This window comes from Fructilactobacillus sanfranciscensis DSM 20451 (genome assembly GCF_001436035.1).
Classification (GTDB): domain Bacteria; phylum Bacillota; class Bacilli; order Lactobacillales; family Lactobacillaceae; genus Fructilactobacillus; species Fructilactobacillus sanfranciscensis.
Map to the genome: position 1 here is coordinate 1 of NZ_AYYM01000007.1, position 52620 is coordinate 52620.

General features: G+C 36.9%; 61 protein-coding genes, 4 tRNA genes, 1 pseudogene and 1 riboswitch. Of the genes and pseudogenes, 63 read left to right on the top strand and 3 right to left on the bottom strand.

Annotated elements, in window-relative coordinates:
* Positions 1-5 precede the first annotated feature (5 nt).
* The 9 genes and pseudogenes from FD36_RS02995 (at position 6) to FD36_RS07040 (ending at position 11399) form a co-directional block, all read left to right on the top strand.
* Positions 6-79: transfer RNA gene (locus tag FD36_RS02995), tRNA-Pro, on the top strand.
* Between the two features lie 31 nt (positions 80-110).
* A tRNA-Met gene (locus tag FD36_RS03000) sits at positions 111-184 on the top strand.
* A 10-nt stretch (positions 185-194) separates the two neighbouring features.
* Positions 195-269: transfer RNA gene (locus tag FD36_RS03005), tRNA-Ile, on the top strand.
* A gap of 77 nt (positions 270-346) precedes the next feature.
* A tRNA-Ser gene (locus FD36_RS03010) sits at positions 347-427 on the top strand.
* Positions 428-550: 123 nt separating this feature from the next.
* Positions 551-1021, top strand: a complete 471-nt coding sequence (locus FD36_RS03015) for a CtsR family transcriptional regulator (protein ID WP_014082389.1) — start codon at positions 551-553, stop codon at positions 1019-1021.
* A gap of 18 nt (positions 1022-1039) precedes the next feature.
* Positions 1040-3499: pseudogene (locus FD36_RS03020) on the top strand (ATP-dependent Clp protease ATP-binding subunit).
* Between the two features lie 283 nt (positions 3500-3782).
* Positions 3783-7403, top strand: a complete 3621-nt coding sequence (gene rpoB / locus FD36_RS03025; RefSeq protein WP_056957951.1) for a DNA-directed RNA polymerase subunit beta — start codon at positions 3783-3785, stop codon at positions 7401-7403.
* 17 nt (positions 7404-7420) lie between these two features.
* The gene (gene rpoC / locus FD36_RS03030; RefSeq protein WP_056957897.1) at positions 7421-11068 is read left to right on the top strand and encodes a DNA-directed RNA polymerase subunit beta'; all 3648 of its coding nucleotides are present in this window, start codon (positions 7421-7423) and stop codon (positions 11066-11068) included.
* A 211-nt stretch (positions 11069-11279) separates the two neighbouring features.
* A complete protein-coding gene (locus tag FD36_RS07040; protein ID WP_163615053.1) occupies positions 11280-11399 on the top strand; it encodes a DUF3923 family protein in 120 nt (39 codons plus the stop codon).
* A 38-nt stretch (positions 11400-11437) separates the two neighbouring features.
* Here FD36_RS07040 and FD36_RS03040 read toward each other — a convergent pair whose 3' ends face one another.
* Both FD36_RS03040 and FD36_RS07045 read right to left on the bottom strand, forming a co-directional pair.
* Positions 11438-12010: a xanthine phosphoribosyltransferase gene (locus FD36_RS03040; RefSeq protein ID WP_056957899.1), complete on the bottom strand. Its 573-nt coding sequence runs from the start codon at positions 12008-12010 to the stop codon at positions 11438-11440.
* Positions 12011-12042: 32 nt separating this feature from the next.
* Positions 12043-12138, bottom strand: a riboswitch (purine riboswitch).
* Positions 12132-12800, bottom strand: coding sequence for a prepilin peptidase (locus FD36_RS07045; RefSeq protein WP_056957902.1), 669 nt, complete (start codon positions 12798-12800; stop codon positions 12132-12134). (Overlaps the previous riboswitch by 7 nt.)
* Positions 12801-12965: 165 nt before the next feature.
* On the opposite strand from FD36_RS07045, the gene rpsL reads away from it, so the two are divergent.
* From rpsL to FD36_RS03255, 42 genes are all read left to right on the top strand, one after another.
* A complete protein-coding gene (gene rpsL, locus FD36_RS03050; protein ID WP_056957904.1) occupies positions 12966-13385 on the top strand; it encodes a 30S ribosomal protein S12 in 420 nt (139 codons plus the stop codon).
* A 30-nt stretch (positions 13386-13415) separates the two neighbouring features.
* Positions 13416-13886, top strand: coding sequence for a 30S ribosomal protein S7 (rpsG, locus tag FD36_RS03055; protein WP_014082381.1), 471 nt, complete (start codon positions 13416-13418; stop codon positions 13884-13886).
* Between the two features lie 85 nt (positions 13887-13971).
* A complete protein-coding gene (gene fusA / locus FD36_RS03060) occupies positions 13972-16062 on the top strand; it encodes an elongation factor G (RefSeq protein WP_014082380.1) in 2091 nt (696 codons plus the stop codon).
* 271 nt (positions 16063-16333) lie between these two features.
* Positions 16334-16642, top strand: a complete 309-nt coding sequence (gene rpsJ / locus FD36_RS03065) for a 30S ribosomal protein S10 (RefSeq protein ID WP_041817923.1) — start codon at positions 16334-16336, stop codon at positions 16640-16642.
* Positions 16643-16671: 29 nt separating this feature from the next.
* Positions 16672-17304, top strand: a complete 633-nt coding sequence (gene rplC, locus FD36_RS03070) for a 50S ribosomal protein L3 (RefSeq protein ID WP_014082378.1) — start codon at positions 16672-16674, stop codon at positions 17302-17304.
* 18 nt (positions 17305-17322) lie between these two features.
* Positions 17323-17946 (top strand): 50S ribosomal protein L4, encoded by a 624-nt coding sequence (gene rplD, locus FD36_RS03075; protein ID WP_014082377.1) that lies wholly within the window; start codon positions 17323-17325, stop codon positions 17944-17946.
* Positions 17946-18233 carry a 50S ribosomal protein L23 gene (gene rplW / locus FD36_RS03080; protein ID WP_014082376.1) on the top strand — a complete coding sequence of 96 codons (288 nt, stop codon included), beginning with the start codon at positions 17946-17948 and terminating at the stop codon, positions 18231-18233. The genes rplD and rplW overlap by 1 nt, the downstream gene beginning before the upstream one ends.
* 25 nt (positions 18234-18258) lie before the next feature.
* Entirely contained in the window at positions 18259-19104 is an 846-nt protein-coding gene (rplB, locus tag FD36_RS03085) for a 50S ribosomal protein L2 (RefSeq protein ID WP_014082375.1), read from the top strand.
* A gap of 44 nt (positions 19105-19148) precedes the next feature.
* A complete protein-coding gene (rpsS, locus tag FD36_RS03090; protein WP_014082374.1) occupies positions 19149-19433 on the top strand; it encodes a 30S ribosomal protein S19 in 285 nt (94 codons plus the stop codon).
* Positions 19434-19448: 15 nt separating this feature from the next.
* Positions 19449-19805: a 50S ribosomal protein L22 gene (gene rplV, locus FD36_RS03095; RefSeq protein ID WP_014082373.1), complete on the top strand. Its 357-nt coding sequence runs from the start codon at positions 19449-19451 to the stop codon at positions 19803-19805.
* A gap of 3 nt (positions 19806-19808) precedes the next feature.
* A complete protein-coding gene (gene rpsC / locus FD36_RS03100; RefSeq protein ID WP_014082372.1) occupies positions 19809-20471 on the top strand; it encodes a 30S ribosomal protein S3 in 663 nt (220 codons plus the stop codon).
* A gap of 2 nt (positions 20472-20473) precedes the next feature.
* Positions 20474-20908, top strand: coding sequence for a 50S ribosomal protein L16 (gene rplP / locus FD36_RS03105; RefSeq protein ID WP_014082371.1), 435 nt, complete (start codon positions 20474-20476; stop codon positions 20906-20908).
* Positions 20898-21092 carry a 50S ribosomal protein L29 gene (gene rpmC / locus FD36_RS03110; protein WP_014082370.1) on the top strand — a complete coding sequence of 65 codons (195 nt, stop codon included), beginning with the start codon at positions 20898-20900 and terminating at the stop codon, positions 21090-21092. Before rplP ends, rpmC begins: the two co-directional genes overlap by 11 nt.
* A gap of 28 nt (positions 21093-21120) precedes the next feature.
* A complete protein-coding gene (rpsQ, locus tag FD36_RS03115) occupies positions 21121-21387 on the top strand; it encodes a 30S ribosomal protein S17 (RefSeq protein WP_014082369.1) in 267 nt (88 codons plus the stop codon).
* A 54-nt stretch (positions 21388-21441) separates the two neighbouring features.
* Positions 21442-21810: a 50S ribosomal protein L14 gene (gene rplN / locus FD36_RS03120; protein WP_014082368.1), complete on the top strand. Its 369-nt coding sequence runs from the start codon at positions 21442-21444 to the stop codon at positions 21808-21810.
* A gap of 34 nt (positions 21811-21844) precedes the next feature.
* Positions 21845-22153 carry a 50S ribosomal protein L24 gene (gene rplX, locus FD36_RS03125; protein ID WP_014082367.1) on the top strand — a complete coding sequence of 103 codons (309 nt, stop codon included), beginning with the start codon at positions 21845-21847 and terminating at the stop codon, positions 22151-22153.
* A 30-nt stretch (positions 22154-22183) separates the two neighbouring features.
* Positions 22184-22726 (top strand): 50S ribosomal protein L5, encoded by a 543-nt coding sequence (rplE, locus tag FD36_RS03130; protein WP_014082366.1) that lies wholly within the window; start codon positions 22184-22186, stop codon positions 22724-22726.
* Between the two features lie 11 nt (positions 22727-22737).
* Complete coding sequence (locus FD36_RS03135) at positions 22738-22923, top strand: type Z 30S ribosomal protein S14 (protein ID WP_014082365.1); 186 nt, start codon at positions 22738-22740, stop codon at positions 22921-22923.
* Positions 22924-22955: 32 nt separating this feature from the next.
* Positions 22956-23354: a 30S ribosomal protein S8 gene (rpsH, locus tag FD36_RS03140; RefSeq protein ID WP_014082364.1), complete on the top strand. Its 399-nt coding sequence runs from the start codon at positions 22956-22958 to the stop codon at positions 23352-23354.
* 31 nt (positions 23355-23385) lie between these two features.
* Positions 23386-23925, top strand: coding sequence for a 50S ribosomal protein L6 (gene rplF, locus FD36_RS03145; protein WP_056957912.1), 540 nt, complete (start codon positions 23386-23388; stop codon positions 23923-23925).
* Between the two features lie 37 nt (positions 23926-23962).
* Entirely contained in the window at positions 23963-24319 is a 357-nt protein-coding gene (gene rplR, locus FD36_RS03150; RefSeq protein WP_041817919.1) for a 50S ribosomal protein L18, read from the top strand.
* Positions 24320-24340: 21 nt separating this feature from the next.
* Positions 24341-24844: a 30S ribosomal protein S5 gene (gene rpsE, locus FD36_RS03155; RefSeq protein ID WP_014082361.1), complete on the top strand. Its 504-nt coding sequence runs from the start codon at positions 24341-24343 to the stop codon at positions 24842-24844.
* Between the two features lie 12 nt (positions 24845-24856).
* Entirely contained in the window at positions 24857-25042 is a 186-nt protein-coding gene (gene rpmD, locus FD36_RS03160) for a 50S ribosomal protein L30 (protein WP_014082360.1), read from the top strand.
* A gap of 30 nt (positions 25043-25072) precedes the next feature.
* The gene (gene rplO / locus FD36_RS03165; protein ID WP_041817918.1) at positions 25073-25504 is read left to right on the top strand and encodes a 50S ribosomal protein L15; all 432 of its coding nucleotides are present in this window, start codon (positions 25073-25075) and stop codon (positions 25502-25504) included.
* Positions 25504-26829, top strand: coding sequence for a preprotein translocase subunit SecY (gene secY / locus FD36_RS03170; RefSeq protein WP_056957914.1), 1326 nt, complete (start codon positions 25504-25506; stop codon positions 26827-26829). The genes rplO and secY overlap by 1 nt, the downstream gene beginning before the upstream one ends.
* 7 nt (positions 26830-26836) lie before the next feature.
* On the top strand, positions 26837-27490 hold the full coding sequence (locus FD36_RS03175; RefSeq protein ID WP_318530519.1) for an adenylate kinase: 654 nt from the start codon (positions 26837-26839) through the stop codon (positions 27488-27490).
* Positions 27491-27588: 98 nt separating this feature from the next.
* Entirely contained in the window at positions 27589-27807 is a 219-nt protein-coding gene (infA, locus tag FD36_RS03180) for a translation initiation factor IF-1 (RefSeq protein ID WP_014082356.1), read from the top strand.
* Between the two features lie 27 nt (positions 27808-27834).
* Positions 27835-27954 (top strand): 50S ribosomal protein L36, encoded by a 120-nt coding sequence (gene rpmJ / locus FD36_RS03185; protein WP_014082355.1) that lies wholly within the window; start codon positions 27835-27837, stop codon positions 27952-27954.
* 20 nt (positions 27955-27974) lie between these two features.
* Positions 27975-28325 (top strand): 30S ribosomal protein S13, encoded by a 351-nt coding sequence (gene rpsM / locus FD36_RS03190; protein ID WP_014082354.1) that lies wholly within the window; start codon positions 27975-27977, stop codon positions 28323-28325.
* A gap of 27 nt (positions 28326-28352) precedes the next feature.
* Positions 28353-28739: a 30S ribosomal protein S11 gene (rpsK, locus tag FD36_RS03195; RefSeq protein WP_041817915.1), complete on the top strand. Its 387-nt coding sequence runs from the start codon at positions 28353-28355 to the stop codon at positions 28737-28739.
* A gap of 62 nt (positions 28740-28801) precedes the next feature.
* Positions 28802-29752, top strand: a complete 951-nt coding sequence (locus FD36_RS03200) for a DNA-directed RNA polymerase subunit alpha (RefSeq protein WP_056957917.1) — start codon at positions 28802-28804, stop codon at positions 29750-29752.
* Between the two features lie 21 nt (positions 29753-29773).
* Positions 29774-30154: a 50S ribosomal protein L17 gene (gene rplQ / locus FD36_RS03205; protein WP_014082351.1), complete on the top strand. Its 381-nt coding sequence runs from the start codon at positions 29774-29776 to the stop codon at positions 30152-30154.
* Between the two features lie 162 nt (positions 30155-30316).
* Positions 30317-31141 (top strand): energy-coupling factor transporter ATPase, encoded by an 825-nt coding sequence (locus tag FD36_RS03210; RefSeq protein ID WP_041817914.1) that lies wholly within the window; start codon positions 30317-30319, stop codon positions 31139-31141.
* Positions 31120-31968, top strand: coding sequence for an energy-coupling factor transporter ATPase (locus FD36_RS03215; protein ID WP_014082349.1), 849 nt, complete (start codon positions 31120-31122; stop codon positions 31966-31968). The genes FD36_RS03210 and FD36_RS03215 overlap by 22 nt, the downstream gene beginning before the upstream one ends.
* A gap of 12 nt (positions 31969-31980) precedes the next feature.
* Positions 31981-32781, top strand: a complete 801-nt coding sequence (locus tag FD36_RS03220; protein WP_056957919.1) for an energy-coupling factor transporter transmembrane component T family protein — start codon at positions 31981-31983, stop codon at positions 32779-32781.
* Entirely contained in the window at positions 32781-33572 is a 792-nt protein-coding gene (gene truA / locus FD36_RS03225; protein ID WP_056957921.1) for a tRNA pseudouridine(38-40) synthase TruA, read from the top strand. The genes FD36_RS03220 and truA overlap by 1 nt, the downstream gene beginning before the upstream one ends.
* 133 nt (positions 33573-33705) lie before the next feature.
* Positions 33706-34149 (top strand): 50S ribosomal protein L13, encoded by a 444-nt coding sequence (rplM, locus tag FD36_RS03230; protein WP_041817913.1) that lies wholly within the window; start codon positions 33706-33708, stop codon positions 34147-34149.
* Positions 34150-34162: 13 nt separating this feature from the next.
* On the top strand, positions 34163-34555 hold the full coding sequence (gene rpsI / locus FD36_RS03235; RefSeq protein ID WP_014082345.1) for a 30S ribosomal protein S9: 393 nt from the start codon (positions 34163-34165) through the stop codon (positions 34553-34555).
* Positions 34556-34613: 58 nt separating this feature from the next.
* Positions 34614-36266, top strand: a complete 1653-nt coding sequence (gene dld / locus FD36_RS03240; RefSeq protein WP_225361996.1) for a D-lactate dehydrogenase — start codon at positions 34614-34616, stop codon at positions 36264-36266.
* A gap of 266 nt (positions 36267-36532) precedes the next feature.
* A complete protein-coding gene (locus FD36_RS03245; RefSeq protein WP_225361995.1) occupies positions 36533-36865 on the top strand; it encodes a hypothetical protein in 333 nt (110 codons plus the stop codon).
* A complete protein-coding gene (locus tag FD36_RS03250) occupies positions 36852-37700 on the top strand; it encodes an SPFH domain-containing protein (protein WP_056957925.1) in 849 nt (282 codons plus the stop codon). The genes FD36_RS03245 and FD36_RS03250 overlap by 14 nt, the downstream gene beginning before the upstream one ends.
* A gap of 10 nt (positions 37701-37710) precedes the next feature.
* Positions 37711-38028 carry a VOC family protein gene (locus FD36_RS03255; RefSeq protein ID WP_056957927.1) on the top strand — a complete coding sequence of 106 codons (318 nt, stop codon included), beginning with the start codon at positions 37711-37713 and terminating at the stop codon, positions 38026-38028.
* 44 nt (positions 38029-38072) lie between these two features.
* On the opposite strand, the gene FD36_RS03260 is transcribed toward FD36_RS03255, so the two are convergent.
* A complete protein-coding gene (locus FD36_RS03260; RefSeq protein WP_056957929.1) occupies positions 38073-38351 on the bottom strand; it encodes a DUF2187 domain-containing protein in 279 nt (92 codons plus the stop codon).
* Positions 38352-38465: 114 nt separating this feature from the next.
* Here FD36_RS03260 and FD36_RS03265 point away from each other — a divergent pair, with 114 nt between their 5' ends.
* From FD36_RS03265 to FD36_RS03320, 12 genes are all read left to right on the top strand, one after another.
* Entirely contained in the window at positions 38466-39104 is a 639-nt protein-coding gene (locus FD36_RS03265) for a glycoside hydrolase family 73 protein (RefSeq protein WP_420896812.1), read from the top strand.
* 20 nt (positions 39105-39124) lie between these two features.
* Entirely contained in the window at positions 39125-39757 is a 633-nt protein-coding gene (locus tag FD36_RS03270; protein ID WP_056957932.1) for a 5-(carboxyamino)imidazole ribonucleotide synthase, read from the top strand.
* Positions 39758-39811: 54 nt separating this feature from the next.
* Entirely contained in the window at positions 39812-40216 is a 405-nt protein-coding gene (locus tag FD36_RS03275; protein ID WP_056957934.1) for a 5-(carboxyamino)imidazole ribonucleotide synthase, read from the top strand.
* An 89-nt stretch (positions 40217-40305) separates the two neighbouring features.
* Positions 40306-42564 (top strand): DNA helicase PcrA, encoded by a 2259-nt coding sequence (gene pcrA, locus FD36_RS03280; protein ID WP_056957935.1) that lies wholly within the window; start codon positions 40306-40308, stop codon positions 42562-42564.
* A gap of 23 nt (positions 42565-42587) precedes the next feature.
* Positions 42588-44606, top strand: a complete 2019-nt coding sequence (ligA, locus tag FD36_RS03285; RefSeq protein ID WP_056957957.1) for an NAD-dependent DNA ligase LigA — start codon at positions 42588-42590, stop codon at positions 44604-44606.
* A gap of 8 nt (positions 44607-44614) precedes the next feature.
* The gene (locus tag FD36_RS03290; protein ID WP_056957937.1) at positions 44615-45745 is read left to right on the top strand and encodes a CamS family sex pheromone protein; all 1131 of its coding nucleotides are present in this window, start codon (positions 44615-44617) and stop codon (positions 45743-45745) included.
* Between the two features lie 20 nt (positions 45746-45765).
* The gene (gene gatC / locus FD36_RS03295) at positions 45766-46074 is read left to right on the top strand and encodes an Asp-tRNA(Asn)/Glu-tRNA(Gln) amidotransferase subunit GatC (protein WP_056957939.1); all 309 of its coding nucleotides are present in this window, start codon (positions 45766-45768) and stop codon (positions 46072-46074) included.
* On the top strand, positions 46074-47522 hold the full coding sequence (gene gatA / locus FD36_RS03300; RefSeq protein ID WP_056957941.1) for an Asp-tRNA(Asn)/Glu-tRNA(Gln) amidotransferase subunit GatA: 1449 nt from the start codon (positions 46074-46076) through the stop codon (positions 47520-47522). Before gatC ends, gatA begins: the two co-directional genes overlap by 1 nt.
* A gap of 12 nt (positions 47523-47534) precedes the next feature.
* Entirely contained in the window at positions 47535-48956 is a 1422-nt protein-coding gene (gatB, locus tag FD36_RS03305; protein ID WP_056957943.1) for an Asp-tRNA(Asn)/Glu-tRNA(Gln) amidotransferase subunit GatB, read from the top strand.
* A gap of 16 nt (positions 48957-48972) precedes the next feature.
* Complete coding sequence (locus FD36_RS03310; protein ID WP_056957945.1) at positions 48973-49911, top strand: diacylglycerol kinase; 939 nt, start codon at positions 48973-48975, stop codon at positions 49909-49911.
* A 56-nt stretch (positions 49912-49967) separates the two neighbouring features.
* Positions 49968-51344, top strand: a complete 1377-nt coding sequence (gene rlmD, locus FD36_RS03315) for a 23S rRNA (uracil(1939)-C(5))-methyltransferase RlmD (RefSeq protein ID WP_056957948.1) — start codon at positions 49968-49970, stop codon at positions 51342-51344.
* 3 nt (positions 51345-51347) lie between these two features.
* On the top strand, positions 51348-52211 hold the full coding sequence (locus FD36_RS03320) for a restriction endonuclease (protein WP_056957950.1): 864 nt from the start codon (positions 51348-51350) through the stop codon (positions 52209-52211).
* Positions 52212-52620 lie beyond the last annotated feature (409 nt).

Sequence of the window (52620 nt, forward strand, 5' to 3'; positions counted from 1 at the left end):
TTTTTCGGGAAGTGGCTCAGCTTGGTAGAGCACCTGGTTTGGGACCAGGGGGTCGCAGGTTCGAATCCTGTCTTCCCGATTAGATAATTGTTTATCTTTTGTCTATAGATCGCGGTGTAGCTCAGCTGGCTAGAGCGTCCGGTTCATACCCGGGAGGTCGGGGGTTCGATCCCCTCTGCCGCGATTAGGTCCATGGATCTTTAGCTCAGTTGGTTTAGAGCTGACGGCTCATAACCGTCCGGTCGTAGGTTCGAGTCCTACAAGATCCATAAATTAAACCAAAAGGTTTAATACCTATTGCAATAAATTTTTCATCATGATATAATGGTTTTTGTGTTATGGAGGATTACCCAAGTCTGGCTGAAGGGAACGGTCTTGAAAACCGTCAGGCGAGTCAAATCGCGCGAGAGTTCGAATCTCTCANCGAATAAAAAAGTACTGATGATTAATTTCATCAGTACTTTTTTGTTTTAATAAGTGAATTTGCTTGTCATTTAGGATCGATGTTTATATAATTAAAGTCAACATTAGTCAGAGATGAGATGATAATATGGCAAGTCATAGTATGTCAGATACTATTGGAGAATATTTAAAAAAATTGTTAGCCGAACGCGATGAAGAGGTAGAAATTCGTCGTTCAGATATTGCGGAACACTTTGATGTAGTTCCTTCTCAAATTAACTATGTCATTAAAACTCGGTTTACCATTCAGGACGGTTTTGTTGTCCAAAGTAAACGTGGTGGCGGTGGCTACATTAGAATTGAAAAAATAAACTTAATGGAAGATTCGAATGTTTTTGATCGTTTGATTGACTCAATTGGAGACATGATTAGTCAAAAAGATGAAGAAGATATTTTGAAAACTTTACTAAATAACGGACTATTAAATAAACGTGAAGTACATATGGTTGCATCGATTCTTACTCATGATGCAATCAATGTGTCTAATTATGAGACAGAAGAAAAAGTGCGGGCAAACGTATTATCAGCTTTATTATGTCGGTTGAAATATGAGTGCTAGCTGAAAGAAGGCTATTTAATGGAAGACTCATTAACACCTAGTGCAAAAAAAACACTTATGATTGCGCAAGAACAAGCACGTGGTTTTCAACATCAATCGGTTGGAACTGAGCATTTATTATTGGCATTATCCATTGAAAAAAGTGGAATCGCTTACCAAACCTTAAATCAACTTTCTGTTACTGAACAGGATGTTAAAGAAGAAATTGAACAAATTGCCGGTTATGGTAATTTACAAAACGACGGAACAACTTATTTGCCATATTCTCCTAAGATGCGTGACATTTTAAATTTAGCTGGTCAAATTGCTAAACAATATGGCAGCAAACGGGTTGGAACGTAACATTTGTTATTAGCGTTAACTAGCGAAAACGAAATCGTTTCATCAAGAATTCTTAACAGCTTAGGAATTTCTCCTGAAGATGTTCGTAAGATTACGATTCGGAAAATGGGGGTTCCTGATCAAGGAATACCAACTGAATCTAAGAATGATGACAAAGAAAAAACACCAACGCTTGATTCATTTGCAAAAGATCTTACCAAAGCAGCTCGAGATGGCCAACTAGATCCAATTATTGGGCGTGATCAAGAAGTTCGTCGTGCAATTCAAATTTTAAGTCGGCGGACGAAAAATAATCCAGTTCTAATCGGAGAGCCTGGGGTTGGTAAAACAGCAATTGCAGAAGGACTAGCTCAAAAAATTGTGGAAAAGAAAGTTCCTCAAGATATGACCAATAAACGTGTTATGGCCCTTGATATGGGAAGCCTAGTTGCAGGGACTAAATATCGTGGGGAATTTGAAAACCGACTTAAAAAAATTATTAATGAAATCAAAAGTAACGGACACGTTATTTTATTTGTTGATGAATTGCATACTTTAATTGGAGCTGGAGGAGCAGAAGGTGCCATTGATGCTTCTAATATTTTAAAGCCAACTTTAGCTCGTGGTGAAATTCAGATGATTGGGGCAACGACCTTAAATGAATACCAAAAGCATATTGAAGCTGATGCTGCTTTAGAACGTCGTTTTGCCACGGTACAAATTGAAGAACCTAGGGTCGATGAAGCAAAGAAAATTTTGGCTGGTTTACGACCAAAATACGAAGAATATCATCATGTGAAAATCACCGATGATGCGATTAATGCAGCTGTGGATTTATCAAGTCGTTACATTAGTGGTCGCTTTTTACCTGATAAAGCCATTGACTTGATGGATGAAGCTGCTGCTAAAGTTCGAATTGATGCAATGGGAGATTCTACTGAATTAGTTAAGCAACAACGTGAACTTGATGAAGCAAGGTCGAATAAAGATCGTGCCATTGAAGAACAACGTTTTGACGATGCTGTAACTTTTCGTAGTCAAGAACAACAACTGGAAAAATCGGTTGCTGCTCTAATGGAAAAAGACAAAAAGAAACGTGAACATGAAAATAAGCAACATAACTATAAACTCAAAGAAAACTCAGAGTCAGTTGCGCAAATTGTTGCTGAATGGACAGGCATTCCAGTTACGCACCTTAAGAAAACGGATGCAGATCGATTGGTTAACTTGGAAAATGTATTGCATAAACGGGTGATTGGGCAAGATGAGGCGGTTACTGCAGTTGCTAAAGCAGTAAGAAGAGCTCGAAGTGGATTGAAAGATCCTAATCGTCCAATTGGCTCATTTATTTTCCTTGGACCTACTGGTGTAGGAAAAACGGAATTAGCTAAGGATTTAGCAGAAGAAATGTTTGGCTCAGAAGACGATGTAATTAGAGTCGATATGAGTGAGTACATGGAAAAATATTCTACTAGTCGTTTAGTTGGATCTGCTCCAGGATATGTTGGTTATGAAGAAGGAGGTCAACTAACTGAAAAAGTTAGAAAACATCCTTACTCCGTTGTTTTGCTTGATGAAGTGGAAAAAGCACATCCAGATGTCTTTAACTTGCTCTTACAAGTTCTTGATGACGGATTTCTAACTGATTCTAAAGGTCGTAAAGTTGACTTTAAAAATACAATTATCATTATGACATCTAATTTAGGTGCCACAGCGTTACGTGAACAAAAAACAGTTGGTTTTGATGCCAACCGTTCAGAAAACAACGATGCTGAAGTTAAACGAGTAATTCAAGAAAAAATGAAGCAATTCTTCCGTCCTGAATTCTTAAACCGAGTTGATGAAACAGTTATTTTCCATAGTTTAACCGAATCAGAACTTCATCGAATTGTTAAATTGATGACCAAACGTTTAGTAGATCGGGTTGAAAAACAAGGGTACATTTTAAAAATCACTCCTGCAGCCATTGATGCGGTTGCTAAAAAAGGTTACAACCCAGAATACGGAGCTCGTCCTTTAAGAAGAGCACTTCAAAGTGAAATCGAAGATCCTTTAAGTGATGCATTGTTAGCTGGTAAATTTAAACTAGGTGATAAAATCACAATTGGAGCACAAAAAGGTAAAATTACGCTTACACATAAAACTCCAGTTATATAGAAAAAACGCCATTGAAAAATGGCGTTTTTTGTTGACGTAATGCTTACATCGCGTTAAAATGAATTAGTATATAGTGAATTGAAATGAGTTGTTGCGATCTATTGTCCGGGACAACGATTATAGTTACCCAAAAATAGATTATTCTATTTTTGGCTTTTTTTTGCTTTAAATTAGCTTTTTTAGCAAATTGTAATCAAACTGTAACATTTCTTTTTGAAGGAATTATTTAAGGAGGGTTAACAACTTGGCAGAAAACGTTAAAGGAAAAAACAAAAAAGATGCAATGGCTGGAAACGTTGTTAAGTATGGTAAACACAGAACCCGTAGAAGTTATGCCAGAATCAAAAAGGTTTTGGATCTACCTAACTTAATTGAGGTTCAAACTAACTCATACAACTGGTTTTTAGACGAAGGTCTTCGTGAAATGTTCAGAGACATTATGCCAATTGATGATTTCCAAGGTAAATTATCATTGGACTTCGTTGATTACCAATTGTTAGAACCTAAATACACTGTTGCTGAAGCCAGAGCTCACGAAGTTAACCACTCAGCTCCACTTCACGTTACGCTTAAATTGACTAACCACGAAACTGGTGAAATCAAGACACAAGACGTATTCTTCGGTGATTTACCATTAATGACTGATCAAGGTACTTTTATCATTAATGGAGCAGAACGTGTAATTGTATCTCAATTAGTTCGTTCTCCTGGTGCATACTACCATAAAGAATTAGATAAAAATGGTCGCGAAATGTTTAGTGCTACAGTTATTCCTAACCGTGGTGCATGGATGGAATTCGCTACTGATGCTAAAAATGTATCATACATCCGAATTGATAGAACTAGAAAGTTACCAATTACTGAATTGGTTCGTGCTTTAGGTTTTGGTTCCGATGATGAAATTGCTGAAATTTTAGGTAGAACTAATGACAGTCTTAATTTAACCATCGAAAAAGATGTTCACAAAGATCCTAGTGACACACGTACTGAAGAAGCATTGAAAGATATTTACGATCGTTTGCGTCCCGGTGAACCAAAAACCGCTGAATCTTCACGTAATCTTTTAACCACTAGATTCTTTGATCCACAACGTTATGATATGGCTCCCGTTGGTCGTTACAAAACTAACGAAAAACTTAGCTTAAAGAACCGTTTGATGGGTCTTTACTTAGCTGAAACATTAGCTGACCCTGAAACTGGTGAAATTATTGCTAAAAAGGGTGACTTGATTGATAAAGAAGTTATGAAGACTTTAGCTCCATATTTGGACAACAAAGACTTCAAAGCTTACACATTCAATCCAGCTCCAGAAGCAGTAGTTACTGATCCAGTAACTGTTCAAATTGTTAAAGTATATTCAAACAAAGACCCAGAAAAAGTTGTTCCCGTAGTTGGAAACGACAACATCAGTCTTGACTTCAAACACATTACACCAGCCGATATGTTAGCTGAAGTGAACTACTTCTTTGATTTACAAGAAGGAATTGGCTCTGTTGATGATATTGATCACTTGAGTAACCGTCGAGTTCGTTCAGTTGGTGAATTATTACAAAATCAATTCAGAATTGGTTTATCACGGATGGAACGTGTTGTTCGTGAAAGAATGTCAATTCAAGATGCTGCAACTGTAACTCCACAACGATTGATTAACATTCGTCCAGTGGTAGCTTCAGTTAAAGAATTCTTTGGCTCATCACAACTTTCACAATTCATGGATCAAACTAACCCATTGGGTGAATTGACTCATAAACGTCGTCTATCTGCACTTGGACCTGGTGGTATCACTCGGGATCGTGCCGGATATGAAGTTCGTGATGTTAACTACACCCACTATGGTCGTGTTTGTCCAATTGAAACACCTGAAGGTCCTAACATTGGGTTGATTAACTCATTCTCTGGATATGCTCGTGTTAACAAATATGGATTTATCGAATCACCATATCGTCGGGTTGACTGGGGCACTCACAAAGTTACTGATAAGATTGATTATTTAACTGCCAGTGATGAAGATAAATATGTGATTGCTCAAGCTAATACTCCACTTAATGACGATGGTTCATTCCGTGAAACTCACGTAATGGCTCGTGATAAAGCAGAATATGTTGAAGCAAGCATTAACGATGTTGATTATATGGATGTTTCTCCTCTTCAAGTTGTTTCAGTTGCCACTGCATGTATTCCTTTCTTGGAAAATGATGATAGTAACCGAGCTTTGATGGGATCAAACATGCAACGTCAAGCGGTTCCTTTGATCAATCCACATGCACCACTTGTTGGTACTGGTATGGAATACAAGACTGCGCATGATTCTGGAGTTGCTAAAATTGCTAAATACTCTGGAACTGTTGAATACGTTGATGCTTCTGTAGTTAAGATTCGTCGAGACAACGGAACTTTAGACACTTATGAATTAACTAAATTTATGCGTTCAAACAATGGTATGAACTATAATCAGACACCAATTGTAAAAACTGGTGACCATGTTGATGCGGACGAAATTATTGCTGATGGTCCAGCCATGGAAAATGGTGAATTAGCATTGGGTCAAAACCCAACTGTTGCCTTTATGACTTGGCAAGGTTATAACTTCGAAGATGCCATTGGAATTAGTGAAAAACTAGTTAAAGAAGATGCTTATACTTCAATTCACATTGAAGAATATGAATCAGAAACTCGTGATACAAAACTTGGACCTGAAGAAATGACTCGTGAAATTCCTAATGTTGGTGAAGATGCTCTTAAAGATCTTGACGAAGACGGGGTTGTACGAATTGGTGCTGAAGTTCATGATGGAGACATTTTAGTTGGTAAAGTTACTCCTAAAGGGGTTACTGAATTATCTTCTGAAGAACGTTTGCTTCACGCCATCTTTGGTGAAAAATCACGTGAAGTTAGAGATACATCACTTCGAGTTCCTCATGGTGCTGATGGTGTTGTTCAAGACGTTAAAGTTTTCTCAAGAGAAAATGGTGACGAATTACAACCTGGTGTAAACAAGATGGTTCGAGTTTACATTGCCCAAAAACGGAAACTTCAAGTCGGTGATAAAATGGCCGGTAAACATGGTAACAAGGGTACTGTTTCAATCGTAATTCCTGAAGAAGATATGCCTTACTTGCCAGATGGTACTCCAATCGATATCTTATTGAGTCCCATGGGTGTTCCTTCACGGATGAACATTGGACAAGTATTGGAAATGCATTTAGGAATGGCTGCTAAGAAACTTGGTATCCACGTTGCTACTCCAGTATTTGATGGTGCAACTTCTGATGACGTTTGGGCTGCTGTTAAAGAAGCCGGAATGGCAAAAGATGGTAAGACTGTTGTTTACGATGGTCGTACTGGTGAACCATTTGATAAGAGAATTTCAGTTGGTGTCATGGGTTACCTTAAACTTAACCATATGTCAGAAGATAAGATCCATGCTCGTTCAATTGGACCTTACTCACTTGTTACCCAACAACCACTTGGTGGTAAAGCACAATTTGGGGGACAACGTTTTGGTGAAATGGAAGTTTGGGCCCTTGAAGCATATGGTGCTGCTCATACCCTCCAAGAAATCTTGACTTACAAGTCAGATGATGTGGTTGGTCGTGTTAAGACTTATGAAGCCATCGTTAAAGGTGAACCAATTCCTAAGCCAGGTGTTCCTGAATCATTCCGAGTTTTAGTTAAAGAACTACAAGCTCTTGGTCTCGATATGAAGGTCCTTGGTGCTGATCACCAACCAATCGATTTACGTGACATGGACGATGACGACGATGTTGTTAACGTAAATGCACTTAACAAAATTGCTCAAGAACAAGATGCAAAAAAAGAAGCTGAAAAAAAAGAAGCTGAAAAAAATGCAGCTACTACCAAAGCTGCTGATGATGCTTCAACTGATAAAAAAGACAATAATTAATAAAGGAGGGGACGCCAATGGTTGATGTTAATAAATTCAAAAGTATGCAAGTTGGACTTGCATCTCCTGAAACAATTCGTAGCTGGTCATATGGTGAAGTAACTAAACCAGAAACGATTAACTATCGAACTTTGAAACCAGAAAAAGATGGTTTGTTCGATGAAAGAATCTTTGGACCTACTAAGGATTGGAAATGTGCCTGTGGTAAATACAAAGGTATTCGCTACAAAGGTATTGTTTGTGATCGTTGTGGAGTTGAAGTTACTCGTGCTAAAGTTCGTCGTGAACGAATGGGTCATATCGAATTAGCTGCTCCAGTAACTCACATCTGGTATTACAAGGGAATTCCTAGTCGAATGGGATTAGTTCTAGACATGAGTCCTCGTGCCTTAGAAGAAATCATCTACTTTGCTTCATATGTAGTTGTAGATCCTGGTAATACACCTCTAGAAAAGAAACAACTATTAACTGAACAAGAATACCGTGATAAGAAACGTGAATACGGTAATCGTTTTGATGCACAAATTGGTGCTGAAGGAATTCGTGCTTTACTTGATAGTGTTGATCTTGATAAAGAAGTTACAGAATTAAAAGCTGAACTTAAGAAAGCAACTGGTCAAAAGAGAACTCGTGCAATCCGTCGTTTGGATATTTTGGAAGCCTTCTTAACTTCTGGAAACAATTTATCATGGATGGTAATGGATACAATTCCAGTTATGCCACCTGACTTACGTCCAATGGTTCAACTTGAAGGTGGACGTTTTGCCACTTCTGATTTGAATGATTTATACCGTCGAGTAATTAACCGTAATAACCGTTTGAAACGATTATTAGATTTACACGCTCCTGGTATCATTGTTCAAAACGAAAAGAGAATGTTACAAGAAGCTGTTGATGCTTTGATTGATAATGGTCGTCGTGGCCGTCCTGTTGCAGGTCCTGGTAACCGTCCATTGAAATCACTTTCTCACTTGCTTAAGGGTAAGCAAGGTCGTTTCCGTCAAAACTTACTTGGTAAACGTGTTGATTATTCAGGTCGTTCAGTTATTGATGTTGGTCCATGGTTAAAACTTAGCCAAATGGGTCTTCCTGTATCAATGGCACTTGAATTGTTCAAACCATTTATCATGCATGAATTGGTTAAACGTGGGTTAGCTTCAAACGTTAAGAATGCTAAACGTGAAATTGAACGTAAAGATGATGTCGTATTTGATGTTCTTCCTTACGTAATCAAAGAACACCCAGTTCTATTGAACCGTGCCCCTACTTTGCATAGACTTGGAATTCAAGCCTTTGAACCAGTATTGGTTAGCGGTAAATCAATGCGTTTGCACCCATTAGTTTGTGCTGCTTACAATGCCGATTTTGATGGTGACCAAATGGCCATTCACGTTCCTCTTTCTGATGAAGCTCAAGCTGAATCAAGATTATTAATGGCTGCTGCTGGACATATCTTGGCTCCAAAAGATGGAAAACCCGTTGTGGCTCCATCACAAGATATGGTTATTGGTAACTATTACTTAACTATGGAAGAACCTGGACGTGAAGGTGAAGGAATGATTTTCAATTCACCTGATGAAGTTGAACTTGCTTATCGTGATGGTTTGGTTCACTGGCACAGTAGAATTGGAATTCCAGTTTCTGCTTTCCCAGATAAACCATTTACCGATGATCAAAAAGACAAGATTATGGTTACTTCAGTTGGTAAAGTGATTTTCAACGGAATCTTACCTAAAGACTTCGTATACTTGAATGAACCTACTGCAACTAACCTTAATGGATTTGTTCCAGATAATTACTTCTTGAAACCTGGAGAAAACATTCACGATCACATTGACAATACTGAACCAGTTAGACCATTTAAGAAGAGTTTCTTATCAGATATCATTGCTGAAGTTTACAACCAATACAAGGTTACTGAAACTTCAGAATTACTTGACCGAATCAAGGATCTTGGTAACGACGAATCTACTAAGTCTGGTTTAACTGTCGGAATGTCAGATATTACTGAACTTAAAGAAAAACCAGAAATTGTGGCTGAAGGTCACAAAAAGGTTGAAACGATCACTAAACAATTCCGTCGTGGTTTGATTACTGACCAAGAACGTTATGAAAGAATTGTTAACGTTTGGAATGACGCTCGTGATCAAATTCAAGATGTCTTAATGCAAAACTTTGATCCAGAAAACCCAATCTTTATGATGAGTGATTCTGGAGCTCGTGGAAACATTTCAAACTTTACGCAACTTGCCGGAATGCGTGGATTGATGGCTTCTCCTGATGGTAAAATTATGGAACTTCCAATTACATCTAACTTCCGTGAAGGAATGTCTGTTTTGGAAATGTTCATTTCTACCCATGGTGCTCGTAAAGGGATGACCGATACTGCCTTGAAGACAGCCAACTCTGGTTACTTAACTCGTCGACTTGTTGATGTTGCCCAAGATGTTATCATTCGTGAAAAGGACTGTCATACTGATCGTGGATTAGTAGTCCGTGCGATTAAAGAAGGTAACGAAATGATTGAACCTCTTTATGATCGTATTCTTGGTAGAAACGCTATGAAGACTGTTAAGAATCCAGAAACTGGTGAAGTAATTGTTGGTAAGAATGAAATGATTGATGATAATAAAGCACAACAAATTGTTGATGCAGGAATTGAATCAGTTGAAATTCGTTCTGCCTTCACTTGTAATACTGCTCACGGAGTTTGTGAAATGTGTTATGGTCAAAACTTAGCTACTGGTGATAACGTTGAAGTTGGTGAAGCAGTTGGTACTGTTGCTGCGCAATCAATTGGTGAACCTGGTACTCAATTAACCCTTCGTACTTTCCATACTGGTGGGGTTGCAAGTAACACTGATATTACCCAAGGGCTTCCCCGGGTTCAAGAAATTTTTGAAGCTCGTAATCCTAAAGGTAAATCAACCATCTCTGAAGTTACTGGAGTAGTTGAATTAATCGAAGAAGATCCTGCTGAAGGTGTTAAAGAAATTACCATTCAAGGTAAAGCTGACACTAGAAAGTACAAGGTTCCATTGAGTGCTCGTATGCGAGTTGCTGAAGGTGACACAGTTCGCCGTGGTGATGCGCTTAACGAAGGTTCAATTGATCCTAAGGAACTTCTTAAGATTCGGGATACTTTATCAACTGAAACTTACTTATTGACTGCGGTTCAAGAAGTTTACCGTCGTCAAGGGGTTGAAGTTAATGATAAGCATGCTGAAATCATGGTTAGACAAATGCTTCGTAAGGTTCGAATTATGGATCCCGGTGATACAGACATCTTGCCTGGTACATTGATCGATATTGATGACTTTAAAGAACGAAATGCTGATGCAGTTATGACTGGTAAAGTACCAGCTACTGCTCGTCCAGTATTGCTTGGAATTACTAAAGCTGCTCTTGAAACTAATAGTTTCTTATCAGCTGCTTCATTCCAAGAAACTACTCGAGTACTTACTGATGCTGCAATTCGTGGTAAAGTCGATCCATTAATTGGACTTAAAGAAAATGTTATTATTGGTAAGCTTCTTCCTGCTGGTACAGGAGTTCATGAATATGAAGACATTGAACCAGAAGAAGTTGGTAAACCAGCTGGTGAAAGTGTTGTCGCTGGTTCTGATAAAACATCTGATTCAGATACAGATAATGCAACTAAATAATTAAAACGAGATTGGTAAACAATCTTTAGTTTCAAAAACAGCAACGAATTTTAAAAATTCGTTGCTGTTTTTTTTTTTTTTTTTTTTTTNGATAAAATTTATAACTTTAGAGGAGCTGAAATTATGCGGTTGAGATTTAAAATTTGGAGTGTGGTAACTATTTTGGAGATTATCACTTATGGATTACTTTCGGTAATGATTTTTATGCGGAGTGTCACAAACTCCTCGAATCAAAATGATAACTTGGTATATATTAACTGGTTTTTATGCATTCTTTTTTGTAATCCAGTTAATCTGGTTCATAATTATGAAACTCAGCAAGCAAAAATAAGTAAACAAAAAGCAGTCAAAATTTTGACTGCTTTTTAATTAGTTAGCAAATTTAACTTGGTTATTTTCTAATGAAGCAATTTGGGCTAAAGAAAGCACATTATAACCTTGATCACGTAAGTATTGACCACCAGGTTGGAATGTCTTTTCAATTACGATTCCGATCCCAGCGATATCAGCATTGGCAGCATCAGTAATTTTAATTAGTCCTTTGGTTGCTTCACCGTTTGCTAAGAAATCATCAATAATTAGAACCTTGTCGTCACTAGTTAAAAATTGCTTTTCAATATAAATATGATTAGAAACTTTCTTTGTATATGAATAGACTTCTGCTGAGTAAACATCATTTTTTACGACTAATGATTTACTTTTACGAGCAAACACTACTGGCACTTCCATAGCTAAACCAGTCATCACAGCAGGAGCGATTCCGGATGCTTCAACGGTTAAAACTTTAGTAATACTTAAATTTTTGAAATATTCTGCGAATGTTTGTCCGATTCTATACATTAGTTTTGGATCAATTTGATGATTTAAAAATGAATTTACTTTTAAAATGTTACCTGGTAAAACTTTTCCTTGTTCTTTGATGACGGTTTTTAATTCTTCCATTGAAATACCTCCAAAAAAAGATCATCCATATAAGAATGATCTTTCATGCTTATAGTTCAGAATTGCGGTTCTGAGTAGAAACGACTGACCAATTTCAGTCGTATATAAGTTATTCACTTTTCTACATTGTAACTAAAATACTTTTAAGAAACAACACGACAATTAAGTTGTTAAACAAAAAAGGAGTGAAAGGAACTACCTTGTTCTTTTTGAACCAACAATATAAAAGTGCACTTGCTGACGCTAATAGTAAAGTGTGTGCGAAAACCATCAGGTTAGTTGAAATTAAGATACAAGCGAGCAAATCCAAATCGCCGTTACCAATCCATTTAAATTTATAATTAATCAATAAAATGATTAAATATAAAATAAGTATGCTGACAATATTATTGTATGGCATGGGAGAATCATAAATTGCTAAAGCAAAGATTAAGGGAAGCCACCATAAACTGAATTGAAAAGTGAATAAATCAAAAAGACTAATAATTTCAAAGCAGATTAATAAACACAAAATTTTGAATGGTTGTTCTCCGTATAAAGTGAATAAGAATCCGGTAGAAAATTCATATACTAATAGGTAATAAGGGAGTTTGATTTTACAAACTCGACATTTACCACGAAGGGTAACAAAACTAAAAATTGGAATTAGTTCGAACCAATCCAACTTTCTACAACATACTGTACATTGAGAACGCGACCAAATGAAATTCTTTTTTGCGATGATTCGTTCCACTAACAATGGTAAAAACGATCCGATGATACTTCCATAAATAAATAAAATTATTTTCATACTTTCACCTCACTAAAAAATACGTAAAAGTCTGTTGACGTGATTGCTCTAACATGTTATTCTAGTCAATGTGCTTAAACTGTTAAGCGATTTTTTTATTCCAAAAAATGGTTCACCTGGATGTGTGGACTTAAAAACCAAATTTAAGAAAGGAGGACTTTTTAGATGCCTACAATTAATCAATTAGTTAGAAAAGGTCGTAAATCTAGAAGTTCTAAATCAAAATCCCCAGCTCTTGGCTTCGGATACAACAGTTACAAGAAGAAACAAACTAACAACGCTTCACCTCAAAAACGTGGAGTTGCTACCCGTGTGGGAACTATGACTCCTAAAAAGCCTAACTCTGCCTTACGTAAGTATGCGCGTGTTCGTCTTTCAAACTTGCTTGAAGTTACTGCTTACATTCCTGGAATTGGTCATAACTTACAAGAACATAGTGTTGTTTTAATCCGTGGTGGTCGTGTTAAGGATTTACCTGGGGTTAGATATCATGTTATCCGTGGTGCCTTAGATACTGCCGGTGTTTCAGATCGTCGTCAAAGTCGTTCTAAATACGGTACTAAGAAACCAAAAGCTAAGAAATAATATAATATTTAATTAAAGGAGGACTTTTAGATGCCTAGAAAAGGAAAAGTTCAAGAACGTGAAATCCTTCCAGATCCAATCTACAACTCAAAGTTGGTTTCAAAATTAATCAACCACTTGATGTTAGATGGTAAGAGAGGTACTGCATCAGAAATTTTATACGATGCATTTGACCAAATTAAAGATACTACTGGTAACGATCCAGTTGAAGTATTCGAAGAAGCAATGAAAAACATCATGCCTGTCCTTGAAGTTAAGGCTCGTCGTGTTGGTGGTTCTAATTACCAAGTTCCTATTGAAGTTCGTCCTGCAAGAAGAACTACTTTAGGTCTACGTTGGTTAGTTAACTATTCACGTCTTCGTGGTGAACATACCATGAGTGACCGTCTCGCTAAAGAAATTATTGATGCATCAAACAATACTGGTGCAGCTGTTAAGAAACGTGAAGATACACACAAAATGGCTGAAGCTAACCGTGCTTTCGCTCATTACCGTTGGTAATCTTCTGATTGCTTAATTGCAATTAAAGGGTGGCTAAGAAATTGGCCACTTTTTTAGAACTATTGAATTTTAAAAGGAGTTAATAATGGCTAACAAACGTGAATTCCCGTTAGACAAAACACGTAACATTGGGATTGTTGCCCATATCGATGCCGGTAAAACAACAACTACTGAACGTGTGCTTTACTATACTGGTAAAGTTCATAAAATTGGTGAAACCCATGATGGTGCATCACAAATGGACTGGATGGATGAAGAAAAAGAACGTGGAATTACCATTACATCAGCTGCTACTACAGCTGAATGGAAAGGTTACCGTGTTAACATCATCGATACCCCAGGACACGTTGATTTTACTGTTGAAGTAGAACGTTCACTTCGAGTTCTTGATGGAGCAGTTGCTGTTCTTGATGGACAAGCTGGTGTTGAACCTCAAACAGAAACTGTTTGGCGTCAATCATCTGATTTTGATGTTCCTCGGATTGTTTTTATCAACAAAATGGATAAATTAGGTGCTAACTTTGATTTCTCTGTTAAATCAATGCACGACCGTTTAGGTGCTAATGCAGTTCCTGTTCAAATTCCTGTTGGTGCCGAAAATGATTTCATCGGTGTAATCGATCTTATCGAAATGAAAGCTTACATTTATGATGAAGATAAAGAAGGTTCTAACTGGGATACTGTTGATGTTCCTGATGATTACAAAGAAAAAGCACAAGAAGCTCGTGATAATTTAATTGAATCAGTTGCTGATTTGAATGATGGTATCATGGACAAATATCTTAGTGGTGAAGAAATCACTAAAGATGAATTAAAAGCTGCTATTCGTAAAGCAACCATCAACCTTGAAATGTTCCCTGTTTTTGCTGGTTCAGCTTTCAAAAACAAGGGTGTTCAAATGTTGATGGATGGGGTTGTTGATTACCTCCCATCACCACTTGACGTTCGTCCTTACGAAGCAATTGATCCTGAAACTGGAGAACAAGTACCAGTTAAACCTGATGATAAAGCACCATTTGCTGCTTTAGCATTTAAGGTTGCAACTGACCCATTCGTTGGTCGTTTAACATTTATTCGTGTTTACCGTGGTTCACTTGAATCTGGTTCATACATTTTAAATGCTACTAAAGACAAACGTGAACGTGTTGGTCGTTTAGTTCAAATGCACTCAAACACTCGTCAAGAAATCCCTGAAGTATTCTCTGGTGATATTGCTGGTGCAATTGGTTTGAAGAACACCACTACTGGTGATTCTCTTACTGATGTTGATCACCCATTACATCTTGAATCAATGGAATTCCCAGAACCAGTTATTGAAGTTGCCGTTGAACCTAAGACCAAAGCTGACCAAAACAAGATGAATACTGCTCTTCAAAAACTTTCTGAAGAAGATCCTACATTCCGTGCCCAAACTAACCCAGAAACTGGGCAAACTATTATGGCCGGAATGGGTGAACTTCACCTTGATATTTTGATCGAACGTATGAGACGTGAATTTAGTGTTGATGCTACAATTGGTGAACCACAAGTTGCTTACCGTGAAGCATTTACTAAACAAGTTGAAGCTCAAGGTAAATTTGTTCGTCAATCTGGTGGTAAAGGTCAATATGGTGATGTTTGGATTGAATTCACTCCTGGTGAAGAAGGTTCAGGTTTCCAATTTGAAAATGCTATCGTTGGTGGGGTTGTTCCTCGTGAATTTATCCCTTCAGTAGAACAAGGTCTTAAAGAATCAATGGAAAATGGTGTTCTTGCCGGATTCCCATTAATTGATATTAAAGCTAAGTTATATGATGGTAGTTATCATGATGTCGATTCTAGTGAAGCTGCCTTCAAGATTGCTGCATCAATCGCTTTGAAGAATGCTGCTAAGAAAGCTGCTCCAGTTATCTTGGAACCAATCATGAAAGTTGATATTCGTGTTCCAGAAGAATACATGGGAGACGTTATGGGACAAGTTACTGCTCGTCGTGGTAACGTTGAAGGTATGGAAGCACAAGATAATGCACAAAACATCCATGCTATGGTTCCTCTTTCAGAAATGTTTGGTTACGCAACTGACTTACGTTCTGCTACTCAAGGTCGTGGAACATTCGTTATGTCATTTGACCATTACACTGCTGTTCCTAAGAGTATCCAAGAAGATATTATTAAGAAAAATGGTGGAGAAGCTTAATTGCTTTTCTTTAAATAAATAAAAAAGTTTTGTTAATTAAATTTAACAAAACTTTTTTTGTTTTAGAGCTTAAAAACCTTGCAACACAAGCGAATTACATGTATGATATAGTAGTGTCTTATATAAGAAGGGCAAAGTGTGCTCTGAAATTGATACAATAAGCGATGATGTAGAAGATTGCGGCACACCCGGCCGCTTTGCCATGGCAAGGTGTGTCCGGTAACTTTTACGGAGTTAGTCTTACAAGAAAATAGACGAGGGAGGGAAAAACATGGCAAAAGAAAAAATTCGTATTCGCTTGAAAGCTTACGAACACCGTAGCTTAGATCAAGCTGCTGATAAGATTGTTGCAACTGCACAAAGAACTGGTGCCACTATTTCAGGTCCAATTCCATTGCCAACTGAAAGAACTATTTATACAGTTCTTGCATCACCATTCAAGTACAGCAAAGCACAAGAACAATTCGAAATGTTAACACACAAACGTTTAATCGATATTTTGAATCCAACACCTAAAACTGTTGATTCATTAATGAAATTAGACTTACCAAGTGGTGTTGATATCGAAATCAAATTATAATATTACACAATATTGGAGGTGTACTCATGATCAAAAAAGGAATCTTAGGTAAAAAAGTTGGTATGACTCAAGTTTTTACTGAAAACGGTGAATTAGTACCAGTTACTGTTGTTGATGTAACTCCTAACGTTGTTTTACAAGTTAAAAACAACGAAACAGATGGTTACGAAGCAATTCAACTTGGTTTTGATGAAAAACGTGAAGTTTTAAGTAATAAACCTGAACAAGGTCACGCCAAAAAAGCTAACACAACCCCTAAGCGCTTCGTTCGTGAAATCAGCGATGTCGACTTAGAGGAATACAAGGTCGGAGACGAAGTTAAGGCTGACATTTTCCAAACTGGAGACTCTGTCGATGTAACTGGTGTCACTAAAGGTCATGGTTACCAAGGTAACGTTCATAAAGATAATCAAAGTCGTGGACCAGAAACTCATGGTTCTAGATATCACCGTCGTCCAGGTTCACTTGGTGTTATTATCAACCGTGTTGTTAAAGGCATGAAGTTACCTGGTCGTATGGGTAACAAAACTGTTACTATTCAAAACCTTGAAATTGTTAAAGCAGACGTTGAAAACAACGTATTGTTAATTAAAGGTAATGTACCTGGTGCAAATAAAACATTAGTTACTATTCGTACTTCTGTACACAATTCAAGAAAATAGGAAAGGAGGAACCGCAAAATGACAAGCGTATCATTATTTAAACAAGATGGTAGTAAAGATGGTTCAATCGATCTTAACGAAAACATCTTCGGTATTGAACCAAACGAAAACGTAGTATTTGACACTGTTGTTATGCAACGTGCATCTCAACGTCAAGGTACTAATGGAGTTAAGAGCAGAGGCCAAGTTTCCGGTGGTGGTAAAAAACCATGGAGACAAAAAGGTACAGGTCGTGCTCGTCAAGGTTCTATTCGTTCACCACAATGGGTTGGTGGTGGAGTAGTATTTGGACCAACATCTCGTTCATATAGCTACCACCTTCCTAAAAAAGTTACTAGATTAGCTGTTAAATCAGTTCTTTCAGAAAAAGTTTCCGAAGATAATTTTGTTGTTGTTGACTCAATTAACTTTGATGCACCAAAAACAAAAGAATTCGCTAACTTATTGAAAAACCTTGATGCAGCTACTAAGACATTGGTAGTTTTGGAAGATATTAACGATAACGTTGCTCGTTCAGCTAAAAACATTCCGAACGTTCAAGTAATTAGTGCAAAAGGTGTTAACACTCTTGATGTATTAAATGCTAAAAAAGTCGTTATTACCAAAGCTGCTCTTTCTCAAGTAGAGGAGGTGCTCGCATAATGGAAGCACGAGATATCATTTTACGTCCAGTAATCACTGAAGCTTCAACTGATCGTATGGACGACAAAAAATATACATTTGATGTTGATTTACGAGCAAACAAAAACCAAGTTAAAAATGCTGTAGAAGAAGTTTTCGGCGTTAAGGTTGCTAAAGTAAACATCATGAACGTTAAAGGTAAAGAAAAACGCCAAGGTCGTTACGTTGGTTTCACTAAGAAACGTCGTAAGGCAATCGTTACTTTATCAAATGATTCAGACGAAATTAAGTTATTCTCTGAAGAATAATCTATTAAGATAGGAGGAAAACAACGTGGCTTTAAAGAAATACAAACCAACGACTAATGGTCGCCGTAATATGACTAGTATTGATTACAGTAATATTACTACTAATAAGCCAGAAAAAAGCTTAGTGAAAGCTAATGCTAAAAAAGCTGGTCGTAACAACTCAGGTCGTATGACTGTTCGTCATCGTGGTGGTGGAAACAAACACTTATACCGTGTTATTGATTTCAAGCGTAACCATGATGGTATTAAAGCAACAGTTAAAACAATCGAATATGATCCAAACCGTACTGCAAACATCGCATTAGTTGTTTATGCTGACGGAATTAAATCATACATCCTTGCTCCTAAAGGATTAAAAGTTGGAGATGTTGTTGAATCTGGTGCTAATGCTGATATTAAACCAGGTAATACACTTGAACTTAAAGATATTCCCGTTGGATCAACTATTCATAACATCGAATTGAAACCAGGTAAGGGTGGACAACTTGCTCGTTCTGCTGGTAATTCAGCTCAATTGTTGAGTAATGAAGGAAACGGTAAGTACTCACTTGTTAGATTACCTTCTGGTGAAGTAAGAATGGTTCTTTCTGTTTGTCGTGCCACAATCGGTACTGTTGGAAACGAAGAACATTCACTTATTAACTGGGGTAAAGCTGGTCGTACTCGTTATCGTGGTCAAAGACCTCACGTACGTGGATCAGTTATGAACCCTAACGATCACCCTCATGGTGGTGGTGAAGGTAAAGCTCCAGTCGGTTACCCATCTCCTTTGTCACCTTGGCACAAGAAGACTGTTGGTAAGAAGACCCGTTCTAAGACTGCTCGTTCAAACAAATTTATTGTTCGTCGTCGTAAGGGTTCAAAGATGTAATTTAGTTACATCCAGATAATCAGACTTGAAGAGGAGGTTTTATAATGAGTCGTAGTTTGAAAAAGGGACCATTCGCTGATCAATCTTTATTAAAGAAAATCGATGCCCAAAAAGACCAAGAAAAGAAAACTGTTATTAAAACTTGGTCTCGTCGCTCAACTATTTTCCCTAGCTTCATTGGTTACACTATCTCAGTGTACAATGGTAGAACTCATGTCCCAGTTTTCATTCAAGAAGACATGGTAGGACACAAGCTTGGAGAATTCGTTCCAACACGTACATTCCATGGTCATGGTAATGTAGGTGGAAAAGACAAGATTACAGGATAACAAGGAGGATACAAAATGGCTGAACAAGTTACATCAGCAAAAGCTATTGCTAAGACTGTTCGTATTGCCCCCCGTAAGGTCCGTCTTGTTTTAGATCTTATTAGAGGTAAAAACGTTGCAGAAGCTGCTTCAATTCTTGAATTCACCCCTCGTGGTGCATCTCCAGTAGTTGGAAAAGTTTTAAAATCAGCTGTAGCAAATGCAGAAAACAATTTTGATCTTGATGGTCAAGACCTTGTTGTTGCTGAAGCATTCGCCGACGAAGGACCAACTTTAAAACGGTTCCGTCCTCGTGCTAAAGGTTCTGCTTCACCAATCAACAAACGTACAAGTCACATTACAATTGTAGTATCAGAAAAAAAGGAGGGATAGAGCATGGGTCAAAAAATTAACCCTAATGGTTTCCGTATCGGTGTTAACCGTGGTTGGCAAGCTCAATGGTATGCTAACGATGATAAATTTGCTTCATATTTAAATGAAGATTTGAAGATTCGTGACTACCTTGCTAAACGTCTTGCTGATGCTTCAGTTTCAGAAGTTGAAATTGAACGTGCTGCCAAACGTGTAAACATTTCTATCCACACTGCAAAACCTGGTATGGTTATTGGTAAGGGTGGATCAGAAGTTGAAAGTTTACGTAATGAATTAAACAAGTTAACTGGACGTCGTGTTCACATTAACATTATTGAAGTTAAGAAACCTGACTTAGAAGCTGATTTAGTTGGTGAAAACATTGCTAAACAACTTGAAGGTCGTGTTGCTTTCCGTCGTGCTATGCGTCAAGCCATGAAGCAAGTTATGCGTTCAGGTGCTGATGGTGTTAAAACTCAATCAGCCGGTCGTTTAAACGGTGCTGATATGGCTCGTATCGAAAGTTACTCTGAAGGTCGTGTTCCACTTCATACATTGAGAGCTGATATCAACTACTCATGGAATGAAGCACACACTACTTACGGTGCAATCGGTGTTAAAACATGGATTAACCGTGGTGAAGTTTTACCTGGAAAGCCTTTGGATAACCGTAAAGGAGGTAAATAAACATGCTTGTACCTAAACGTGTTAAGCATCGTCGTGAATTCCGTGGTAAACTACGTGGACACTCAAAAGGTGGAAACTCAGTTGCTTTCGGTGAATATGGCTTACAAGCCATTGATTCACATTGGATCACTAACAGACAAATTGAAGCTTGTCGTGTTGCCATCACCCGTTGTATGAAACGTGGTGGAAAAGTTTGGATTAAAATCTTCCCTCAAAAATCATATACTGAAAAAGGTATTGGTGTTCGAATGGGTAAAGGTAAAGGTAGTCCAGCTGGATGGGTAGCAGCCGTAAAACGTGATAAGGTACTTTTCGAAGTTGCCGGCGTTGATGAAGCTACTGCTGTCAAGGCTTTGACTTTAGCTTCAAGTAAGTTGCCTGTTCGTACTAGAATTATTAAACGTGAGGAAGTAGGTGGCGAATCAAATGAAGGCTAAAGAAATTGCTCAATTAACCACTGATGAAATGCGTGCTAAAGAACAAGATTACAAGAAAGAATTGTTTAATCTTCGTTTCCAATTAGCCACTGGTCAATTAGAAAATACTGCAAGATTGAGAACTGTTCGCAAAACAATTGCACGGATCAAAACTGCATTAAGACAAAAAGAATTAAATAAATAAAATACGATAAAAAGGAGGGTTTATTTATATGAGCGTAGAACGTAATGAACGTAAAACATATAGAGGTCGTGTTGTTTCTGACAAGATGGATAAAACTATTACAGTTGCCGTTGAAACTACTAAAACACATCCTACTTATGGCAAGCGTATTAAATATACTAAGAAATACAAGGTTCGTGATGAAGATGGCGTTGCTAAAGTTAACGATATCGTTGAAATCATGGAAACTAGACCATTATCAAAGACTGTTCACTTCCGTCTTCTAGATGTTGTTGAAAAAGCCGTTATTATCTAGCTTGTATCGTTTTTATCGTATTATGATTTTTAAATCGAAGGGAGGACACTTGCGATGATCCAACAAGAAAGTCGTTTAAAAGTTGCCGACAACTCAGGTGCTCGTGAATTATTAACTATTAAAGTTTTAGGTGGTTCAAGAGTTCGTTACGCTGGCGTTGGTGATACTATTGTTGCTACTGTTAAACAAGCAACACCAGGTGGCGTTGTCAAAAAGGGTGACGTTGTTAAGGCTGTTATTGTAAGAACTAGATCAGCTGAACGTAGAACTGACGGTTCATACATTCGTTTCGACGAAAACGCTGCTGTTTTAATTAATGATGATAAGAGTCCTAAAGGTACTCGTATTTTTGGTCCGGTTGCTCGTGAATTACGTAGTAATAATTTCATGAAGATCGTTTCATTAGCACCTGAAGTACTTTAATACTAAGAAGCAAAATCAAGGAGGTGCCAGATTAATGTTCTTAAAGACTGGTGACAAAGTTCGTGTTATTGCTGGTAAAGACAAGGGTAAAGATGGTCAAATCATCAAAACCATTGCTGCTGACAATCGCGTAGTTGTTGAAGGAATCAACAAAGTTAAGAAACACCAAAAGGCTTCTCAAGCAAACCCACAAGGTGGAATTGCTGATGTTGAAGCCCCAATCAATGCATCAAACGTAATGCTAATCGACCCATCTACTAACGAACCTACTAGAGTAAGTTTCGAAGTTAAAGATGGTAAAAAAGTTCGTATTTCAAAGAAATCACATAAAGCAATCGATTAAGATTGTTAGTGAAAGGAGGAAATTACTCGCATGTCTACTCGCTTAGAAGAAAGATATAAGAAAGAAATTCTCCCAGCACTAGTTGAAAAATTCAACTATTCATCAATTATGCAAGGACCAAAACTTGAAAAAATTGTTTTGAATATGGGTGTTGGTGATGCTGTAACAAACTCTAAAAATTTAGACGAGGCTGTTAACGAATTGACCCTAATTTCTGGTCAAAAGCCACTTGTTACAAAAGCTAAAAAATCAATTGCTACTTTCCGTTTACGTGAAGGTATGCCAATTGGTGCCAAAGTCACTCTTAGAGGTGACAAAATGTATGACTTTTTGGACAAATTAATTAACGTTTCATTACCACGTGTTCGTGATTTCCATGGTGTTCCAAGTCGTTCATTCGATGGTCGTGGAAACTACACATTAGGTATCAAGGAACAATTAATTTTCCCAGAAATCAGTTACGATGATGTTAACCGTGTTAGAGGTTTAGATATCGTACTTGTTACAACTGCTAATACTGACGAAGAAGGACACGAATTGTTACGTCAATTTGGTATGCCATTCGCTAAATAGGAGGTTTTACATTGGCTAAAAAATCATTAGTTGCAAAAAGCAAACGTCCAGCTAAGTTCGCTGTACAAGCTTACACTCGTTGCGAACATTGTGGTAGACCTCGTGCGGTTTACCAAAAATTCCACTTATGCCGAATTTGTTTAAGACAACTTGCCCACAAGGGTCAAATTCCTGGTATGAAAAAAGCTAGTTGGTAGAATAAACAAACTTAAAAGGAGGTTGTACGTTCATGGCTATGACAGATCCAATTGCAGATTTTCTAACTAGAATTCGTAATGCGAACATGGTTCGTCACAATTCTGTAGATATTCCTGCATCAAAAATTAAACGCAACATGGCTGAAATCTTAAAACGTGAAGGTTTCGTAAGTCGTGTTGAATATATTGAAGACGATAACCAAGGTGTTATCCGTGTTTACCTTAAATATGGTAAAGACAATCAACGTGTAATCTCAGGTTTGAAGAGAATTTCAAAACCTGGATTACGTTCATACGTTAAATCTGATGATGTTCCTAAGGTACTTAATGGTTTAGGTATTGCGATCATCTCAACTTCAAATGGTGTTATTACTGACAAAGAAGCCCGTGCTCAAAAAGTCGGTGGAGAAGTATTAGCATACGTTTGGTAAAAAATAATTAAGAGATGGAGGTGTCTAACACATGAGTAGAATTGGTTATAAAACAATTGTAATTCCTGAAGGTGTAACTGTTACACGTGATGAAGATGTAATTACTGTTAAAGGTCCTAAAGGTGAATTATCAGAAACTTTCTCACCTGATGTTGCAATGAACGTTAACGGTAACGAAATCAACTTCGAACCAACTGGTAAGTACGACAACAAAATGTGTGCTTTACATGGTACACAACGTGCTAACCTTGCTAACATGATTGAAGGGGTAGAAAAAGGATTCAACAAGACTTTGAAATTAGTCGGTGTTGGTTACCGTACTCAACTTAAAGGATCAGATTTGATTCTTAACGTTGGTTACTCAAATCCTGTTGATGTTAAAGTTCCTGAAGATATCGATGTTAAAGTTCCTGACAACACAACTATCGAAATTGCTGGAATTAACAAGCAACATGTTGGAGATTTTGCTGCAAAAGTACGTGAAATTCGTTCACCAGAACCTTACAAAGGTAAAGGTATTCGTTACGAAAACGAACACATTACTCTTCGTGAAGGTAAGACTGGTAAATAAGCTTATTTAAATAAACAATAATATAGAGGTGACTATTTTGATTACAAAACCAAGCAAAAATAAAACACGTGTCATTCGACACAAACGTGTTCGTAATAAAATTGCTGGTACTGCTGAGTGCCCACGTTTAGACGTATACCGTTCTAACAAAAACATCTACGCTCAAGTTATTGATGACGTAGCGGGTGTAACGCTAGCTAGTGCCTCAACTCTCGATAAAGAAGTTACTGAAGGTAACAAAACTGAACAAGCCCAAGGCGTTGGTAAGTTAGTTGCTGAACGTGCTCTTGCAAAAAACATTAAACATGTCGTTTTTGACCGTGGTGGTTACTTATACCATGGACGTGTAGCTGCTCTTGCAGACGCTGCCCGTGAAAATGGACTTGAATTTTAATAAAAAGGAGGAATAAATCACATGGCTAAGTATATTGATCCAAATAAATTGGATTTAGAAGATAACGTTGTTGCCATTAACCGAATCACTAAGGTTGTTAAAGGTGGACGTAGATTACGTTTCGCTGCTTTAGCAGTTGTTGGTGACAAGAATGGTCACGTTGGTTTCGGTACAGGTAAAGCTCAAGAAGTTCCTGAAGCAATCCGTAAAGCTGTTGAAGCTGCCAAAAAGAACTTGATTGAGGTTCCAATTGTGGGAACTACTATTCCTCACGAAATCGTTGGTGTATACGGCGGTGGAAAAATTATGTTGAAACCAGCCGAAGAAGGTTCTGGAGTTGCAGCCGGTGGTGCCGTTCGTTCCGTTATGGAATTAGCAGGTATTAACGATGTTACTAGTAAACGTCTTGGTTCAGATACTAAGATCAACGTTATCCGTGCAACTTTCGAAGGTCTTAAAGGACTTAAGAACGCTAATGAAGTTTCAGAACTTCGTGGTGTTTCTGTTGATCATTTAGCTGAATAGGAGGATTTACAGATGGCTCAATTAAAAATCACTTTGATTCATAGTGCTGCTCATCGTCTTCCAAAACAACGTAAGATTGTGGAAGCTTTAGGTTTAGGACGTATTAACAGTAGCGTTGTAAGACCTGACACTGCAGCAACTCGTGGAGCATTATTCAAAATTGCTCATTTAATTAAGGTTGAACAAGTTAAAGATTAATTATTTTAAAGTAAGAGGAGGTGCAATTCAATGAAGTTAAACGAATTAAAATACGCTGAAGGTTCTCGTTCAGAAAGAACAAGAAAAGGACGCGGTCGTTCAAGTAAAGGTAAAACTTCTGGTCGTGGGCAAAAAGGTCAAAAAGCTCGTGGAAAGACTCGTTTAGGTTTTGAAGGTGGACAAATGCCATTGTACCGTCGTATTCCTAAGCGTGGATTTACTAATATCAACCGTAAAGATATCGTAATTGTTAACGTTGAAGAACTTAACGTATTCGATAATGGTGTAGAAGTTACACCAGAATTGTTGATTGAAGCTGGCATCATCAAAAATGTTAAAGATGGTGTTAAGGTTCTTGGTGAAGGTAAACTTGAAAAGAAACTTACTGTTTTAGCTAACAGATTTTCTGAAAGTGCAAAAAAAGCTATTGAAGATGCTGGTGGTAAAGCAGAGGTGATCTAATGTTATCAACCTTAAAAAGTGCATTTGAAGATAAAAACATTCGTAAAAAGATTCTTTTTACGCTGTTGGTATTAGCAATTTTCCGTTTAGGAGCTTATATTACTGTTCCTGGTGTTGATGCTAAAGCTCTTCAAGAAGTAGCTTCTTCTGGGTTAGTTAATGTTTTAAACATCTTTAGTGGTGGTGGCCTAACTAACTATTCAATTTTTGCCATGGGTGTTTCTCCCTATATTACTGCACAAATTGTGGTCCAATTATTGCAAATGGATATTGTTCCAAAGTTTGTTGAATGGGGAAAACAAGGTGAAGTTGGTAGACTTAAGTTAGACAAAGTTACTCGTAGATTAACGATTGTTTTAGCATTCGCTCAATCTGTTGGTATTACCGCTGGTTTTAATGCTTTAAGTAGTTTACACTTAGTTGAAAATCCTGGAATTGCTACATATGCTAGCATTGGATTAATTCTTACTGCAGGAACAATGTTAACCACTTGGATGGGTGACATGATTACTGATAAAGGAATTGGTCAAGGAGTTTCAATGATCATTTTTGCTGGAATTGTTGCTAATATTCCTACCGGATTTGAAGGTCTTTATAGACAATATATCCAAGGAACACCAACTAGTGATTTGTGGCAACCAGCTTTGTTCGTTGTTGGACTAATCATTGCAATGTTAGTAATTGTTACTTTCGTTACATGGGTTCAACAAGCTGAACGTCGAATTCCAATTCAATATACTCGTAGAGCTACCGGTTCTGCTAAAAGCAGTTACCTTCCTTTGAAGGTTAACGTTGCTGGAGTTATCCCAGTTATCTTTGCTAGTGCATTTATTTCAACCCCACAGACTATCTTGATGTTCTTTACTAAGAACGACGGAAGTAAAGGTTGGTTTAAATTAATGTCAGAATTGTTTAATATGCAAACCCCAATGGGAGCTACATTTTATACACTTTTGATTATTGTCTTTACTTTCTTTTATGCGTTCGTTCAAGTTAACCCTGAAAAGTTATCAGAAAACTTACAAAAACAAGGAAGTTATATTCCTGGAGTATGGCCTGGAAAATCAACACAACTTTTTGTTTCACATCTTTTGATGAGATTAAGTACAGTTGGGGCATTATTCCTGGGAATTGTTTCATTAATTCCTTTGGTTGCACAAAATGTTTGGAATCTTAACAGCTCAATCGGTTTAGGTGGTACTAACCTCCTTATTATCGTTGGGGTTGCAATTGAAACCATGAATCAAATTAAAGGTTTAACTATGAGACAAGAATATGTTGGATTCATTCAAGATGATCCAAAAGATGATAAGGGAGATAAATAGTATGTCAATGAATTTATTATTAATGGGTCTTCCCGGTGCTGGTAAAGGTACTCAGGCTGAAGATATTGTTGAAAAATACAATATTCCTCATATCTCTACTGGTGATATTTTCAGAGCAGCAATGAAGAACAAGACTCCAATGGGTGTCGAAGCTCAAAAATATATTGATAAAGGTGAACTTGTTCCTGACGATGTTACTTGTAAAATTGTTGAAGAACGATTAGAACAAGATGATACCAAGAACGGTTATCTCTTAGATGGTTTTCCAAGAACTTTGGAACAAGCCAAACAATTAGAGAAAATGACTGATAAATTAGGTAAGAAACTTGACGCTGTGATTAACATTGATGTTGATCCTGAAGTATTGGTTGCTCGTTTATCTGGTCGGTTCATTTGTAAAAACTGTGGTGCTACTTATCATAAATTGTACAAAAAACCTAAAGTTGAAGGTACGTGTGATGTTTGTGGTGGACATGTATTTTATCAACGGAGCGATGATGAACCTGAAACTGTTAAAAATCGATTAAAAGTAAACATGAAAATGAATACTCCATTGATTGATTTTTATAAGAAATTAAACTTATTGCATACAGTGAATGGTGATCAAGACATTGCAGATGTTACTAAAGACATTAATAAGATTCTTACCAATTTAAACTAAGGTCTTCTTAATTGTCGATAAGGCAATGATATGCTATATTGAAGATTGATAGTGTTATTGGATACGAATTGAATTAATCATGATTTTGGAGGATTGTTTTGTCTAAAGATAATGTAATTGAAGTAGAAGGAAAGATTACTGAAACCTTACCTAATGCGATGTTTAAAGTAGAACTAGAAAACGGTCATGCTATTTTAGCACATGTTTCTGGTAAAATTAGAATGCATTACATTAAGATACTTCCAGGAGACCGTGTAACTGTTGAAATGTCACCATATGATTTAACTAAGGGTAGAATTACTTATCGGTTTAAGTAATTTCCCTTTATTAGGAGGTTTAATAAGATGAAAGTAAGACCATCAGTAAAAAAAATGTGTGAACAATGTAAAATTATCAAAAGAAAAGGTCGTGTTATGGTAATTTGCTCTGCAAACCCTAAACACAAACAAAGACAAGGTAAGTAATTAAACAGGAGGTGGACTAAATGGCTCGTATCGCCGGAGTGGATTTACCACGTAACAAGCGTGTGATTATTGCTTTAACTTACATCTATGGTGTTGGTGAAGCAACTTCAAAAAAGGTTCTTGAACAAGCTGGTGTTTCAGAAGATGTACGTACTCAAGACTTAACTCCTGATCAACAAGATAAGATTAGAGAAGCCCTTGATAACTTTGTTATCGAAGGAGACTTGCGTCGTAAAGTAAGCATGGACATCAAGAGATTATCAGAAATCGGTTCATACCGTGGAATGAGACATCGTCGTGGATTACCTCTTAGAGGTCAACACACTAAAAACAATGCTCGTACTCGTAAAGGTAAGAGAACCAAGAAATAATAATTAAGAAGGAGGTTACTAGTTCTTATGGTAAAGAAAAATACTCGTAAGCGTAAAGCAAAGAAGCATGTTGAATCTGGTGTAGCTCACATTCATTCAACATTTAACAACACATTGGTTATGATTACTGATGTGCAAGGTAATGCTATTGCCTGGTCATCTGCTGGTGCATTAGGTTTCCGTGGAAGTCGTAAATCTACTCCATTTGCTGCACAAATGGCTGCTGAAGCAGCTGCTAAAACAGCAATGGAACATGGAATGAAGACAGTTGAAGTTGCTGTTAAAGGTCCTGGTTCAGGTCGTGAATCAGCAATTCGTGCATTACAAACAACTGGTTTGGAAGTAGCTGCAATTCGTGACGTTACTCCAGTTCCTCATAATGGTTGTCGTCCTCCAAAACGTCGTCGAGTTTAATTTTTTAGTGAGATTTAATTTTGTAAAAGACTCAACGCGGTTTGAAAGGGGTAGAAGTTAGAATGATTGAATTTGAAAAGCCTAACATTCATAAAATTGAAGAAACAAATAACTACGGTGAAGTAGTTGTCGAACCATTAGAACGAGGATATGGTACTACACTTGGTAATTCATTGAGACGTATTTTACTTGCCTCATTACCTGGTGCTGCTGTAACTAGTGTTCAAATCGATGGTGTTTTACATGAATTTTCTACTGTAAAGGGTGTTACTGAAGATGTTACTAAAATCATCTTGAACTTGAAAAAGCTTAAGTTGAAAATTGACTCTGAAGACAATGACATTCATACATTGAGTATTAATGTAACTGGTCCTGCTGATGTAACTGCTGCTGATATTACTACAGATAGTGAAACTACAATTCTTAATCCAGACTTGCATATTGCTACTGTTGCTGAAGGTGCAACTTTGCATATGACAATGACTGCTAACAAGGGTCGCGGTTTCGTATCAGCTGAAGAAAACAAAGCTAGAAACGATGATATGCCAATTGGTGTATTACCAATCGATTCTATTTATACCCCAATCGAACGTGTTAACTACCAAGTTGAAGACACACGTGTAGGACAACGTGATGACTTTGATAAGTTGACATTAGACGTTTGGACAAATGGTTCAATTTCTCCTTCAGATGCAATTTCATTAGCTGCTAAGATTTTAAGTCAACATTTAGACATGTTTGTTGATTTAACTGATCGTGCACAAAAAGCTAATGTTATGGTAGAAAAAGAAGAAACCCATAAAGAAAAAATGCTTGAAATGTCAATTGAAGAACTAGATCTTTCAGTTCGTTCATACAACTGTTTGAAACGTGCTGGAATTAACACTGTTCAAGAATTAACAGACAAGTCAATGGCAGACATGATGGAGGTTAGAAATCTTGGCCGTAAATCACTTGAAGAAATCGAAAACAAAATTGATGCTTTAGGTTTGTCATTTCGTAAAGAAGATTAGTTAAAAGGAGGAAATCCATTTATGAGTTATCGTAAATTTGGTCGTGAAAAAGGCCCACGTCGCGCTATGCTTCGTAACTTGACTACTGAATTAATCGTTAATGGTCGTATCGAAACTACTGAAGCTAAAGCAAAAACTGTTAGATCTTCTGTAGATAAGATGGTTAGTTTAGGTAAACGTGGTGATTTATCAGCACGTCGTCAAGCTGCTGCTTACTTACAAAACATGGTTGCTGACGTTACAGAAACCGACGATAAGATCAAGGTAACTACTGCTTTGCAAAAGTTATTTGATGAAATTGCACCAAAATACAAGGATCGTAACGGTGGTTACACTCGCATCCTTAAAACCATGCCTCGTCGTGGTGATGGTGCACCAATGGTAATCTTAGAATTTGTTTAATCACAAATCTTGAGATAATAGCATAAATAACTGAATCACTAAATATGAGGCATAAAGCGTTATGATGATGGAATTTTCCAAGTCTAGCTTGAATGTGGTTAATAGCCAAGCGCCTCATATTTATGTGATTTTTTTATACATAAAATTAAAGAAGGAACACGAATGCAATCAAAAATTGAATTTAAGACTGTTTCATTTGTTTATCCAAATCAAGTTAAAGCGTTAAATCAACTTTCATTTAAAATTGAAGCAGGTAAGAAGATTGCATTGATTGGGAAAAATGGAAGTGGGAAAAGTACAATTGCTAAATTAATTGATGGATTGCTTAGTGCTACTTCTGGAAAAATTTTAATTGATGAGATTGAGTTAAATGAAACTACTATTGCTGATTTACGTCAAAAAATTGGAATTGTTTTTCAAAATCCGGAAGATCAAATTATTGGTGCAACCGTTGAAGAGGATGTAGCTTTTGGTTTAGAAAATCGAAATTTACAATTTAAGTTGATGAAAAAAAGAGTTAATCAAGCTCTACAAGATGTTGGTATGTTAGAGTATGCAAACATTAATCCAAATCTTCTTTCTGGTGGGCAAAAACAAAAGGTTTCTTTAGCAAGATCCTTGGCATTGCAACCCTCAATTCTAATTTTAGATGAAGCAACAAGTATGTTAGACCCAATCGCAAAATCGGAGATTAAACACATAATTAGTTCTTTACAGAGAAAAAATAAATTAACCGTAATTTACATTACACACGATATGGAAATGTTAGAGAACGTTGATCAAGTATTAGCATTAGATCATGGAGACTTAGTTTTTAATGGTAAACCAGAAAAGCTTTATCATGAGACAGACATTTTAGCTCAGTTAGCAATTAAACCACCTTTTACTGAACAAATTAAGCAACTATTTAAAGAGCATGGCTACAATCCGCCAGTTGAATATTTAGATGATCGGGGATTAAGTGAATGGATAACAAAATTGTTTTAAAAAACGTGAGCTATACCTATGCGCCCGAAAATATAGATGCTAGGCAAGCACTGCAAAATATTAATTTGACGATTAATGCTGGTGAATTTATTACTATTGTGGGAAAAACGGGTAGTGGTAAATCTACGTTGGTTAGGTTGCTGAACGGTTTATTAACGGCAACTTCAGGAGAGGTAATTGTTAAGCAAAGTTTAATTACTAAAAAAATGTCGAAAAAAGCATTACTAAAAATTCGCTCAAAAGTCGGAATGATTTTTCAGTCACCGGAAAATCAATTATTCGCTGATACTGTGTTAGATGATGTCAGTTTTGGTCCGCAAAACTTTGGTAAATCAAAGGAAGAGGCAGAGCAATTAGCAAAACAAATTTTAACAGAAGTTGGAATTTCAGCTGATTTATTTAAACGTTCTCCCTTTGAATTATCCGGTGGACAGATGCGACGAGTTGCCATTGCAGGTGTTTTAGCCATGCAACCATCCATTTTGATTTTGGATGAACCAACTGTTGGTCTCGATGAAATCGGACGTAATGAAATTTTAACGATGATTAAAAAACTAAATGAACAGCAGCATGTGACAATTTTATTGATTACTCACAATATGCAGGTGGTTAGTGAGTTTGCTGAACGTGTCATTATGCTTGACCATGGCCAAATACTGAGCGATACAAATCCGCAAACTTTTTTTATGCAACTAGCTAATGAAGCTAGTTTGCCTGATTCTGTTAAAATATATAAAGAGTTAGCGAAAAATGGAATTAATTTAGAAGAACTTCCATTAAATAAAAAACAATTGGTCGACCAGGTTTTAAAAAAACTAGCAAAATAGGAGGGTGAGTAGTTGAATAAAGCTATTTTTGGTAATTACTTACCAGGGAATTCAAATATTCACCGCATGAATCCGACTGCCAAAATTTTGGCTACTTTATTAGTCATTACTTGGATTTTATTTGCTAATAACATCTGGAATTATGGACTTTTAGTGGCATTTGCCGTTTTTGAGACCTATCTAGCACAACTCAAACTTAAGACGGTCCTAAAGGCCATTAAGCCCTTTATTTGGCTAATTATGTTTACCGTTGTTATTCAAATTATCTTTAGTCCTCATGGAAGCTCATATTTTTCCTGGGGTCCAATTAAAATTACTAATTATGGGATACAGTTGGCCGGTTTAATTTTTATTCGGTTTGTCTTAATTATTATCCAAGCAACCCTCTTAACGATGACAACTTCACCTAATTCAATCGCGAGTGGAGTAGAAAAATTAATCGCTCCTTTACGATATGTTGGAGTTCCAGTCGAAACCATCGGAATCATGATTTCAATTGCGTTACGGTTTGTTCCAACCTTAATGGAAGAATTACAAGTTATTATGGATGCCCAACGTTTGCGTGGAGTAATGTTTAATAGTGGCGGTTTTATCAAGAGGTGTAAGAATATTATTTCTTTAATCATTCCCATTTTGGTATCTTCGTTTCGCCATGCTGATAATTTAGCGGATGCCTTGGGAGCAAGTGGGTACGAAGCTAATCAACCGCGTAGTAGTTATCGACAGTATCATTGGAATTTAACAGATAGCATAACGATTATCGCAGTTATTTTGTTGGGAATTGCAGTAATTTTAATGAGGACTTTAAGTTAATGAGAAGATATAAAATTACATTTGCATATGATGGAACAAAGTTTGCGGGGTTTCAAAAGCAACCCAAACAACGGACTGTGGAGGGCGTTTTAACTAAATTAGTTAATCGAATGGCTAAAAACCCAACTCAAGAAATTGGAGTCTACGGATCAGGAAGAACGGATGCAGGTGTGCATGCTCTAGCTCAAGTTGCTCACTTTGATTTTCCGTTTGATATACCCGCAGAAAACATGCTCAAAGGCTTGAATAGCATGTGCCCATTAGATATCGAAATTTTAAAAGTTAAAATTGCTGAACCAAATTTTCATGCTCGCTATGATGTAACCGGGAAAAAATACCTTTACAAAATTTCATTAGGTCAATTTACAGATCCATTTAAACGATTTTATACCGCTCATTGGCGTTTTCCTATGGATTTTGAAAAAATGGAGATTGCAATCCAAGACTTTGTCGGTAAACATGATTTTTCATCATTTGTTGCTTCTGGTGCTAAACCAGGAAGTCGGGTAAGAACTGTTTTTTCGGTTAAAGCAATTAATGATCAGGCCAATCATGAAATTCATTTTGAATTTTATGGAGATGGTTTTATGTACAACCAAATTAGAATTATGACGGCTGTTTTAGTTGAAATTGGAATGGGGAAAAGACCAATTCATGATATTCAACGCTTACTAAAAGTAAAAGATCGCCAAGAAGCTCGTTTGACGATGCCTGCTGAAGGATTATATCTAAAGCAAGTTTATTATCCTGGTGATGATCCTGAACATTCTGAAAAAAAGCATCATGACTAGATTAATTCTTGAATTTGATTGACTTTTCACTTTATAGTTTGTAAAATGGTATATGGTATTGTTTGCCCCACATTTAAGCCCCGGAAACTTATATTGGTGTCGAACAAAACAAAGAAACGCGGAGGAAAATATAGTGCGTACAACATACATGGCTAAACCCGGTGAAACTGAACACAAATGGTACATTATCGATGCTGCTGGTATTCCAGTAGGTCGTCTTGCAAGTGTTACTGCTTCAGTTTTACGCGGTAAAAACAAAGTAACTTACACACCAAACGTAGACAATGGTGACAATGTAATTATTATCAATGCATCACAAGTTGCATTAACTGGTCACAAGGCCAAAGATAAGATGCATTTCCACCATACTCAATACATTGGTGGAATTAAACAAGAATCATTTGGTAAATTGCGTGCTGAAAAACCTGAAAAGTTCATTGAACAAGTTGTTAAGGGTATGCTTCCTCACAACTCATTAGGACGTAAGATTGGTTTGAAACTTCACGTATATGCTGGTGAAGATCACAAGCATGATGCACAAAAACCAGAAGTTTTAGATATTACTAACCTAATTTAAGGAGGATATACACATGGCTAAAGTTCAATACAGTGGTACAGGTCGTCGTAAAGACTCAGTTGCTCGTGTACGTTTAGTACCAGGTACTGGTAAGATTATTATCAACGGTAAAGACGTTGAAGAATACATTCCATTCCCTAACTTACGAGAAGTTATTTTACAACCATTCAATGTTACTGAAACATTAGGTAACTACGACACATTAGCAAACGTTAATGGTGGTGGTTTCTCTGGTCAATCAGGTGCAGTTCGTTTAGGAATTGCTCGTGCATTGCTTGATGTAGATCCTGACTTCCGTGAAGCTCTTAAAAGAGCTGGTCTTTTGACTCGTGATCCACGAATGAAAGAACGTAAGAAACCAGGTCTTAAGAAAGCTCGTAAGGCTGGTCAATTCTCAAAACGTTAAGATATATTTTTACGAATATGCTTTTGGAACACTCATACTTGGTATGGGTGTTTTTTGTTTGCAAAAAATATTCCTAATTACTTCTAAATCACGTTCTGAAAAATATCGTGAAGGATATCGTTCCGGTCATGGTGACGCCTTAGCAGTAATCCGTCCAAAGACCTTAATTGAACTATGGAAAGTTTTACAAATTGTCCATCAAGCTGGTTTGATTGTGATTATGCAAGCTGCCAACACCGGATTAACAGGAGGATCCGTTCCTAACGATAATAGTTATGATCGTGATGTGGTAGTCATTAATACTTTAAGAATGAAAGGGATTCAATTAATTGACGATAACAAACAAGTAATCGTATTCCCTGGAACAACTTTACATGGGTTAGAAACAAAACTTGATAAAGTTGATCGTAACCCACACTCTGTCATTGGTTCATCAACAATTGGGGCAAGTGTCGTCGGTGGAGTAAACAATAATTCTGGCGGTGCTTTAGTTCAACGTGGACCAGCTTACACAGAGTTAGCTCTTTATGCTCAAGTTGATAAAAATAATCAATTACATCTAGTCAATCATTTAGGTGTTGATTTAGGAACCACACCTGAAGAGATTTTAACTAATTTGGAAAATCATAATTATAGTAGTCAAGACGTTCATTATAGTGAAGAACGAGTTGGACACAATCGTAATTATGAAAGCCGTGTTCGTAATGTTGATGCTAGTACGCCAACTCGTTACAATGCTGATCCGCGAGAACTATATGAAGTTTCTGGTTCTGCCGGTAAACTAGTTACGTTTGCAGTCCGTTTAGATACTTATCCTAAGCCTAAAGAAGAAAAGGTCTTTTACATTGGAACTAATGATCCGGATGTTTTGGAAAAATTAAGACGGCATATTTTAACGAAGTTTAAATACCTTCCCGTTTCTGGTGAATACATGCACCGTGAAGCTTATGACTTAGCGAAAAAATATGGTAAAGATAGTTTAATGGTAATTGATGATATCGGAACCAAACCATTACCATTCTTATTTAATGCCAGAGCTGCTAGTGAAAGAATCTTACGGCATATTCCTACCTTTAAACCATATTTCGTTGATCGTATGTTACAAAATATGAGTAAGATTTTCCCTGACCAATTGCCTAAACGGATGGAAGAGTTCCGGGACAAATATCAACACTATCTTCAATTAAAAGTTGATAATCAAGGAATTAAAGAAGCACAAGATTATTTACAAGAGTTTTTCAAAGATAACGAAGGTGGCTACTTTGAATGTACCCCTAAAGAAGCTAAAGTTGCTGCAACGCATCGTTACGTAACAGCTGCTGTTCCAATTCGTTATGCAGAAACTCACCAAAAAGATGATATTCAAATTTTACCTTTGGATATTGCTTTACCACGAAATGAAGAAGACTGGTTCGAAATTTTACCTAAAGAAATTGATGATAAAATTAAATACAAACTTTACTATGGACACTTCTTGGATCACGTTATGCATCAAGATTACATCTTGAAAAAAGGTGTTGATCCTCATGAATTGAAACAAGAAATGTTAAAAATTTTAGATAAACGTGGTGCTCGTTATCCTGCTGAACATAATGTAGGACACTTATATCATGCTCCTGAAAGTTTAGTTAAACATTACAAAGAATGTGATCCAACAAATATGTTCAATCCTGGAATTGGATTAACTTCGACGAAGAGGGATTGGAAATAGGTGAAGGTCTGATTAATTCTAATAAAAACATTCTGTACATTAATCATTATTAAACTCGTACTTAGTATGAGTTATTATTGTTATAATAATAAATATTTTATTTAAGTAATTTTATATTTATTATGAGGAGAATTAATTGTGATTGGAAGTCTGGAAAATTTATTGATATAGGAGCAAAAGAAGCATTAAGACAAGTCTTTTCAAATCTAGATGAAGAGGAACATTTTAATAGATATTGGCGGCCTGAAGATTAAAAAAGGAAAAATATGGAAAAAATTGCCATCACTCTCAATCCCCAAAATGCCCACACCCTTCAACTATTAGCAAACGCCAAAGGTATCACTGTGGCTGCCGAAATTGAGTCAATCATCGCCCAACATTTTGCAAAACTCGAACTAATCGGGATGCCGGAATTAGTTGGCACCGAAATTAGCGGCAACCAACTCCAAGCGGATGGAATTGTAAAACTTAACGGTGTGTTATACTTTTACCAAATCGTTGGTAGCACATTAAAGTCAAAAGCGACTTATGTAGTAGCTGATGTGACCGACCAAAAAGTTTATTTAGTCGATAAAGGAGAGTACCATGCTCGGAATTAAAATTGTGCAACAAAACAACGTTGGATTAGTAACCTTTTTAGGAAAATATTCTCGTCAATTTGAGAGTGGAATTCATTTTTATATTCCATTTATAGAACACGTCAGTACGGTTAGCCTTCAATCACAACCGTTAGCTTTACCTGTTCAAACTGGGATTACCAAAGATAATGCCAGTATTAGTATTCAAGTTACCTTAAACTACCGAATTACTAATGCTGAACGCTATACCTTTGGAAACAGTAATTCAATTCAATCAATGGCCTACCAAGTTAGTGGAACGCTTCGTGACATTATCGGAAGTATGGATCTTGATGAAGTTTTAAATTCTACTGATAAAATTAACACTAAATTAATGCAAAACATTGGTGATTTAACTAACACTTATGGAGTCATGATTGAACGGGTTCAAATCGGTAACTTAACACCTTCTAAAGGGGTTAGTGAAGCGATGGAAAATCAAATTACTGCATCTAAAAATAAGCAAGCAACCATTTCACAAGCCCAAGGGAATGCTGAACAAATTCGCTTAAATACTGAAGCACAAAATGCCGCTAAAATTGCAACTGCCAAAGCTGATAAACAACAAACTGAAATTCATGCTGATGCACAAGCATACGCCACAAAGATTCAAGCCGATGCCGACAAATATCGAATTGCTGAATTACAAGCTGCCTATGCCGCTGCTGATCCTAAGTATTTCAATGCGCAATCAATTGATGCCATCCGTGCTGCCGGGACAGACGGTAACTTAATTATTGTGCCAAATGAAAGCAATGGTTTATACGGTCAATTAGCTGCTTTTAGTAAGATGCAAAAAACCGACACAACCAAATAAGTGGGAAAAAATGAACTTTAAGCAAATTCATCACATTGCTATCATCGGGCCTGATTACGCTGAATCACTGCATTTTTACCGTGACGTTTTAGGCTTTGAAGTGATTCGCGAACATCAGCGTCCTGACAAAGATGACGTCAAAATTGATTTAAAAATCAATGAGACAACTGAGTTAGAGTTATTTATTAAACCAGACGTACCCCGACGAGTTAATTGTCCTGAAGCACAAGGTGTCGAGGTTGAAGCCTTGCGTACGGATGACTATACTGGCGAAAAGATGGTCTTTTTCTATGACCCAGATGGTTTACCAATTGAATTACATGAATAAAAAAATGGATTGAGAATTAATTCTCAATCCATTTTTAATTAAAATTATTTTTCTGGTTCGTCTTCTTTAGGTTCTTCTTCGACTTTTTCAGGACGAGGAGCTTGCTTAATCATCGTTAGATCTTTCCAGTTAATCACAGTTTTACCGTGATAACTATCGAGAATATCAGGATCATCAGTTTTAAAAGACACTAAGAAGGCATTTTTGTAACCTTTTTCAATGGTTCCTGTGAAATCATCTTTTTTAATTTTGAAACCAACTACATCACCGACTTCGAAGGGTGATTTTTCAGTTTCAGTTAATTCATCATTTTTCTTTGGCAAGATTGTCGCCTCCTTGTTTAATACTCGAACAAAATATTTCAAATTACTATACTAGTTAATTATAACCTATTTTGTAGTACAATTTAAGTATATCGAAAGATGTGGGTGTTTAATTTGGCAAAAAAAAGACGGCGGAAACGCAAGCGTACCAGAAAAACTAAAAAAAATAATGTTTCAGGTTATGGTCTAATTGTACTAATTGTGATTGGAATGTTTTTAGTGGTGGGAATTATGAAATTTGTTAAGTCACCAACTTTTATTTATTACAATCAACCTAACATTAGCCAGCAAGATAAAAAATTTGTAAACAAAGTATTGCCAGAAGCGTTCGTTGTCCAAAAGAAATATCGCATTTTAACTAGCATTACCTTAGCACAGGCTATCTTAGAATCAAATTGGGGCCAAAGTGAATTGGCAGCAAAATATCACAACTTATTTGGTGTGAAGGCAGGCGCTAATCAACCCGGAGTTAATTTAACAACAACCGAATATCGATATGGGAAACCAGAGACAGTCACAGGGCGGTTTCGCGTTTATGATAGTTGGAAGCAGTCAATTGATGATCATGCGATGCTTTTAGCTCATGGAACGGACTGGAATGCTTTACAATATAAAGAAGTTGTTCAAGCTGATAATTACAAGGATTCTGCAAAAGGTTTAAGCATGGATGGATATGCAACTGATCCCGCTTATGCCCAAAAAATAATTCAAATCATTGAAAAATATCATCTCAATAAATATGATCGAAACTAGGATAGAGGGGTAGTTTAATTATGAATACAAATTTATTAAATCCCGGAGCAACCTTGGGAGTAATTGGTGATAATCTTAATGGCTGTCAAATTATGAAAGAGGCCAAAAGTTTAGGACTAAAAGTTGGCGTATTAACAACTTTGTCTGAAAGTAAAATTAAACAATATGCCGATTTTGTAGTTGTCGGCAGTTTCAATGATCGTTCAGTTTTAAAGGATTTTGCCGAACATTGTGATGTAGTAACTTATGCGACTGATTCAATTGATTTTGCTTCACTAAAATACATGGCCCAGTTTACTAAAATTCCTCAAGGTACTGATTTACTAGAAATTGTTCAAGATCGTGCCTTAGAACATGCCTTCTTTGATCAACTGAACGTGAACAGTGTTCCTTATATGACAGTTGTCGGCATTGATGATTTATACCAAGCTAGCGATTCAATTGGTTATCCAGCTGTTTTAAAACCAATTTTAAAAACTGGAACCCAACAACAAGAGTTCAAAATTGGTACCAAAAACGAAATTGATTTAACCAAACCGCTTTTTGGTCATGGAACTTTTATTCTAGAATCAGATATTAACTATTTGCACAAGTTTTTAGTAATTGCGACTCGAGATCAAAATGGGAAATTAGTTCAGTTCCCAGTACTTTAATATCATGGTGCGGAAAATGGTACGAAAGTGGTTATTAACAGTGAGTTTACCGATATGAAAGATGCTCTTGCTGAAATGAAACGCATTACTAATGAAGTTGCAAAAAACATTAATTATGTTGGAACGTTTGAATTAAGTTTTGGGTTTGATAAGAATGAAACATTATATGTTTGTGGCATTCGACCAACGACCACTTCTTTCGGGTTTATTTTCAATCTAGGAATGAACATTAACCAATATCGCGAACACTTGCGAGCTTTAAGTAACTTACCGTTACCAGAAGTACAAAAATATACGGATGTGATTTTGAAGTCCTTTATTCCAGAACAACTTCCTGCGATTTTAAAAGCTCGTGCTAGTGAACCGGATTGGCAATTAAACTTTGAACATCAATGTATTTTGATTCCAACTGACACGGTTATTAAGACGGAAGCCAGTTTTAATCAATATAACTTATAAATATCTATAAAAATCATAGAGTCGGCATTTATGCTGGCTCTATTTTTGCTATAATTAAACTAAGAGAAATTTTTGGAGGACGAAGATAAATGGCAATTGCAGACCTGTTAAAGAGTATGAACGATAAGCAAAAAGAGGCAGTTGAACAAACTGAAGGTCCGCTTTTAGTGATGGCAGGTGCCGGAAGTGGTAAAACCCGAGTGCTTACTCACAGAATTGCCTATTTAATTGAAGATAAACATGTGATGCCTTGGAATATCTTGGCGATTACATTTACCAATAAAGCTGCTCGTGAAATGAAAGAACGAGTTAACAAGCTCCTTGAAGTTGGAGGAGATGACGTGTGGGTTTCAACATTCCATGCGTTAGGGGTTCGAATTTTACGGCGAAACATTGAAAAATTAGGCTATAACCAAGCTTTTAACATCGCGGGAACTAGTGAACAAAAAACGTTAATCAAACGAATTCTTAGTGATCAAAATTTAGATCCGAAAAAGAATGATCCACGAGCAATTTTAGGTGCGATTTCAAATGCCAAAAATGACATGGAAACGCCAGCAGAATATGCAGAAAAACACAATGACGGGAATCCTTTCCATCAAGTAGTGGCAGGAGTTTATGAAGAATACCAAAAACGTTTAAAACAAAATGATTCGGTGGATTTTGATGATTTAATTATGTTGACGATTGAATTATTTGAAAAATTTCCTGATGTATTAAGTTACTACCAAAATAAATTCCACTACATCCACGTTGATGAATATCAAGATACGAACGAAGCCCAATATCGCTTAGTTCAATTGTTAGCTGATAAGTACCAAAATATCTGTGTTGTTGGTGATGCCGATCAAAGCATCTATGGTTGGCGTGGTGCCAACATGAGCAATATTTTAAACTTTGAAAAAGATTATCCAACTGCCCACACAGTCATGCTTGAACAAAATTATCGTTCAACCAAAACCATTTTGGATGCCGCCAATGGTGTGATTCAAAATAACGACGAACGTAAAGATAAGAATTTGTGGACTGAAAATGCCCAAGGGGAAAAGATTACCTATTATCGGGCCCAAAGTGAACGTGATGAAGCTCAATACATTGTGGCAAAAATCAAAGAAAAAATTGAAAAAGGTCGTTATAGCTATGACGACTTCGCAGTGCTTTATCGAACGAATGCCCAATCTCGTGTAATTGAAGAAACTTTCATGAAATCCAATATTCCTTATAACATCGTCGGAGGGCACAAATTCTACGAACGAAAAGAAATTATGGATATTCTTTCATATTTAGGCTTAGTAGCCAACCCCAATGACTCACTTAGTTTCGAACGAGTTATCAATGTGCCTAAGCGTGGAATTGGGAATGCTAGTTTTGAAAAACTACGGATGTTTGCCGGGGATGCAGGAATGAATCTTTCGGAAGCAGCCGCAAACGTAATGATGGCAAATGCTATTCCGGCTAGAGCTCGAAATGCGATTGCTAATTTTGGTCAAACAATGAAAGAAATCGGAACTGACGTAAAAACGAAGACGGTAACCGAAATTGCCGAAGCCATTTTAGAAAAAACTGGTTACTTGGCTGAACTTAAGCAAACTAAATCTTTAGAAAACCAAGCACGAATTGAAAATATCGAAGAATTTATTTCAGTAACGCAAAACTTTGATGATAAATATGAACCAGCTGATAGTGAAACGGGGAATCGATTAGTTGATTTCCTAGCTGATTTAGCCTTAGTTTCTGCACAAGATGATGTAGATGAAAATGCTAAACAAGTGACTTTGATGACTTTACATGCTGCTAAGGGGTTGGAATTTCCAGTGGTCTTTATGCCAGGAATGGAAGAAAAGCTCTTTCCACTTGCTCGTGCTGCGGAAAAACCAAATGAACTTGAAGAAGAACGTCGGTTAGCTTATGTAGGAATTACTCGAGCCCAAAAGAAACTTTATATGACCAATGCCTTTTCGCGGATGCTATATGGACGGATGCAAAATAACCCTGCTTCTCGTTTTATGGAAGAAATTAAGCCAGAATTATTGGCAAATGATGAAGCAATGAGATCTCAAGGACCAAAAACACCGTTTGACAATAGCACCTATAATCGTCGGACAGAACGGGCCTTTAGTACTCCATACAAACGTCCAACACAACGAGTAGAAAAACCACAAGAAACTGGTGCCAATAAGAAGAACTGGACAGTGGGTGACAAAGTTACTCATAAAGCCTGGGGAATTGGAACTGTGGTTAAAGTTAACGGAACTGGTGAAGACATGGAACTTGATATTGCTTTCCCAGAAAAAGGAATTAAACGGCTCTTAGCCGCATTTGCTCCAATTACTAAAGTCGAAAAATAAAGGTGGTGAGCTTCTTGGAAAAGATTCCATTAGATCAAATAACAGAAGACCAAGCTCGTAAAGAGGCAGAAACGATTCGGCCACAACTAATTAAGTGGGGAAAAGAATATTATGAACAAGATTCCCCCTCGGTTTCGGATGCAGAATATGACTTAGTTTATGATCGCTTAACTAAGTTAGAAGCAAAATATCCCGGTATTGTAACAGCTGATTCGCCAACGCAACAAGTTGGGGGAAACGTTGATACTGAACTTAATAAAGTTGCACATCCGATTCCTATGCTTTCGTTAGGCGATGTCTTTTCTAACGAAGAATTAGCTGAATTTATTAATCGACTTCAAACCGAATATCCCGATGATCAAGAATTTAATTGTGAATTAAAGATTGATGGTCTTTCAATTTCTTTGCGGTATGAAGCTGGAAAGCTAGTCCAAGCTTCAACTAGAGGAAATGGTCGAATTGGAGAAGATATCACCAAGAACGCTTTAAAAATACCATCAATTCCGCAAACTTTGAGTCGTCCCATCGACATTGAAGTTCGTGGAGAATGTTATATGGGCAAAGAGGAGTTCTTGAAGCTCAACGAACGGCGCCAAAATGATGGAAAAGCCACCTTTGCTAATCCGCGTAATGCAGCAGCTGGAAGTTTACGTCAATTAGATCCCCAAGTTACTGCCGATCGACACTTGAGTACGTTTATGTACAATGTTGCTGATTATGACGATTTACAAGCAACGACCCAAAGTGGCTTACTCAAAGAATTAAAAGAACTAGGATTTACCGTTAACGAAAATTTTGCGGTCGCTCATAATCAAGCTGAAATTGATCAGTACATTGAGAAATATCAAGCTAAGCGAAATGATTTAACTTATGGAATTGATGGAATTGTCATCAAAACAAATTCACTTCCGTTACAAATGGAAATTGGACATACTGTTAAAGTCCCTAAGTGGGCAATTGCCTACAAGTTCCCCCCTGAAGAAGCTAAGGTGAAAATTTTAGACATTGAATGGACAGTCGGAAGAACTGGAGTCGTTACCCCAACTGCTATTATGAATCCAGCTCAATTAGCGGGAACTACAGTTTCAAGAGCTTCTTTGCATAATGCAGATTACATTGAGAAAAAAGATATTCGGATTGGCGATACGGTCATTCTCTATAAAGCAGGGGATATCATTCCAGAAGTAGAACGCTTTATTCCTGAATTACGGCCAGCAGATTCAAAACCTTATCAAATTCCGAGTGATTGTCCTTCTTGTGGCGCTAAACTAGTCCATTTAGATGATGAAGTAGCACTTCGGTGTATCAATCCCAAGTGTCCCGCTCAATTATCTGAACAAGTTACGCATTTTGCCTCGCGGAATGCAATGGATATTGACGGTCTAGGACCTAAAATTGTAGCTCAACTTTTTGATCGTCATCTAATTGATGATGTTGCAAGTCTTTACAAATTAACTCGTGAACAATTAATTAAACTAGATAAATTTGGCGAAAAGTCAGCTGATAATTTATTAACGGCTTTAGATAACAGTCGGAATAACTCGTTAGAAAGATTACTTTTTGGATTAGGAATTCGTCACGTGGGTAGTAAAGCAGCGCAACTAATTGCAGCTCATTTTGGAAATATTCAAAACCTTATGAAATCCACTAGCGAAGAAATTGTCGCCATTGATTCGATTGGCGAAATTATTGCTGACAGTGTCGAAACTTATTTTGCTGATCCAAATAGTCAGTCATTAATTAATGAGTTAATTGCCATGGGTGTCAACATGGAATACAAGTCCACGAACCCCGTAGTTCAAGGCGAAACCTTTTTCACCGGAAAAAGAGTAGTATTAACAGGTAAGTTAATTGATATGACTCGTGGATCAGCTGCCAAATGGTTAGAAGCACATGGAGCGGAAGTAACTGGCAGTGTATCCAAAAAAACGGATTTAGTGATTGCTGGTGAAGCAGCTGGAAGCAAGTTAACTAAAGCAGAAAAATTAAACGTTCCAGTCTGGAATGAACAGAAATTTAAGGCTGAAATGGAAAAAGAGTAGCATTTATTATGGAAGGTGAAGGAATGAAACGATTAGGAGTAGTACTACTGGTTGCCGCAAGTTCAGTAGTTTTAGTAGCTTGTAGAAGTGGTAAAGGAGTTGGAACCAACAGTGGTTCTAGCAAAACAGAATTAACCGGTAATAACTCTGGTAGTAAATATCAAAGTTTAATTAAAGATGGTCATTACCAAGTTAGTAAGTCTTCTGGGGTTGACCAAAGTCAAACTAGTAACACCTTTAATTTGCAAGGTTTCCAACATGGATTACAAAATATTTCTAAGAAAGAATTCTCACCAGATAAATATGTTTTCCAAGAAGGTCAATATATTTCTACTTCAACTACTTATAATTGGTTAGGTAGAAAATCAAAAGATAATCCAGAAGGGCTAAATCCAAGTCAACCAAAGAAAAAAGTGGTTCCTGAATACCTCCAACAAGTTGATGAACAAGACTACCTTGAACCAGAAGGTGGAAAAATGAAACTTAAGGGTATGACAATTGGAATTGGATTGAATTCAGTTTATTATTACACTAAGGAAAAGTATGGAGCTCAATACTCAAAACATTTAGATGATGCTGATATTGAACAAAATGGTAAGGAAATTGCCAACAAAATCCTAGCACGGATGCGAGCAAATAAAGATACCAAGAACATTCCGATTGTGATTGCCTTATACAAGGCAGCACCTGAAGATAGTTTAGTTGGTGGAAACTTCATTGCTTACTCCGTTAATAAGGATGGAGCAAAGGAAGTTAGTTCTTGGAACAAGGTTGATGAAAAGAACTATGTCTTACCTGCTTCGGATGGCGAAAAATTACCAAATGACAATGATGCAGCAGCCTTTAATGAATTTAAGAATAAAGCTCAAAGTTATTTTCCTAACTTAAGTGGTGTTACTGCTCAAGCTCATTACACTGATGGTTCGCTTTCAGGAATGACAATTAATGTAACGACGCAATTCTACAGTTACACTGAGATTAATAGTTTCACCCAATATCTTCAAACTGCGGCACAAAAATACTTGCCAACTGGCGCTCCAATTGAAATTCAAGTTGGATCAACGAACGGAATGCAAAGTTACTTGTATCGGAGTACGAACGATAAGAAATTTAGTTCACACATCTTTACAAACTATTAATGCATAATTAGGAGGTCATTATGACAGAAAAAGTAAATGAAGCAACTACTCAACACATTGCTGGGTTAGCTAAATTAAAGCTAACTGAAGAACAACTACCGAGGTTCACAGAACAACTAAACGATATGTTGAATATGTTAGATGAACTTGGAACTGTTGACACTGAAGGAATTGAACCTACTTACTCAGTAACTGATCGGATTAACGTTTTACGTGAAGATGTTGCTGATAACTGGGGTCAAAGAGATGCATTATTAGCCAATGCTCCTGAAACGACGGATGGCTTAATTCGCGTTCCAACTATTATTGACGAAAGTGAGGACAAATAATGAACTATTTTGATACCGATTTAGAATCACTTCACAACCAATTAGTTAGTGGAGAACTTACTTCTGAAGAGTTAACAAAGCAAACGATTGAAAAAATTAAGGAACAAAATGAATCTGTCCAAGCTTACTTAACGATTAATGACAAAGCGATTGAACAAGCTAAAGCCATCGATGAAGCTGGAATTGATCCAGACAGTATTTTTTCTGGAATTCCCGTTGCCCTAAAAGACAACTTGGTAACCAAAGAAATGAAAACGACTGCTGCTTCAAAAATGTTGGAAAACTTTACGTCAATTTTTGATGCAACCGTTGTCGAAAAATTAAAAGCTGCTGGAGCTGTGTTTGTCGGAAAAACTAACATGGATGAATTTGCCATGGGTAGTTCAACTGAAAACTCTGCCTTTGCGACAACTCGTAATCCTTGGAACCTAGATACTGTTCCTGGTGGTTCATCAGGTGGGTCAGCAGCCACTGTTTCAGCCGGCCAAGTGCTTGCTAGTTTAGGTTCAGATACTGGTGGTTCAATTCGTCAACCAGCTGCCTTTACTGGGGTCGTTGGAATGAAACCAACTTACGGTCGTGTTTCTCGTTGGGGTCTAATCGCCTTTGGTTCAAGTTTTGACCAAATCGGACCTTTTACTCGCAACGTGAAAGACAATGCTCATTTATTAAATGTGATTGCTGGTCATGACGAACATGACGCTACTTCATCCCTTAAAGAAGTTCCTGATTTTGCTGAAGGAATTGATCAAGGTGTGAAAGGTTTGAAGATTGCGTTACCAAAAGAATTCTTAGGTGACGGAGTTAAGCCAGAAATTAAGGAAGCCATTCAAAAGGCTGCTGAAACATACAAATCACTTGGTGCAACCGTTGAAGAAGTTTCATTACCTAACACGAAGTATGGAGTAATGGCCTACTACGTGCTTGCTTCTTCTGAAGCATCATCAAACTTAGAACGATTTGATGGAATTCGTTACGGTTTCCGTGCTCCTGAAGTGAAAAACCTAGAAGACCTCTACGTTAAAACCCGTTCAGAAGGTTTTGGTGACGAAGTTAAACGTCGGATTATGATTGGAACGTTCTCACTTTCAGCTGGTTCATTTGATAAATACTTCAAGCAAGCTGCTAAAGTTAGAACTAAGATTATTAACGATTTCCAAAAAGTATTCAAAGATTATGATTTAATCATGACACCAACGGCAACTAGTACTGCCTTTAAAATTGGGGAAGAATCATCAGACCCAATGGAAATGTATCTCAATGATGCGTTAACCATTCCCGTTAATTTAGCTGGACTTCCTGGAATGTCCCTTCCAGCCGGCTTTAGTAATGGCTTACCAATTGGTTTACAACTAATCGGTCGTCCGTTTGATGAAAAGACTATTTACCGTGCTGGTTATGCCTTTGAACAAAACACTGACTTCCACAAACAAACGCCAGCATTATAGGAGGAAATACTTATGAATTTTGAAACGACTATCGGTCTAGAAGTTCACGTTGAATTAAAAACTAATTCAAAGATTTTTAGTCCTTCTCCCGTTAAATATGGTGTTGAAGCAAATGCCAACACCAACGTGATTGATTGGGGTTATCCCGGAACGTTGCCAACGGTTAACAAACAAGTAATTGCCAACGGAATTACAGCTGCTTTAGCTTTACATGCTGATATTTCTAGACATCCTCACTTTGATCGGAAAAACTACTTCTATCCTGATAATCCAAAGGGTTACCAAGTTACAGAAAATGACATTCCTGCCGCTCGTAATGGTTGGATTGAAGTTAAAACCGCTAATGGTACTAAGAAAATTGGAATTGAAGAAATGCACGTGGAAGAAGATGCTGGAAAGAACACCCACGGAAAGACATATTCTTACGTTGATTTAAACCGTCAAGGAACACCTTTGATTGAAATTGTTTCTAAAGCAGAAATGTCAAGTCCTCAAGAAGCTTACGATTATCTTGAAGGACTTCGTCAACGGATTCAATTTACTGGAATTTCTGATGTTAAAATGGAAGAAGGGTCCATGCGGGTTGATTGTAATATTTCCATTCGTCCCGTTGGTAGTGATAAGTTAGGGCAAAAAGTCGAACTTAAAAACTTGAACTCCTTTAACTACGTGCGTAAAGCTTTAGCATATGAAGAAGTTCGTCAAGCCCAAGTCTTAATGTCTGGTGGTACAATTGGTGCCGAAACTCGTCGTTACGATGAATTAAACGGCAAGACCTACTTGATGCGGGTTAAAGAAGGTAAAGATGATTATCGTTACTTCCCAGAACCTGATCTTCCAAGTCTTGATATTTCTGAAGAATGGATTAACGAACTTAGAGAAGCTCTTCCAGAAATGCCTGAAAGTCGTCGGAAACGTTATGTGGAAGACATGGGACTTACTGAATATGATGCAATGGTTCTTACCCAAACTAAAGAAATGTCAGATTTCTTTGATAAGTTAATTGAACTTGGGAGTGATCCTAAGATGGCTTCTAATTACCTTCAAGGTGATGTGAACGCCTACTTGAATGACAAACAAGTTGATTTAGCTGATACAAAAATTACCCCTGAAGCCTTGGCAACTATGATTAAGATGATTATGGATAAAACCATTTCAACTAAGATGGCCAAAAAAGTCTTTAAAGCCATTACAGATGGTAAAAATCCAAAGCAATTTGTTGAAGAAAAGGGCTTAGTTCAATTATCTGACCCCGCTAAACTTCAACCAATTATTGACGAAGTCTTAGCAGCTAACCCCCAATCAATTGAAGATTTTAACAATGGTAAAGATCGTGCCATTGGTTTCTTGGTTGGTCAAATTATGAAGAAAACCCAAGGTAAAGCCAATCCATCAGTGGTTAACAAAATTTTGATGGAATCATTAAATAAGTAGAGAAAGTGGTGTAACGATGGTAAAGCGAGCACGTATAATTTATAATCCAAGTTCGGGGAGGGAGACTCTCAAGCCGAAGTTGGTTGATATTTTAAATGTCCTAGAAAATGGAGGTTACGAAACTAGTACTTTTGCGACTACGCTAAAACCACATTCTGCTAGAGACGAAGCGGCTCGTGTTGCTAAAGATGGCTTTGATTTAATCGTTGCAGCTGGAGGAGATGGGACCATTAATGATGTAATTAATGGAATTGCTCCGTTAGAACAACGACCAAAATTAGGGATTATTCCTGCTGGAACTACGAATGATTTTGCTAGAGCATTGGGAATTCCACGTGATGATTTTGTGGAAGCTGCTAAAGTAATGATTGATGGTGAACTAATGCCAATGGACGTTGGTAAAGCATACAACGAACACGAAACGCGTTACTTTATTAACATTGCAGCTGGTGGACGTTTAACCGAATTAACCTACGACCTACCTTCAGATTTGAAAACAATCTTTGGTTACATGGCATACATGTTAAAGGCCGTTGAAATGTTACCAAGTAGTTATCCTGTTCAAATTGAAGCCCAATATGATGGTGGAGAATACAAAGGAAAAGCCTTAATGTTTTTCCTTGCAATGACGAATTCAGTGGGTGGTTTGGAACAATTAGTTCCCGATGCCTCTTTGAATGACGGAAACTTTACCATGATTATTGTCAAAACGGGAAATGTCTTTGAAGTCTTACAATTGATTACGAAAGCCTTAAATGGCGGACGTCACATCGATGATAATCGAATCGTTTATAAGAAGACCAAGAATTTCTCAATCGTACCAAAAATGGGTCGTAAAATGCCCATTAATTTAGATGGTGAATTTGGGGGGAATGCCCCAATGAAGTTTGCTAATTTAAAACAACATATCCAAATTTTTGCCAATCTAAAAAATAAAAAACTAACTGACCAGTAATAAACTTAAAAAGTTTTGTCGGATTATACGGCAAAACTTTTTATTAGGGAGAAAAAATGAGTAAAAAAATTGATGCACCAGTAACCAAAAACGAAGAATTAACGGTTTCCGTTACTGATTTAACATACGAAGGAATGGGTGTTGCAAAAGTTGGGGAACATTTCCCAATTTTTATTGAAGATGCTCTACCTGGTGAAGAAGTAAAAATTAAAGTTTTAAAAGTAAAACGGAACTTTGCGTTTGCTAAACTAGAAAAAATCTTGAAGAAGAGTCCAGATCGAGTAAAAGCCGTGGATAAACGTTATACTCAAGCCGGAATTGCACCATTACAACATTTAAGCTACGACAAACAACTTGAATTCAAACAACACCAAATTGCTGAAATGTTCAAAAAAGATCACATTGACGTTGAAGTTAATCCAACGATTGGGATGGAAAAACCCATGCAATACCGGAATAAAGCTCAAATTCCAGTGCGGATGATTAATAACCGACTAGAAACTGGTTTTTACCGTCGTCACAGTCATGACTTGATTCCAATTGAAGATTTCTATATTCAAAATCCAGAAATTGATAAGGCTATTGTGGTGGTTCGAGATGTATTACGGAAATACAACATTGCCGCATACAACGAAGTTACCCACGAAGGCTTAATTCGGAACATCATGGTCCGTTACGGTTTTTACAGTCATGAAATGATGATTGTCATTGTCGTTAATGGTCGTGATTTACCACATGCCCAAGAAATTACGCATGATATTATGGAAAAAATACCTAACTTAGACAGTTTAATGATGAACATTAATACTGGTAAAGGTAATAAATTAATGGGTGACAAGAACTTCATGTTGGAAGGTAAAAACTACATCATGGATCAATTGATGGGCACGAAGTTTATGATTTCACCATTGTCATTTTACCAAGTCAATCCTTTCCAAACGGAAAAACTCTACAAACTTGCCATTGAAAAAGCTAAATTAACTAAAGATGACATTGTTATTGATGCTTACTGTGGAATTGGAACTATTTCCTTAGCCATGGCACCAAATGTTAAGCATGTTTATGGTGTTGATGTGGTTAAAGAAGCCATTGAAGATGCCAGAACTAACGCTAAGTTAAACCACATTGATAACGCAACTTTTGTGGTTGGTAAAGCCGAAAAGCAAATGAAACAATGGGCTGAAGATGGCATCAAACCGGACGTGATTGTCGTTGATCCTCCTCGTAAGGGAATGGATGAAAGTTTCATCGAAACTGTGTTAAAGATGAAACCAGAACGTTTAGTGTATGTTTCATGTAACCCAGCTACGTTAGTTCGTGACGCTAAGTTACTTGAAGAAGGTGGCTACAAGATTAACCAACCGGTTCAACCAGTTGATCAATTCCCACAAACGCCGCACGTTGAGAGCATTACAGTATTTTCCCGGAGCTAATTAATGGCTTTAAATAAAACACTTAAATCAGAAAATTTAATAATGAGTGAAGCACTAAAAGCAATGCAAAGTCTCGGTGGTAAGTTAACTCGTAAAGAAATCAAACGGGAAATTAGAGACCACTCAAAAATAATATCTGAAGAGACAGTTGATGAAGTAAAAATATCTAAAAAAAGTGGTTCCAAATATCATCCTTTTGATTATCGTTTTAATTTTTCTATCAAGGACTTAATTACTGCTGGATATATTGTAACTGATGATAATCATATTTTAGAGTTGTCAGAAAAAGGCAGAACCGTTAAATTTGAAAAATTTAATCCTGCTAAAGATGTTCGGCCAATTGTTGATGAAGCAACAAATATTGGTGTATTAAATGACGATGAAAAAAATGAAAACGTTGATGATGATTCTTGGAAAGATGAACTTTTAACTTCATTATTAAAAATGGCACCGCAAAAATTTGAACTATTCTGTCGTGGCTTGTTAAAAGAGATGAAAATTGATCTTGATGATACGATTGGAGTTCAGTATGTTGGTGATGGTGGACTTGATGGTTTTGGTTATATCACATCAGGTGATTTCCGTACTACTAGAGTTGCACTACAAGCTAAACGATGGGATGGAAAAGTTTCATCTCCAGAAATTGATAAGTTTCGTGGGGCAATGGATAAGCATAATGCAGAATATGGTGTTTTTATAACGACGTCCGATTTTACTCGGGATGCAATCAAAGCTGCTAAAGTTGGAACTAGGGTAATTACTTTAATTAATGGTGACCAGATTTGTGAATTGGTTGCTAAATATGGATATTATGTGAAACCAATTACTACTTATAGACTTGGCAGTTTTTATACTGATGATGAATAAATGTTATAATATTTGTTTAATCTAGATTAATAATTAAATAAGCATAACAAAAGCGACCAAATCTCGATGGATTTGATCGCTTTTTGTATATGGCAGATTGTAAAATTTAAGTTGAACATTTGTATGATAACCTGCCAAAAATTTTATCTCACACATTATCTAGACAATCTTGTCTCCAGCTTCTAATGCATTATCTAATTTATAATGGATCTTTGTCAACCGCTGTTGATGAGAAATCTTTATGAGAAAATGGTAGATTGTCACCAACTATTATTGGTGTTGTTCTTAAATGTTTTCTTTTGTCTATTACCATATTCAGCAACTTTATTTTCATTTTGATTGTCATTTTTATCCTTGATGTGACTGGTATTAGAACTATTCGTCAAGGTGGATGTAAGCTGATTCCTGA

Coding starts and splice junctions, on each gene's coding strand:
- FD36_RS03175 (WP_318530519.1), top strand. CDS start 26,837: ATGAATTTATTATTAATGGGTCTTCCCGGTGCTGGTAAAGGTACTCAG.
- gatA (WP_056957941.1), top strand. CDS start 46,074: ATGAACTATTTTGATACCGATTTAGAATCACTTCACAACCAATTAGTT.
- rplE (WP_014082366.1), top strand. CDS start 22,184: ATGTCTACTCGCTTAGAAGAAAGATATAAGAAAGAAATTCTCCCAGCA.
- FD36_RS03290 (WP_056957937.1), top strand. CDS start 44,615: ATGGAAGGTGAAGGAATGAAACGATTAGGAGTAGTACTACTGGTTGCC.
- rpsE (WP_014082361.1), top strand. CDS start 24,341: ATGGCTAAGTATATTGATCCAAATAAATTGGATTTAGAAGATAACGTT.
- FD36_RS03275 (WP_056957934.1), top strand. CDS start 39,812: ATGAAAGATGCTCTTGCTGAAATGAAACGCATTACTAATGAAGTTGCA.
- rplN (WP_014082368.1), top strand. CDS start 21,442: ATGATCCAACAAGAAAGTCGTTTAAAAGTTGCCGACAACTCAGGTGCT.
- rpoC (WP_056957897.1), top strand. CDS start 7,421: ATGGTTGATGTTAATAAATTCAAAAGTATGCAAGTTGGACTTGCATCT.
- fusA (WP_014082380.1), top strand. CDS start 13,972: ATGGCTAACAAACGTGAATTCCCGTTAGACAAAACACGTAACATTGGG.
- rpoB (WP_056957951.1), top strand. CDS start 3,783: ATGGCTGGAAACGTTGTTAAGTATGGTAAACACAGAACCCGTAGAAGT.
- FD36_RS03245 (WP_225361995.1), top strand. CDS start 36,533: ATGGAAAAAATTGCCATCACTCTCAATCCCCAAAATGCCCACACCCTT.
- FD36_RS03310 (WP_056957945.1), top strand. CDS start 48,973: ATGGTAAAGCGAGCACGTATAATTTATAATCCAAGTTCGGGGAGGGAG.
- secY (WP_056957914.1), top strand. CDS start 25,504: ATGTTATCAACCTTAAAAAGTGCATTTGAAGATAAAAACATTCGTAAA.
- FD36_RS03255 (WP_056957927.1), top strand. CDS start 37,711: ATGAACTTTAAGCAAATTCATCACATTGCTATCATCGGGCCTGATTAC.
- gatC (WP_056957939.1), top strand. CDS start 45,766: ATGACAGAAAAAGTAAATGAAGCAACTACTCAACACATTGCTGGGTTA.
- rlmD (WP_056957948.1), top strand. CDS start 49,968: ATGAGTAAAAAAATTGATGCACCAGTAACCAAAAACGAAGAATTAACG.
- rpsK (WP_041817915.1), top strand. CDS start 28,353: ATGGTAAAGAAAAATACTCGTAAGCGTAAAGCAAAGAAGCATGTTGAA.
- rpsH (WP_014082364.1), top strand. CDS start 22,956: ATGGCTATGACAGATCCAATTGCAGATTTTCTAACTAGAATTCGTAAT.
- rpmJ (WP_014082355.1), top strand. CDS start 27,835: ATGAAAGTAAGACCATCAGTAAAAAAAATGTGTGAACAATGTAAAATT.
- rpsJ (WP_041817923.1), top strand. CDS start 16,334: ATGGCAAAAGAAAAAATTCGTATTCGCTTGAAAGCTTACGAACACCGT.
- FD36_RS03215 (WP_014082349.1), top strand. CDS start 31,120: ATGGATAACAAAATTGTTTTAAAAAACGTGAGCTATACCTATGCGCCC.
- rplQ (WP_014082351.1), top strand. CDS start 29,774: ATGAGTTATCGTAAATTTGGTCGTGAAAAAGGCCCACGTCGCGCTATG.
- rpsI (WP_014082345.1), top strand. CDS start 34,163: ATGGCTAAAGTTCAATACAGTGGTACAGGTCGTCGTAAAGACTCAGTT.
- rpmD (WP_014082360.1), top strand. CDS start 24,857: ATGGCTCAATTAAAAATCACTTTGATTCATAGTGCTGCTCATCGTCTT.
- gatB (WP_056957943.1), top strand. CDS start 47,535: ATGAATTTTGAAACGACTATCGGTCTAGAAGTTCACGTTGAATTAAAA.
- FD36_RS03270 (WP_056957932.1), top strand. CDS start 39,125: ATGAATACAAATTTATTAAATCCCGGAGCAACCTTGGGAGTAATTGGT.
- rpsC (WP_014082372.1), top strand. CDS start 19,809: ATGGGTCAAAAAATTAACCCTAATGGTTTCCGTATCGGTGTTAACCGT.
- FD36_RS03015 (WP_014082389.1), top strand. CDS start 551: ATGGCAAGTCATAGTATGTCAGATACTATTGGAGAATATTTAAAAAAA.
- rplW (WP_014082376.1), top strand. CDS start 17,946: ATGGAAGCACGAGATATCATTTTACGTCCAGTAATCACTGAAGCTTCA.
- FD36_RS03200 (WP_056957917.1), top strand. CDS start 28,802: ATGATTGAATTTGAAAAGCCTAACATTCATAAAATTGAAGAAACAAAT.
- rpsS (WP_014082374.1), top strand. CDS start 19,149: ATGAGTCGTAGTTTGAAAAAGGGACCATTCGCTGATCAATCTTTATTA.
- rplV (WP_014082373.1), top strand. CDS start 19,449: ATGGCTGAACAAGTTACATCAGCAAAAGCTATTGCTAAGACTGTTCGT.
- FD36_RS03250 (WP_056957925.1), top strand. CDS start 36,852: ATGCTCGGAATTAAAATTGTGCAACAAAACAACGTTGGATTAGTAACC.
- FD36_RS03210 (WP_041817914.1), top strand. CDS start 30,317: ATGCAATCAAAAATTGAATTTAAGACTGTTTCATTTGTTTATCCAAAT.
- rpsM (WP_014082354.1), top strand. CDS start 27,975: ATGGCTCGTATCGCCGGAGTGGATTTACCACGTAACAAGCGTGTGATT.
- rplD (WP_014082377.1), top strand. CDS start 17,323: ATGACAAGCGTATCATTATTTAAACAAGATGGTAGTAAAGATGGTTCA.
- FD36_RS03040 (WP_056957899.1), bottom strand. CDS start 12,010: ATGGAAGAATTAAAAACCGTCATCAAAGAACAAGGAAAAGTTTTACCA.
- pcrA (WP_056957935.1), top strand. CDS start 40,306: ATGGCAATTGCAGACCTGTTAAAGAGTATGAACGATAAGCAAAAAGAG.
- rpmC (WP_014082370.1), top strand. CDS start 20,898: ATGAAGGCTAAAGAAATTGCTCAATTAACCACTGATGAAATGCGTGCT.
- rplO (WP_041817918.1), top strand. CDS start 25,073: ATGAAGTTAAACGAATTAAAATACGCTGAAGGTTCTCGTTCAGAAAGA.
- FD36_RS07045 (WP_056957902.1), bottom strand. CDS start 12,800: ATGAAAATAATTTTATTTATTTATGGAAGTATCATCGGATCGTTTTTA.
- FD36_RS03320 (WP_056957950.1), top strand. CDS start 51,348: ATGGCTTTAAATAAAACACTTAAATCAGAAAATTTAATAATGAGTGAA.
- rpsG (WP_014082381.1), top strand. CDS start 13,416: ATGCCTAGAAAAGGAAAAGTTCAAGAACGTGAAATCCTTCCAGATCCA.
- rplF (WP_056957912.1), top strand. CDS start 23,386: ATGAGTAGAATTGGTTATAAAACAATTGTAATTCCTGAAGGTGTAACT.
- rplX (WP_014082367.1), top strand. CDS start 21,845: ATGTTCTTAAAGACTGGTGACAAAGTTCGTGTTATTGCTGGTAAAGAC.
- rpsQ (WP_014082369.1), top strand. CDS start 21,121: ATGAGCGTAGAACGTAATGAACGTAAAACATATAGAGGTCGTGTTGTT.
- truA (WP_056957921.1), top strand. CDS start 32,781: ATGAGAAGATATAAAATTACATTTGCATATGATGGAACAAAGTTTGCG.
- rplP (WP_014082371.1), top strand. CDS start 20,474: ATGCTTGTACCTAAACGTGTTAAGCATCGTCGTGAATTCCGTGGTAAA.
- rpsL (WP_056957904.1), top strand. CDS start 12,966: ATGCCTACAATTAATCAATTAGTTAGAAAAGGTCGTAAATCTAGAAGT.